Source organism: Enterovibrio makurazakiensis, from assembly GCF_050336585.1.
Lineage (GTDB): Bacteria > Pseudomonadota > Gammaproteobacteria > Enterobacterales > Vibrionaceae > Enterovibrio > Enterovibrio gelatinilyticus.
Genome location: NZ_JAKJSE010000016.1, coordinates 115,344 through 156,218, shown reverse-complemented (window position 1 = coordinate 156,218; position 40,875 = coordinate 115,344). Strand labels below are relative to the sequence as shown.

34 protein-coding genes and 1 pseudogene (1 of these 35 cut by a window edge) are annotated in these 40,875 nt (G+C 45.9%); 23 read left to right on the top strand and 12 right to left on the bottom strand.

From position 1 onward, the window contains the following. The first annotated feature begins 813 nt into the window (after positions 1-813). The 4 genes from L4D06_RS13470 (at position 814) to L4D06_RS13455 (ending at position 5,224) form a co-directional block, all read left to right on the top strand. Positions 814-2,217, top strand: coding sequence for a carbohydrate porin (locus L4D06_RS13470; RefSeq protein WP_274167055.1), 1,404 nt, complete (start codon positions 814-816; stop codon positions 2,215-2,217). 98 nt (positions 2,218-2,315) lie between these two features. Then, positions 2,316-3,881 (top strand): family 16 glycosylhydrolase, encoded by a 1,566-nt coding sequence (locus L4D06_RS13465; protein WP_429739927.1) that lies wholly within the window; start codon positions 2,316-2,318, stop codon positions 3,879-3,881. 191 nt (positions 3,882-4,072) lie between these two features. Then, positions 4,073-4,795, top strand: a complete 723-nt coding sequence (locus L4D06_RS13460; protein ID WP_274167053.1) for a YebC/PmpR family DNA-binding transcriptional regulator — start codon at positions 4,073-4,075, stop codon at positions 4,793-4,795. 78 nt (positions 4,796-4,873) lie between these two features. Continuing rightward, positions 4,874-5,224: a hypothetical protein gene (locus tag L4D06_RS13455; RefSeq protein ID WP_274167052.1), complete on the top strand. Its 351-nt coding sequence runs from the start codon at positions 4,874-4,876 to the stop codon at positions 5,222-5,224. 189 nt (positions 5,225-5,413) lie between these two features. Here the strand turns inward: L4D06_RS13455 and L4D06_RS13450 are convergent, their stop codons facing one another. Continuing rightward, positions 5,414-7,552: an EAL domain-containing protein gene (locus L4D06_RS13450; protein WP_429739926.1), complete on the bottom strand. Its 2,139-nt coding sequence runs from the start codon at positions 7,550-7,552 to the stop codon at positions 5,414-5,416. A 543-nt stretch (positions 7,553-8,095) separates the two neighbouring features. Here L4D06_RS13450 and L4D06_RS13445 point away from each other — a divergent pair. Both L4D06_RS13445 and L4D06_RS13440 read left to right on the top strand, forming a co-directional pair. Then, complete coding sequence (locus tag L4D06_RS13445; RefSeq protein ID WP_429739924.1) at positions 8,096-8,479, top strand: GFA family protein; 384 nt, start codon at positions 8,096-8,098, stop codon at positions 8,477-8,479. 93 nt (positions 8,480-8,572) lie between these two features. Continuing rightward, positions 8,573-9,316, top strand: coding sequence for a carbon-nitrogen hydrolase family protein (locus tag L4D06_RS13440; protein WP_429739923.1), 744 nt, complete (start codon positions 8,573-8,575; stop codon positions 9,314-9,316). 154 nt (positions 9,317-9,470) lie between these two features. Here L4D06_RS13440 and L4D06_RS13435 read toward each other — a convergent pair whose 3' ends face one another. The 3 genes and pseudogenes from L4D06_RS13435 to rbsK all read right to left on the bottom strand — a co-directional run bounded on the left by L4D06_RS13435 (position 9,471) and on the right by rbsK (position 12,318). Continuing rightward, the gene (locus L4D06_RS13435; RefSeq protein ID WP_429739921.1) at positions 9,471-10,376 is read right to left on the bottom strand and encodes a pyridoxal-phosphate dependent enzyme; all 906 of its coding nucleotides are present in this window, start codon (positions 10,374-10,376) and stop codon (positions 9,471-9,473) included. A 77-nt stretch (positions 10,377-10,453) separates the two neighbouring features. Next, a complete protein-coding gene (locus L4D06_RS13430; protein ID WP_429739919.1) occupies positions 10,454-11,356 on the bottom strand; it encodes a patatin-like phospholipase family protein in 903 nt (300 codons plus the stop codon). A gap of 16 nt (positions 11,357-11,372) precedes the next feature. After that, positions 11,373-12,318, bottom strand: a pseudogene (rbsK, locus tag L4D06_RS13425) (ribokinase). Positions 12,319-12,562: 244 nt separating this feature from the next. On the opposite strand from rbsK, the gene L4D06_RS13420 reads away from it, so the two are divergent. Continuing rightward, on the top strand, positions 12,563-13,063 hold the full coding sequence (locus tag L4D06_RS13420) for a hypothetical protein (RefSeq protein ID WP_429739918.1): 501 nt from the start codon (positions 12,563-12,565) through the stop codon (positions 13,061-13,063). Between the two features lie 534 nt (positions 13,064-13,597). Continuing rightward, on the top strand, positions 13,598-15,028 hold the full coding sequence (gene nhaC / locus L4D06_RS13415; RefSeq protein WP_429739916.1) for a Na+/H+ antiporter NhaC: 1,431 nt from the start codon (positions 13,598-13,600) through the stop codon (positions 15,026-15,028). Positions 15,029-15,193: 165 nt separating this feature from the next. Here nhaC and L4D06_RS13410 read toward each other — a convergent pair whose 3' ends face one another. Together L4D06_RS13410 and L4D06_RS13405 are read right to left on the bottom strand one after the other, a co-directional pair. Next, positions 15,194-17,713 (bottom strand): CoA transferase, encoded by a 2,520-nt coding sequence (locus L4D06_RS13410; protein ID WP_429739914.1) that lies wholly within the window; start codon positions 17,711-17,713, stop codon positions 15,194-15,196. Between the two features lie 157 nt (positions 17,714-17,870). Continuing rightward, entirely contained in the window at positions 17,871-18,797 is a 927-nt protein-coding gene (locus tag L4D06_RS13405) for a LysR substrate-binding domain-containing protein (RefSeq protein WP_429739912.1), read from the bottom strand. Between the two features lie 342 nt (positions 18,798-19,139). Between L4D06_RS13405 and L4D06_RS13400 the strand changes: the two genes are divergently transcribed. From L4D06_RS13400 to L4D06_RS13365, 8 genes are all read left to right on the top strand, one after another. Beyond that, positions 19,140-19,430 (top strand): BCCT family transporter, encoded by a 291-nt coding sequence (locus L4D06_RS13400; RefSeq protein WP_429739910.1) that lies wholly within the window; start codon positions 19,140-19,142, stop codon positions 19,428-19,430. After that, entirely contained in the window at positions 19,427-20,587 is a 1,161-nt protein-coding gene (locus tag L4D06_RS13395; protein WP_429739908.1) for an iron-containing alcohol dehydrogenase, read from the top strand. Before L4D06_RS13400 ends, L4D06_RS13395 begins: the two co-directional genes overlap by 4 nt. Before the next feature lie 16 nt (positions 20,588-20,603). After that, a complete protein-coding gene (locus tag L4D06_RS13390) occupies positions 20,604-22,097 on the top strand; it encodes a CoA-acylating methylmalonate-semialdehyde dehydrogenase (RefSeq protein WP_429739906.1) in 1,494 nt (497 codons plus the stop codon). Between the two features lie 441 nt (positions 22,098-22,538). Beyond that, entirely contained in the window at positions 22,539-23,555 is a 1,017-nt protein-coding gene (locus tag L4D06_RS13385) for a TRAP transporter substrate-binding protein (RefSeq protein WP_274164803.1), read from the top strand. Positions 23,556-23,632: 77 nt separating this feature from the next. Then, a complete protein-coding gene (locus tag L4D06_RS13380; RefSeq protein ID WP_429739904.1) occupies positions 23,633-24,190 on the top strand; it encodes a TRAP transporter small permease subunit in 558 nt (185 codons plus the stop codon). Continuing rightward, the gene (locus L4D06_RS13375) at positions 24,183-25,499 is read left to right on the top strand and encodes a TRAP transporter large permease (protein WP_429739902.1); all 1,317 of its coding nucleotides are present in this window, start codon (positions 24,183-24,185) and stop codon (positions 25,497-25,499) included. Before L4D06_RS13380 ends, L4D06_RS13375 begins: the two co-directional genes overlap by 8 nt. A 76-nt stretch (positions 25,500-25,575) precedes the next feature. Then, positions 25,576-26,082 carry a gluconokinase gene (locus L4D06_RS13370; RefSeq protein ID WP_274164806.1) on the top strand — a complete coding sequence of 169 codons (507 nt, stop codon included), beginning with the start codon at positions 25,576-25,578 and terminating at the stop codon, positions 26,080-26,082. A 311-nt stretch (positions 26,083-26,393) separates the two neighbouring features. Beyond that, positions 26,394-28,007 (top strand): AMP-binding protein, encoded by a 1,614-nt coding sequence (locus L4D06_RS13365; protein ID WP_429739900.1) that lies wholly within the window; start codon positions 26,394-26,396, stop codon positions 28,005-28,007. A gap of 118 nt (positions 28,008-28,125) precedes the next feature. On the opposite strand, the gene L4D06_RS13360 is transcribed toward L4D06_RS13365, so the two are convergent. Then, positions 28,126-28,413 (bottom strand): hypothetical protein, encoded by a 288-nt coding sequence (locus L4D06_RS13360; protein WP_274164808.1) that lies wholly within the window; start codon positions 28,411-28,413, stop codon positions 28,126-28,128. 116 nt (positions 28,414-28,529) lie between these two features. Between L4D06_RS13360 and gcvA the strand changes: the two genes are divergently transcribed. Then, on the top strand, positions 28,530-29,450 hold the full coding sequence (gene gcvA / locus L4D06_RS13355; protein WP_274164809.1) for a transcriptional regulator GcvA: 921 nt from the start codon (positions 28,530-28,532) through the stop codon (positions 29,448-29,450). Positions 29,451-29,646: 196 nt separating this feature from the next. Here the strand turns inward: gcvA and L4D06_RS13350 are convergent, their stop codons facing one another. Next, a complete protein-coding gene (locus L4D06_RS13350) occupies positions 29,647-30,024 on the bottom strand; it encodes a nuclear transport factor 2-like protein (RefSeq protein WP_429739897.1) in 378 nt (125 codons plus the stop codon). Between the two features lie 126 nt (positions 30,025-30,150). After that, a complete protein-coding gene (locus L4D06_RS13345) occupies positions 30,151-30,708 on the bottom strand; it encodes a dienelactone hydrolase family protein (RefSeq protein WP_429739895.1) in 558 nt (185 codons plus the stop codon). A 342-nt stretch (positions 30,709-31,050) separates the two neighbouring features. On the opposite strand from L4D06_RS13345, the gene L4D06_RS13340 reads away from it, so the two are divergent. Continuing rightward, the gene (locus tag L4D06_RS13340) at positions 31,051-32,106 is read left to right on the top strand and encodes an HlyD family secretion protein (protein WP_429739893.1); all 1,056 of its coding nucleotides are present in this window, start codon (positions 31,051-31,053) and stop codon (positions 32,104-32,106) included. Positions 32,107-32,149: 43 nt separating this feature from the next. Here the strand turns inward: L4D06_RS13340 and L4D06_RS13335 are convergent, their stop codons facing one another. Continuing rightward, positions 32,150-33,817, bottom strand: coding sequence for a sensor histidine kinase (locus tag L4D06_RS13335; RefSeq protein WP_429739892.1), 1,668 nt, complete (start codon positions 33,815-33,817; stop codon positions 32,150-32,152). A 93-nt stretch (positions 33,818-33,910) separates the two neighbouring features. After that, complete coding sequence (locus L4D06_RS13330) at positions 33,911-34,663, bottom strand: response regulator transcription factor (protein WP_274164814.1); 753 nt, start codon at positions 34,661-34,663, stop codon at positions 33,911-33,913. A 421-nt stretch (positions 34,664-35,084) separates the two neighbouring features. On the opposite strand from L4D06_RS13330, the gene L4D06_RS13325 reads away from it, so the two are divergent. From L4D06_RS13325 to L4D06_RS13305, 5 genes are all read left to right on the top strand, one after another. Beyond that, a complete protein-coding gene (locus L4D06_RS13325) occupies positions 35,085-36,077 on the top strand; it encodes an ABC transporter substrate-binding protein (RefSeq protein ID WP_274164815.1) in 993 nt (330 codons plus the stop codon). 183 nt (positions 36,078-36,260) lie between these two features. Continuing rightward, the gene (locus L4D06_RS13320) at positions 36,261-37,160 is read left to right on the top strand and encodes an ABC transporter permease (protein WP_274164816.1); all 900 of its coding nucleotides are present in this window, start codon (positions 36,261-36,263) and stop codon (positions 37,158-37,160) included. Beyond that, entirely contained in the window at positions 37,153-38,424 is a 1,272-nt protein-coding gene (locus tag L4D06_RS13315; RefSeq protein WP_429739889.1) for a quaternary amine ABC transporter ATP-binding protein, read from the top strand. Before L4D06_RS13320 ends, L4D06_RS13315 begins: the two co-directional genes overlap by 8 nt. A 133-nt stretch (positions 38,425-38,557) precedes the next feature. Then, a complete protein-coding gene (locus tag L4D06_RS13310; protein ID WP_274164818.1) occupies positions 38,558-39,616 on the top strand; it encodes an endonuclease/exonuclease/phosphatase family protein in 1,059 nt (352 codons plus the stop codon). A gap of 122 nt (positions 39,617-39,738) precedes the next feature. Beyond that, entirely contained in the window at positions 39,739-40,530 is a 792-nt protein-coding gene (locus L4D06_RS13305) for a substrate-binding periplasmic protein (protein ID WP_274164819.1), read from the top strand. 156 nt (positions 40,531-40,686) lie between these two features. Here the strand turns inward: L4D06_RS13305 and L4D06_RS13300 are convergent, their stop codons facing one another. Continuing rightward, positions 40,687-40,875 carry the 3' portion of a hypothetical protein gene (locus tag L4D06_RS13300; protein WP_429739886.1) on the bottom strand. 81 nt of this gene lie beyond the right edge of the window, so the window shows 189 of its 270 coding nt (coding positions 82-270); the start codon falls outside the window, past its right edge; its stop codon occupies positions 40,687-40,689.

Below are 40,875 nucleotides of genomic sequence, written 5' to 3'. Positions count from 1 at the left end.
GTAATAGATCGTTTTCGCGCCACTGTTCGGGCTCGCTTCATCGCCCGTGACTGATTGGCTTACGGGTGGCTCATCGCCCCCGCCACATCCAACCAGCGCCACGGAAGCAAGCAGCACCGTTTTAGCTAAAAAATTCTTCATCATGTCGTCCGTATTTTTGATTCTACATCTAAGCAGCGACGCGTCATTGCCAACCGCTGGTTTTAGAGCTCCCCTGCCGAACAGAGAAATCTTTTTGCAAAGTGGGTGTCATTGCCAAAAGAAAGCGCTTTCACTTTATTGTCAAAATAAAGCCGGTTACCCAGCTCTATTGCAGTCGAGATAGAGATCTCGCGCATAATGTAAATTTATTGTTAAGGGGCAGTACAACTCAACAACATTATGCAATCTATATCGAATTAGATGAGCAATACCATGTAAACAAATGCACAAAATGCAAGATTCTCAAAAGTGACTCACATCGCACAAATTGAAAACTCAAATGCAACAAAGACCATATAAAGAGACATAGTCACTAAAATATCGGGCTAAATGTAAATATTTTGTGAATTAGAGCGTGTTTTTAGGTTGTGACATTTGCACTGGACAACAAGCCTACTTAGTTTGTCTGATGACTAGCGGTTTCACAGTGTCACACTCACTTTTCATTTAAGATTTTTAGACACGAGAGCCGTTAAAACTAGTCAAACCCGCCACTTAACATGAAGAATACCCTTCGGGTGTCTGGTATTTTTCATTTTAATTTCGGGGTTAGTATTACAAAGATAAGAAAGCGCTTTCTTTTAGAGTGGCCAAATCTCTAACGGAGTGAGAATGAAAAAGTCCAGATTATCGATAGCGATATTAGGAGCAGCTGCAGCCCTCTCGGGTATGCCCGCCGCAAATGCCGCCATCATTGACGAAGTCGAATTCCACGGATATTTCCGTGCTGGTTTTTTTGCCAGTAAGGAGAATGACTTTAAGAAAGCTGATATCGGTGGCCAGAAAGAGCAACTTGGCCGTCTTGGTTTAGAGTCAGACAATGACGGTAACTTTGGTTTTACCACAATTACCAATATTAACGACGACCAACAACTTCGCATCCATATAGGTGTCGGTAATACCGAGTTTGATGACCTCATCGGTTTTATCGAAATGGATGGTCTGACACCCTCTGGGACACTTTGGGGTGGAAAAAGAAAAATTGGTGAAGAAAACTACATTTTCATGACCGACTTTTTCTACACCGACCTTGAAGGGATCGGTACTGGTATCCAAGATTATGAGCTCGGCGATGGTTTCATTGATATTGCTTACATCTCAAGCGAACGTAACATCAGTCTAAATGAAAGCTATGAAGACTTCGTTTCTAAAGCGTTTTCAAGTGGCACTGATGTCTATGCAGGTCTATTCAAGGACGGCTTCGCTGACCCGGACGCTCGTGCACTGATCGCGTCAAACCAAAACAACCCAATGCACACTTTTCACGCCTCTTATACACTGGGTGCGTTAACCGTTCAGGGTAACTACAAATACATGCCTGATAACTGGGACTTTACTGGCAAGCAGTGGGCAGACACGGGTTACGACGCAACAGCTATTTATCACATGCTCGATTTCTTTGGCCTTAAAGGCAATGCATTCTCTTACGCTATCGCGCAAGCAGGGCGCGGTCTGGGTTCTGGTAACTTATTGGGTGGCACAATCACCGATTACAGCTCCCTGCGCCCGGGTTCAGTGACTCAAGGCTATCATACCGGTGAATGGGGTGATTACTTTGGCGACCCATATTACCTTGTTACCCACCGTGAAGAAGACGCATTATCCGCACGTGTTTTGCTATGGGGTGGTTACACCAACAGTTCTGGTATTGGGTTCTTCCCTTCCATTCAAGCGCAGTATAACGACGAAGGCACAAACTCAGTGTCAGGCGCTGATGATGGCGGTTACAACTACTGGGTTTCTGTCATGATGCGTAACATCTTCCCTGTGCGTGATAACTTTATTGTTCAGACAGAAGCGGGTTTTTACGAGAACACCCAAAATGGCGGTACTTGGCATCAGTCGAAATTTACTGTAGCGCCAACGTTTGTTCTCTCCGATGGCCTCTCTACGGCAGAGATCCGTTTCACTGCGACTTACTTGCCACTATCTTGGACCACAGGCGATGAGACAGATCCAAAGGTAAAACTCAAAGATGATATCGTCTTCGGTATTCAAGCTGATGCCTACTGGTAAGCCGTTCACGTCATGTATGGCTACGCTAAATGTGTAGCCTTAAAGAATAAGAGATTTTTAGCAATTCTCATGAATTGCCGACGAGTAAGGAAACAATAATGAGTAATTTCCCTTATCGACGTGTACTGCTGGCCAGCGCAGTGTTAGGTGCCATGGTCGGGTGTGAGTCGAAAGTATACCAACCTGTTAGCACTGGCCCAGACACCAGTGTCGCAGAGGTACAACCAAACGACTCGTGGACACTAATTTGGAACGATGAGTTTAGTGGCAACACCATTGATAAGAATAAATGGAGCCACGAAGTTAACTGTTACGGTGGTGGTAATGCTGAGCGCCAGTGCTACACCAAGCGCCCTGTTAACTCTTTTGTTGAAGACGGAAAACTACACATCGTCGCACGTAACTACCAATTCACAGGTCCTTCCGACCCAGAAGGCAAGACTCGCCACAAAGCGACACTACCATACACTTCTGCTCGTTTGAGAACCATGAACAAAGGTGATTGGCAGTATGGGCGTTTTGACGTACGTGCTAAATTGCCATTTGGACAAGGCACATGGCCTGCCATTTGGATGCTTCCTACCGACTACGTTTACGGTGGTTGGGCAGCTTCTGGTGAGATTGATATCGTAGAAGCGGTTAACCTGCAAACACCAACCGATGAACTCGGTGCTGAAGCGGGCAAGAAAGAAGGCCGTATCCACGGTACGCTGCACTATGGCCGTGAATGGCCAGATAACGTGAGCACCGCAGCCGAATACGAGCTTCCTGATCACATCAACCCCGCGGATGGCTTCCACACATACTCAATCGAGTGGGAAAAAGACGAAATGCGTTGGTTCATTGATGGCAACCACTACGCAACCCAGCGTTCTGATGGCTGGTACAGCCAGTACAAAGAAGGCGGGAAATGGGTAACTGGCGAAAGCGATGCACCGTTTAACCAGCGTTTTCACATGATCCTGAACTTGGCATTGGGCGGTTCATGGGCATCTAACGCCAATGAAGGCGGTATTGATGATTCTATTTTCCCTCAAACCATGGAAGTTGATTTCGTTCGTGTTTACGAATGTTCGAAAGATCCTGTGACAGGCAAAGGCTGTGCGACCGTATCAGAAGATGCACAATTTGTTGCCGGTACTGCAGCACCAGAAATCATTATTCCAGGTCCTGATTACGCCAAAGGCCCATTGTTTACCTTGTATGACGACAAGCTAGACAAACACCTTCGTTCGAAAGAGTATGATCCGCAGTTTAAGATCTACACCGAAACGAAAGAAGTGGCTGGGCGCGGTAATGTTCTTGGCATCAAGAAAACCGGTGAAATTGGTAACTTCTACTTCGAATCACCAGAAGTTAACATGTCTGATTGGATGAACGGCGGAGAGATTGTCTTTGATATGATGATCGAAGAACAAGCGCCAGAAACCAAAATCATGGTTCGTGTTGACAGTGGCTGGCCAGCATCAAGTGATATTGATGTCGACTTACCACCTGTGGGTCAATGGAAAGAAGTGCGCATTAGCTTTGCTGAGCTAATTGAAAACGGAAACCGTTTTGCGCCAGGTGCGAAAGCAAACATTGGTGGTCTTAAAAACATCTTTGTTATCGAGCCAACCGGCCCGATGGTGCTGAACATCGACAACATCCGCTACGAGATGTAATTTCTCTAGCAAACCAAAAGTGGGCGGCGCAAGCCGCCTTTTTTGCGTCTATAAAACGTCCAAATACCATCAGATTTGATCCCACACAGCATTTCATGGCGCTGACATCACTTTAATGCTGGAAAAACCAAAGCAGTGATTGATAAAATCCACCTACTTCAACAAACGTAAATTATAGAGAGTAACTCCCCATGGGACGCAGTTTCGAAGTTCGCAAAAATGCAATGGCGAAAACTCAAGGCGCCAAAGTTAAGGTGTATTCAAAGTACGGTAAAGAAATCTACGTTATCGCGAAAAACGGTGGCGGCGATCCAGATACCAACCTTTCGCTAAAGCGCATGATCGAGAAAGCTAAGAAAGATCAGGTGCCAAGCCACGTTATCGAAAAAGCGATTGAAAAAGCGGCAGGCGGCGGCGGTGAAAACTATGAAGTTGCTCGCTACGAAGGTTTTGGCCCAGGTGGTTGCTCCGTTATCGTTGACTGTCTAACAGACAACAACAACCGTACTTACATGGAAGTTCGTCAGTGTTTCGTGAAAACCAATTCAAAAATTGGTGGCCCAGGCACTGTTGCTCACATGTTCGAGCACCAAGCAGTATTCCAATTCGCGGGTGAAGACGAAGAAGCCGTACTTGAAGCACTGATGATGGCAGATGCAGACGTGACTGACATTGAGTGTGAAGATGGCGTGATCACCGTATTCGCACCAACGACTGAGTTCTTCAAAGTGAAAAACGCACTGGCTGAATCAATGCCTGACGTAGTTCTAGATGTTGAAGAAATCACGTTCGTTCCACAAACCATGACGGAAGTGAAAGGCGACGATGTGGCTGCTTTCGACAAGTTTATGGACATGCTAGACGATTGCGACGACGTACAAAACGTATACCACAACGCAGAAGTTGCTGAGTAAACTCACCTCTGCGTCATGAAATGCCCGGTTCAGCCGGGCATTTTCCGTTTTATTTTTAGTAACAGATTGGATTCCTACATGGAACAACAAGATTTTGAAACGCTGGTAAAAGCCTTATGCGAAACAACCAGCCTACCTGATGCACTCAACCTGCTAAAGGCGAGTGACGATGAGAACATCGCTGAAGCAGCAACCGCTCTGACTGGTCAGTTTTCTCTCGCCGAAATGGAAGGTGAAAACCGCGTTTATCATGTATTTACTGACGTAAATGACAGTGGTGAAGAAGAAGAATTTGCCGACCACGTGATGAATGTAGGCGAAGATGTGATTGTATTTGTCGCTTGGTTCTTCTTTACACAGTTCGATATCAAAGACCGCGATACATATGCTGCAGCAGGCCGTATCTATAAACTGCCTAAACGTAAGTAAGCGTTACTAGCGACAACTGATGGCATAGATTAAAAGCCAAAAGAACAACGATTCTGCTGGCTTTTTCAAGTACCTCGTTCAACTCAACTCCTCCCCTTTTTTTATACATCGTCAGTGCCCGTTCATCACTTACCCACTTACTGACTTGCTACCTTGCTATCTTGCTATCTTGCTATCTTGCTACCAATCTTATGTGCCAACAGACACATTGATAGATTTAATGTGTTCATCCAATGGAAGTGGCATCGCCATGCCAAATCCCTGAGCATAATCAATCCCAATCTCTCGTAACAAATCAGCATGTGCTTCTGTTTCTACATACTCAGCAACGGTTACTAAGGACATGTTATTTGCCACAAGATGGATCGACTCAACAATCAACCTATCAGTCGGGTTGGTTGGCAGGTTACGAATGAACTCCCCATCAATCTTTAGCACCGTCACAGGAATACGTCGTAAATAGGCAAAACTCGCATAACCCGTTCCAAAATCATCCAGCGCAATCGTACAACCCGCCAATTTCAATTCCTCAACGGTCGCTATGGCTTGTGCTTCATTTTCTAATGCTGCAGATTCCGTAATTTCAAAGCAAATACGACCTAACGGTATGTCGTATTTTTCGGCGAGCCTAAGGACAAACGATGCCAATTCATCATCACCGAGGGATTTTGCTGTTAAGTTGATAGCACAGCGATTAATTGACTCCCATTGAAGAAGGTTTTCTGATAGCAGCTTAAACGTGTTTTCAATCACCCATTTATCCAACTGTTCTTCAACACCAAATTCATTAACCATTGGAAAAAACTCCGCAGGCTCCAATTGGCTGCCATCGGCTGGATGTAACCTAAGTAGCACTTCGAAGTGGCTTCCTGAATGCGAGTTATGGAGGTGTCTATATGGTTGACAGTAAAGCACAAACTCATTGTGCTTAATGGCATGTTGAACCTTGAGCAACCGAGACATCCTTGGCGTGCTTTGCTCGCTATCGTCAAACCACAAGATTTTCTGATGTGCATAATAAGGCTGGTCACAAAAGGTTGAAATTTTTGCATCCAAATCCTCGTCATTGGGCAGCGGAAAGCAATGTAAGGTATGCGACACCAAACTCATTGACGTGCCTTTCCAATAGAACTGAAACTCATCCAACATTGCACTAATAGACACAAGTTCTCTTTGAACGTTATCAGTCATGGGAAGAATAAATAGAACACCCGTGGTAAACGGCGGTCGATACGCGCGTTTAATGTCTGAACGGGTTGTGAACAAGCTTCGAGTAATTTGAAGCAGTAACTGAGTCTGACCGCTGTACCCTATTCCCGCTAACTTCGACAAGGTTGGCCACAAATCAAGAAACACCAAGATCGGTTTCTTGCAATTCGCGACGTCATCCTTAAGCTGTGCAAGATTGTAAAGCCCCGTATAAGGGTCTGTCCGTTCGTTATGGATTTTCTCTTGTGAAAGAATGAAGCTTCTTATCGTCGAACTTCCGTGGATGTAGGCCAGCACGACAAACGCTACCAACACCTCGATTAAGCCTACATATCTATCATCATATCCCCATGCATCATTCACTTTAGCTGTGGCGTTATACAGCATCACCCCCACCACCAGCAGCCCAAGCACCATAGGCCGAATAATCCCAAAGCGACCAATACCCACGAAGACAGTCACTAAGAAAAAGAACCATAACGAATAGAGCAACATTGACTCAGGCACAATCGCGATGCTTCCAAGCGTCACAAGTAATACCCCAGCCCATACACGATAGCTCCATACCGTGCTGTTCATCTCGAATATCTGCTCGTCCAATGCAATGTATTTACTTTTCCCTACCCCAAACAACACGCTCAACGCTAGAAATATAATCGGTGTGAGTATCATGTGCGTCAAAGCGACACTCGACGAAGAAAGCAGCATAAATTCAAGGCTTAGAGAAATCTTGGAAAGGTAGGACACAAACAGCAACAGCGATGTTTGCAGCATGGGTAACGCCAAACCAAACAGCAAAAAGTAGACGCTCGACATCAGTAAAACGCTGCTCTGCTGCTTCACATGCTTTATGACTTTTAGGTGTATCTGGCTGATCAGAATCGGTGGGATGGGGAGAACCAGCGAAAACAGAACCGCATACCCTATTGCCACATCGACAAACAACACATAGTGAACAATCAAGGCCAAAACGATCGCAGGTAGAGCACGAACCCCAATCAACAACATCCCCGCGGCGACAAACGCATTCACGAAAGAAAGAACGAAATAGTGCTTTGGTTGATACGTGAAAAACGAAGAAAGATAAAAACTGACAAGCGTGCCAAAAAATATGACCACGTGGACACACAGAGGGTGCTGCATTTGAGTGTGTAATCGAGCCGCGAAGGATTGCAAACGTGCTTCGATGGGAATCACCTAGTCCGATTTCATGTTCAGAGAAGCGTAGCAAGTTAAGGCTTAGTTGAAAGCAAAGATGTCTATGTTTTCACACAATGTGGCGTGTGTATTAGGAGTGACGATACAGGAGAAAGTCACGAAGCAAAGTTATTCATGGGGAGTCAAAGTTCAACTTGTCACTTTTCCAATCAGATTTGAGTCTATTCTGACTGCTTGGCTCGTTTTAGTTATGTCTCAACGTAACCTAGCTTTTCACGCATCTCTGCACATAAACCCGCCCCAAGGAACCCAATTTCCCTCATGCACAGTACCTGTCCAAAAGCCCAATTGAATACATACAGTTAAGCTCGTTGGTATCTATTTAGTGACGTCGAACTTTCCCATTTTGCTCGCAAACCACTAGGTTGATAGGCGGATTTTTCGGGCTATATGGTAAATTTGTTGAGATATAGGCAGACTAGTCGAACGGCATGGAATGATAATATGCACATAATGAAAGTACACAAAGCAAGTTGTCACTGTGGCGCCGTTGAGCTAGAACTGACAATGCCAAACGGACTGGAAGATCCCCGTCGTTGTACCTGTTCCATGTGTAGAAAGCGCGGCGCTATTGCCGCCTCCGTTTTGCTTGAAAACCTAAAAATAGTAAAAGGTGAAGACAACTTGACCCTTTATCAATTTAATACAATGACGGCGAAGCACTTCTTTTGTAAAACCTGCGGCATATACACCCATCATCAAAGACGCTCTAACCCGCACCAATATGCAATTAATGTTGCTTGCCTTGAAGGCGTTAATCCCTATGAGTTAGAGCCAGTAAAAATCTACGACGGCATACACCATCCAAAAGATACAACTGGTTTGTAAGTGTCAGATTTTCGGCGTGTTATAACAGTGTCTTCAAGCGGGGCCTAAACGGCCTGATAACACTGATGTATTTTCATTGTAGTGAGGTGTTCCTTGAAAGTAGGTATAGCTCAAATGCCCATGAGTTGGACGGTTGAAGAAAATACGAAAACGATTTGTAACACTATTGCCGAGAACCGTGATTTAGATATTCTAGTGTTTCCTGAGCTCACAATCACAGGTTTCCATCGAGATATTAAAAATCAAGCACAGCAGCATGTAATCGAAAATTCACTCAATGAAATATCAACTCAATGCCAACAATCAAACACGTTGATCTTTGTCGGTTATCCATTAATTGAAAATAGTAAAATTTATAATGCCTATGCGGCTATCAATAAACTTGGTTACTCAGAGATAGTTTGGCGCAAAGTAGGGCTAACTCCAAGTGAATCGACATTTTTTGAATCTGGTGATAAACGCGCTGTTTTTGAACATGAACTTGGTACGTTCAGCGCGTATTTATGTTGTGAAGCCAACGATATCAATTGGGTTATAGAACAATTATCATCTAAGTCACCATCTCATGTTTTATGGCCAAGCTACATTGGTCAGGCTGAGTCTTCAGTGAACGCCGAACATGCTAATTATGAAGCAGATTCCAAGAGGATAGCTCGCTCCCTCTCCGCCATGGTAATTCAGTGCAATTGGCCTCATTCACTAAATAACCCCAATAATAGTGGCTTGGGTGGCAGTATCATCATCTCCAGTAATGGTGATGTAATCGCGCAATTACCATTCGATGAAACTTGCGTTGGCGTATTTGATACAACGACTCAAAAGCTAATGATGAGATAAGTGATTGAATAGCCATCGACTCAGTAGACACATTTGAGCCTTTCTTTGCTCAAACCCAGCTTATCCAAAATTATCGGTTTAGAACGCTAGCTCTAAACCGTTTCTGTCCCAAAGCGATTGAGCTTAACAGGTGAATATGCGCATAACGTAAGAGCTATTGCACATCATCAAATTTTCGCTGATATCTCGGCAGCATGCTTTCATTGCCCAGCACACCACCTTGGTGAATGTACAACAATTGCTTATCGCTATTTTGAGGATACCATTCCAGTAAACAACGCCACATTAATGGGTCGTACAAAAGGTCAAACTCGATGTGGGTTTGGTCGAGTAAAGACTGCCAAACACGGTAATCCGCCTCATACAACTTACCGAAATGATGTTTCTGGCTGCGCGTTAACACAGTCGGATGGTTGGCTTCATTCAGTTCGTTGAATTGAGCGGTTAGATAGTCTTCACCGCCCACACACGGGCACGTGACCACGTCAATACCATGTTCACTAAGGTGTTTGTTTAGATAAAGCGCCGTAGTACCTGTTCCTGAGGGTAAGGCGACAACAATTGGCTTCTCTTGGTTGAATCGCGACCACTCTATAATTTCATCTGCGAGTGTTTTCACACCGGCTTCTGCAATTGGCGAGCGCCCCCCCTCCGGCACCAGCAGATGATGTTCATCCTGTCTGTGTTTTTTAATAAATACTTCGGGGTGTATCTGCTCTGCGCTAACGTCCGACATCTCGATCACTTTTGCGCCGAGATCGAGCGCACCGCGGTAATTACCAATAGGGCTTGATTTTAGCCAACTCGGAATTCGATCAACATAGAACTCAAGCTGCCAACCTTTGATGGCAGCGAGGGCTGCTAGAGAAAGCAGCGAATTCGCTTGGGGCGAACCATAACCGATCAGGTGAGTAATATTGGGGTCGTCATGTTGCAATAGCGACATCAATTTTCGCGCTTTGTTGCCGGAAAATTGGCTATGAAGCAGATCATCTCGTTTTAGAAAAAACGGAATATCTTCAAACATGTGCTGAGTGACTGGGCTATTGGCAAGTTTCATGAACAAATACTGGCGATTTAACGAGGCGGCATTATACCTGCCATTTCCTTGAACAATAACAAGGTAACAAGGTGCAATCAGCCTTTTGTTTGATCTTCGACAGACGATGGGCAACAAGCGAGCGATTTTTCCTGTGCTTGCTGCCAACGTTCAATCGCGCCTTGCCCTGACGCCACACCAATGTCATACGCAAGCTCGAGTGAAGCTGCATTTCGGCTCAAGCGTTTAAGGCTGAAATTCTCTGGCGGACAAATTTCAATGATGGTAACGCCGGGAGGCGGATTATTAATCAATGTCAACGCGGCGTTATAGCGAAGATGGCGGGTAAGCATGGGCTCAATGAGTTGGGGGTGATCGTTCAATAAACGTTTGGTTAATGCCGCGAACTTGGGTGCAGATTTACGATAGCTGTTTGGACGGCTTCGAAGCACCATGATAGACCTTGCTCCTCGACGAATCGCTTCGGCAACAGGAATGGCATCCGCCACGCCGCCATCAACATACCGTACACCGCCTAGATCAACCCCGTGTCGATACATTACGGGCAACGCACTACTGGCTTTCATGGTGTCGGCCAGTATGTCTACATGTGGCGTTAAGTATTCCGCTTCGCCTGTGTCTTGCCGTGTGACACCGAGAAAGAATGGTCTTGGATCTGCACGAAGAACGTCTTTATCTATCCCTAGCTCTTTGAGTGTGATCTCCCACATCCAATCGAGATCCATCAAATCACCGCCCAAGGCAAATTTCCCCGGTCTGATGAATTCTTTGCGCAGGCTATAATCGAGATAAATTTTGCGGTTACGACCGGGCATATTCGCAAGGTAAGCCGCAAGATTACTGGCACCGGCAGACACGCCCCAGAAGCTATCAAACGATGAAAATCCTTGAGCCATAAAATGGTCAAGCACACCGCAAGAGAAGATGCCTCGCATCGCACCACCTTCGACGATCAACGCCCTTTCACCGATAGTGTTCAAGCATACCTCCCTGTTTTCATACAATCATCCGATGTTGTTTCTGACTCGCCAAAAACACGTCCACTTCCTCTCGAGTCGGAATGGAGGTTTGCGCACCAAAACGCGTGACCGAAATTGCAGCGGCGGCATGAGCAAACCGAATGGCTGACGTTATAGACATTCGTTCCATCAAACCTGTCACAAATGCGCCGTTAAAAGTATCACCCGCAGCCGTTGTGTCTGTGGCCTTAACACGAAAACCTTCGATAATTCCACCAGACAGTTGAAGGCTTTCTTCATCTTGCTGACTCAGATACACACCCTTGGCCCCCAAAGTGATCATCACGGTATTGATCCCTTTTTGATGAAGGATCCCTGCCGCCTGTTGTGCGCTGCTCTCGCATTCCACTTTAATGCCCGTTAACACTTCTGCTTCGGTTTCATTAGGCGTGATGATATCAACAGACTGAAGCAGGCTATCAGGCAAATCGGCGGCTGGCGCAGGATTTAGGATCACCTGAGTACCATGCGCTTTCGCCACAATCGCTGCACGCTCAATGCCATCGAGCGGCGTTTCTAGTTGCATCAACAGATAATCTGCATTTTTGATGCGTTCTAACTCTGGCTCAATCACTGCAGAGGTGAGCTTCTGGTGAGAGGCAAATGCTATTTTCGCCACTGTCTGATACCTGAATCATCGCAATGCCCGTTGGACAATCCGATTGAATTTTCACCCCAGCGATATTGATACCATCGCTCTCAAAACGCTGGCGAATGTTCACACCAAACGCATCGTCACCCACACAGGCAATAAAGCCAATATCGGCATTTAGTCTTGCTGCAGCAACGGCTTGATTTGCTCCCTTTCCACCAGGGATAACTTGGTATTGACGACCAATAAGTGTTTCGCCAGGGCGAGGAAAAGAAGGGACTTGCAAAACGTGATCTGCATTTACGCTGCCCAATACCACTAGCTGGTTCATGACGATATCCTTGGCTTTTTGGGAAAGCCTTATAGTTGAATGACTCTGCACTGATAATGCGTGAGGAGCACAAGGTTGATAGTTCCAACCCATTTGAAAACGAATTGCTAAGGGCTTCAATCAATTTCGCTCCCGCTTTCTTCTTTTTGACTATTTTGTCATCAGAATTGACTCCTACACACCTTGAATACCAACAGTCATGGTGCACAAAATCATGGGATAACAAGACGCCAGCGTGTCTTAAATGGTAGGCTTCGCAATCTCTTACTTTGTTCCATATATTTACGCAGGCGTTCTCACTCACATGCACGATGATATTGAATATTCGACCGTTTCAGGAAACACCCCGCTCACTGATGAATGGACAGTCACTCTCCCATCAACATTTCAGAGCAAAATGGAAGATGAAGACTTAGTGATCTGGAAATCGGGCCTAACAATATGGTGCTCTGTGTGGGGCATTGAGCCTGAAGAGTCTCGCGAAGAAGCGCTGGAATGGGTTGCAGAAGAACAAGCGGAGAAAGCGTTCGATGTTCAGCAGACGGAAAGAGATGGGCTTATCTTTTATCGCTATCGCCTGTTTGAAGAAACCAACGATTACCGCGTCGCCTCCGTGTATTGCTTTGCCTTTTCACACACCAGTTATATTCAGCTTGGCATCTATGTCGACGACGAAGCGGACTATGCTCAAGCTATCAAAATCTGTGAAAGTCTTTCATTTATTAATCAAACTGTATTTCATTAATTTTGCCTTCCGTTTTGACGAAAACCTGCCCTTTCTTCCTCATCTCTGCCCGCGAGGCGCAAGCACAAAAAACAGTGCACATTCTTTGGCTTGAAGACAGCAATTTGGCGCTAACGCTCAATTTCAACAGTATTTGATATTTCTAAACAAGCAAAGGGTCATCAAACTGCGATAAAACAACGCTACGTCTCGTATCTACAACACCACATCCCTGTCCATGACGCATACGATGAAAGAAGCAAGAGATAAAACCTTGCTAAAAAGTACCTTGCGGGCATTTGCCCTCAACCAATAATAATAAGCATGTGCTGTGTTCTCCGATGAATTCTGTTCATTCTTCGGAGAGGGTTTCCTATGACGGATACGATCTCCCGCCAAAACGAGAAGAGTCATGTCAGGCCAATTGGGCCTTCGGCATTGCTTCCTAACACCTGTGCTTTATCAGAAACCGCTTCTTTTTCCGCTCGTAAAACACATGAACGTATATAAAGAACGCACATTTTCCGGTCAAAAATGTAAACAACTGGAGGTAACATGAAGACGGATATTCCTGAAGGTGCGAGAGCACCACTGCTATGGGAAGCCATTCTCTCGCTCTTATCACTTGTGCTTGGTATCAGTATATCAATCGTCATCTATGGGCTGGACCCCCAAATACCGATGCTGCTCGGCGTCATCGTCGCTTGTATTGTCGCGCTTCGTTGTGGGTTCCAATGGAAAGACATTCAAGCCGGGATGGTAAACGGCATATACAATGCCTTGCCCGCAATGATTATTCTCATGATTGTCGGCTCGCTCATTGRCGTTTGGATTCTTGCAGGCGTTGTGCCCACGCTAATCTATTATGGGCTGCAAGTGTTGGCACCAGAGATTTTCTTGCCCGCTTGCGTGATTATCTGTGCCGTCACCTCGCTGGCAACAGGCACAAGTTGGGGCACAACAGGGACGATTGGTGTCGCGCTGATGGGCGTTGGTGGTGGGCTCGGGTTTCCCTTGCCACTTGTTGCTGGAGCGGTTTTATCAGGCGCCTATTTTGGCGACAAAATGTCACCGCTTTCTGACACAACTAACCTCGCCCCCGCAATGGCGGGTACCGATCTGTTTACCCACATCAAGCACATGTCTTACACCACGGGCGTTTCGATAAGCATCACAATGATCATCGAAATCGTACTTGGCCTGCAATACAGTGCAAGTAACAGCAACATCGAACGCATCGATACGATTCTCACTACACTGGATAGCACTTTCTTCATCAACCCTGTTCTCTTCCTTCCCCTTTTGATAGTGCTTGGTGTGTCTTATAAGAAAATGCCTGCCATCCCTGGTATTGCATTGGGTGTTATTGCAGGTGCGATTTGTGCAGCCAGTCTGCAAGGCGCAGACTACAACGCCATAGCAAGTGTTGCGTTTGGTGGCTATACCTCTGAAACGGGTGTCTCCGATGTAGATTCCCTGCTTTCTCGCGGCGGTATGGACTCGATGATGTATACCATCAGCTTGATCATTGTTGCCATGATGTTTGGCGGCGTGATGGAGCGAACCAACCAGCTTCGCGTTATTGCGGACAAAATTCTTTCTGCCGCAAAATCTACCGGCTCCCTGGTCGTTTCGACTGTACTAACCGCTATTGGCGCAAACTTAATTTTGTGTGATCAATACATGGCGATTGTGATGACGGCTCGAAGCTACTCTGAAGCCTATCGAGAGCGCGGGCTTGCGCCCGAAAACCTCTCACGTGCGGTTGAAGATTCTGCCACGGTAACCGCGAACCTTGTTCCTTGGAACTCGGGCGGTGCCTATCAAGCAGCCACATTGGGTGTTGCGACACTCGCGTATCTACCCTTCAATTTCTTCTGCTGGATCTCTCCGATTGTGACCATAATATTTGGTGTAATGGGCTGGACTATCTGGAAGATTGACGATGAGGAACCGCGTGAATCGAGCGTAGAACGTGATTTATAAGAAAGGATTGAATAAGTAATAACATCAAAAATGGCGCTCATTGAGCGCCATTTTTTATAGTGAATATGTTAAAAACCTACCTTCTCAGAGTGACACCTAAGCCTTTCGCTAAAAGGCTTTGAGAAGACGAGCCTCGCTATTTACCCAACCACTTCGTTTAAAATATTAGTTCGGTATAAATGCATCAGACCAGCCTTCACTGACAACACCCGTATTGATTAGCGCTTGAATCGCATCATCGCTTAACGACAAACGAGAAAGAACCTCACGGCTCGAAGTGCCAAATCTCTCTGTCGGTTTGAGCGCAATGATCCCTGCATGGGAAGGCCGAATAGAATAATGATCGACGGTGGTAGTTTCTAAGCCACTTGGGTGGTCTTCATAAACAGAAAATGCATAGCTCCCTAGGTCACTCCCCACTTTTCCATCGCTTTTTCGGCTGTACTTATCGCGTAGCCATTCAATGCTTTTTATTTCCGCTGCACCTATGTCTAGCTCGCAAAATGTATTGATCCAGTAATCACAGGTCTGCTTCCGCAAGGCATTGGCGATAAGCGCTTTTCGCTCAGTTTCATTGCAAACAGAAACCCCTCGAAAGTGCTTGAGCAACTCAAACGTCACGAAATCCTTTTCAGACGCATCAAGATACAGCCAACCATCCGATGTCGGATAAATATGGGACAGACTATGGTAGCCCAAAGCCTCTCGGCCGGACGGCTCGTTAAACGGTCCGCGGCTAGCATATTCATGGCTATATTTTATCTGCGCTAGATTCGAGATTGACGACAGTGATGTTCTTGCACGGAGTGCTTGTCCCGTTCTTTCACGATGGTATAACGCCACTGCAATACTCAAACCACCAGCAAAACCGCAGTTCACATCCAAAGTGCCGATATGGGCATGTTCTTCTGGGGTTTGCGCCCCGCCAAAGCGACTCATGATCCCGCTATTGGCTTGAATAATATCGTCATAGCCAATGTAGTCGGTTTTTTCACCGCGCTTAGGACCACCAAAGCAATCTAAACGACAAAATATCACATTGGGATTGATGGCTTTCAACCGTGCATCGCTTAACCCTAACGCCTCAACTTGACGCTCTGGAGCGTTGATCACAACCACGTCACTTTCTTTAACCAATTCTTCAAAAATGGTTTTTCCTTGGTCAGTCAGCATATCCATCAATAGGCTTTCTTTTCCGCAGTTAGACAAAAAGCTAAACAAGACGCCAATGAGTGGATCGTAAAGGGATTTGGTAGGGTCCAGTTTCGTCACTTTGGCACCAAAGCGCGCCAAGAACCCTGTGGAATGGGGCCCAGCAATGACATTGGTAAGGTCGAGTACACGCACACCATCTAGCCAAAGTGGATTGTTGTCATCTTGTTGGCCTTGCTCCTGATCAAGAGATGCGATGTTCAACGTAGGTTCTGAACGGAAAGAAAAGAGATATTTGGCATCATTAAAATCACCATACTGACGAGGTGACACGTCGCACAGTTCCTCTCCCATGCCTTCAAACCAAACGAACGGTCCCGGCTGTTTCATTTCACCATAGTTTTCATCATTCACGGTGACAGTTAGGCCGCTTTCAACATTGTGAGGGTTGCCCATCCATTCTTGTGTAGAACGATGTGGCGCACCAGGAATGCCATGCTCCCCAAATATCTGGCCCCATTCTTCAGAGGTTTTAGCCACAAAAGCACGCTTCATTTTTTCAGCAATAATGTCCGCCCATTTTTTTGGCAATGGGTACACGCCAATAGAGGTCTCTCCGTCCCATTCTGCAATGGGCAGATACAAGTCCTCAACATCAGGAAGCCCCTCGTCAACGAGCTCATCATAGAGTCCCGCAACCTGCAGGCAGCGTTTCGCATGATTACGATGCGAAGGACAGACGACGTAAAAAAAACGCCCATCTTTGCATTCGTACGTGCGGAAAAATGGGTCAAGAAACTCCTGCAACTCCTCGTATGTCACATCCATTTCAAGCCCATGCTCACGACGACGAGCAATCTCATGCTCGCGCATGGTGGCGTAACGCTCAGGGAGACCTTCAATCACTATCGAGTTATAGGACAGCCCTTCCATCAAAGCTGATGCTATAGGGACTTCAATATGATCACCCCGACCACTCTTTTCACGTGCATATAAGGCGAGAGATACAGCACTGCTTGCCAACGTTGTCGCGTACGCTGACCCTAAAGCCAATGGAGAGAAACTTGGATTGCAGCCCATGAGTAATCGGTTGAAGCCCATGTCAGCATATACGCCGGAGGTGGCAGAGATAATCGCTTCCGTGGCTTTCCATTCCCTTCTGAGTGTGTCGTTAGAAGCAAAGCCGGGGACAGATAAGGTAATCAGCCTTGGATCGGCCTGACGAAGTGATTCAAAATCAATCCCTAGACCTTGAAGTTTACCGGGGCGGAAATTTTCGATAATGATGTCAGCAGTAGCGCAGAGACAAAGGGCTTTTTCGCGTCCCTCACTGGTTTTCAAGTCCAGTTCAATACACAATTTATTTCGATTTAACACCGCATTAGCAGGATCATCCCACATTGGGCCACATAGCGGATCGATATGTACAACGTTTGCACCTAAATCGGCAAGAATCATCGCAACAGCGGGACCCGCAATATATTGGCCAAAATCTACAACATTGATTCCTGCAAGCGGCAGTGTATTTCTCATTTATTTATGCTCCTACCATAGAGATGTTAACCTGAAATGAGAAACCTCCTTCACACGGAGAGGGAGTTTCATTACAGGCAATGATAGGTTGCAGTGAAATAAACAACTATTAATAAAATTTAGGTCTCGACGTATAAAAAATTAATACGACAGAAAATTAATTATATAAATCTCTATAGTCATTATTGGATGAATCCCTCTCCACTTCCAACAATATCCAATCAATAAACAACTGAGCGTGTGGATGTAAGGCCCTTGAATTAGACCTAACAAGATAAAATGCTTCACGTGTCGTTACGTCTGTCTCAAATAAGCGAACAAGCTTTCCCTCGCCAACATATCTTTTAACCAAACTGCTCCGACCAAGTGCTATACCGCCATGATTTATTGCTACTTCTAACGCATTGACTAATGTGTCATATTGGCTACCTTGTTGAAACTCGGCATAAGGTAACCCCATGCTAGCAAACCAATGACCCCAACCGTCTTCATAACCAATCACATGCAGCAATTTCTCTTTTAGTAGCGTCTCTGAACTGATGTCTGACGGCAGACGTTCTGCATACTGTTTGCTGCAAACGGGAGACAGGGTATCCCAGGTTAAACGATGGGCTGTTAGATGCGGCCATTGCCCATTTCCATAGGTGACTTCTATGTCACAATCATTCGAGCCATGGCGATTATTCACCCAGATATTACTGGTGACTTTTAGGTTAACTTCAGGATATTTCGCCATAAAGCTCTCCAATCTTGGCGCAAGCCAATGAATAAAAAAGACCAAATTAATCCTAATATTTAATAACTTAGTCCTATTCTGACCAAAGAGCTCCTCCGTCACTTCTGAAAGCTTCTCTATAGCATCATGCACAACAGGCATATAAGCCGCGCCGGCGTCAGTCAACTGAAGGCCTCGTGGAAGACGCACAAACAGTGCTGTGCCCAACTGACTCTCTAAGCCTTTTATCTGTTGGCTCATTGCTGCCTGCGTAATATGCAACTCTTGCGATGCGTGAGTAAAACTCAAATGCCGAGCCGCGGCTTCAAAAGAGCGTAGCCAGTTCAACGGGGGAAGCCTCTTCTTCATGTTTACGTCCTTGTTTACTCACGACTTCAAGATACTTGTTCAGCGAGAATGGGTTTGGATAAATACCCAAACCCATTCCCAGTGCTTTTTAATGTAACTCAATAAAACGTAATTTGCGCAATAAATTAATCATCTATTGGGATGTATAAATTTTCTTATGCCAATGGCTGTATTTTTTTTGATTGTCTAAATGAGCGTGAACGTAGATGTTTAGCTGGATCTAAATATAAACAATGAATAACCAGAAAGACCAATGAAGTTAAAGAAATAAATCAATAACAACACAAGGTGACAATCGTCACTAAAAAATCACAAGGACAGATTTCAATCAGGAGCATTGCAATGGGAAATGAGATAAGTAGGAATAATAAAAAAGGAATATTTGCAGGGGTAAACCCTATAATGGCCACTGGGTCTTCCTTTCTTATTATTTTGTTTGTTATCTACACCACGTTAGCGCCAGAACACGCCAGTGGCGTTTATTCTGCATCAAAGAATTATATCGCAACGAATTTGGCTTGGTACTACGTCGGATTGATGAGCATCTTCTTATTTATATCTATCTATCTCGTTTTCAGTCGCTATGGGAGCATCAAACTAGGAAAACCAGACGTAAAAGGAGCAACCAAATGAGCGCATCAGTCACCTTACCAAGAATGATGGAAATTGGCGGCGGAGCAATCGCTCGTACGCCTGATTTGGTAAAAAACTTAAATGCATCACGCGTGTTATTAATCACCGACAGAACCATGGTGCAGTTTGGTTATGCCGATAAGGTTCAACAATTGCTCACCCAAGCGGATATTGAATCTCGTGTCTATGCGGACACCATTCCTGAACCGACAGCGAGCTCGGTCGATGAAGCTGTACAAATCGCTAAAGACGGCGGGTTTGATTGCTTGATTGCGCTCGGCGGCGGCAGCGCCATCGACAGTGCTAAGGCCATTGCGATTCTTGCTCACTTCGGCGGAAAAATGCGTGACTACAAAGTCCCGCGTATTGTGAATGAGCAAGGCTTACCGATCATTGCCATTCCAACCACGGCCGGAACAGGCTCTGAAGTGACCAAGTTTACCGTGATCACTGATGACGCTACCGACGAGAAAATGCTGTGTGTTGGATTAGGTTTCTCCCCTACGGCAGCGATTGTGGATTATGAACTGACGATGTCATTGCCCGCACGCATCACCGCGGATACGGGTATCGATGCATTAACTCATGCTATTGAAGCCTACGTCAGCCGTAAAGCCAGTGCATTTAGCGACTTCAACGCGCTAGAAGCGATGCGATTAATTGCGCCTAACCTTCGCACGGTTTACCACAATGGCAGCGATACAAACGCTCGCGAAGCCATGATGCGAGGCGCAACAATAGCAGGGATTGCCTTTTCCAATGCCTCTGTTGCGCTAGTCCATGGAATGAGCCGCCCGATTGGGGCGTTTTTCCACGTTCCTCATGGCCTATCCAACGCCATGCTTTTACCAAGTATTACCGCTTTCTCTATTCAAGAAGCACCTGTGCGATACGCACAGTGTGCCGTTGCAATGGGGCTGGCCCGTGAAACAGATTCGATTGATGTTGCCAATGCACGTTTAGTGGAAGAACTCGCCGCGATCAATCAAGAGCTCAACGTCCCAACACTGGAAGAGTTTGGGGTGACACGCGACAACTTTGAATCTGTGGTCGATACCATGATAGAGCAAGCTCTCGCATCAGGATCGCCCGCCAACAACCCAAGAGTTCCCAACCCAGAAGAAATGAAATCATTGTATCGAGGCCTTTGGTCTTAAGAAAAGGAAGCCACCCATGGAAAATATTGGACACCTCATCAACGGCAAGTTGCGCGAAGACAATGCCGGCACGCAACCTGTTTATAACCCAGCTACTGGGGAAGCGATCCGTGAGTTAATGCTCGCACCAGACGATCTGGTTAACGAAGCGGTTGATATTGCCAACGCCGCGTTTCAATCATGGCGCGATCAACCTGCCATTAAACGTGCGCGCATCATGTTTAAATACAAGCAGTTGCTTGAAGAAAACAAAGATGAAATATGCCGTCTCATTGGCGAAGAACACGGAAAGATTGCACACGACGCAGCGGGCGAACTGCAACGCGGCATCGAAAACGTCGAATATGCCTGTGCAGCAGCAGAGTTGCTCAAAGGTGAATACAGCAAGAATGTCGGTCCTTCCATTGATTCATGGTCAGAGCATCAACCTCTGGGTGTCGTCGCGGGCATCACACCATTTAACTTCCCAGCGATGGTACCACTGTGGATGTTCCCAATGGCCTTGGTATGCGGTAACTGCTTTATCCTCAAGCCATCAGAAAAAGATCCAAGCACTTCTTTATTTATCGCGACGTTGCTCAAAGAAGCTGGCCTTCCTGACGGTGTAATGCAGGTTCTTCAAGGTGGTAAATCTGTGGTAGATGGTCTGCTAACGCACAAAGGCATTGAGGCGGTTAGTTTTGTTGGCAGTACACCGATTGCCAAATATATCTATGAGCAAGCCACGCAAAACGGCAAGCGCTGCCAGGCGTTGGGCGGAGCGAAAAACCACGCGATAGTCATGCCAGATTGCGATCTTGAAAATGCGGCGAATCAATTGGTTGGAGCCGCATATGGCTCTAGTGGCGAGCGTTGCATGGCGCTATCCGTCGCCGTTGTCGTAGGCCAAGAAACGGCAGATAGCTTGGCTGCGATCCTTAAACCAAAGCTTGACGAACTCCGCGTGGGCGCTTTTTATGATAACGACAATGACTTCGGTCCTGTTATCAGTCGCGAGCATAAAGAGAAAGTGAATGGCTATATTTCCTCTGCTGAAAGTGACGGTGCGATCCTTGTGGTTGATGGTAGAAACCCAGAAGTAGAAGGCTATGAAAGCGGGTACTTTGTTGGCCCGACGTTGATCGACAATGTGCTGCCGAACATGACGAGTTACCAAGAAGAAATCTTTGGTCCTGTCATGCAAATTGTTCGCGTCGATTCAATGCAAGAAGCCATGACGCTCATCGACAACCATGAGTACGGCAACGGCACTTGCATCTTCACCCGTGACGGGGAAGCGGCGAGATATTTCTCTGACAACATCAAGGTAGGCATGGTCGGGATCAATGTGCCACTACCTGTGCCAGTTGCTTACCACAGCTTTGGGGGTTGGAAGCAATCTCTGTTCGGTGATTTGCATGCCTATGGTCCAGATTCGGTGAAGTTCTACACACGCAGAAAAACCATCACTCAACGCTGGCCATCCGCGAATGTTCGCGAAGGTGCGGTATTCTCAATGCCTACACTCTAGCCACGCTTACTGTTTAATCCATATACAGAATTGAATAACGCCCAAACCGTATCATTGGTTTTGGGCGTTTGTTTTATTCATAGCATTGATATTGAGCCACAAATCGATAGATGGTGCTCTTTCATAACGTACGATGTTGCGTTCATTCTGCTTGTTATACATTTTCCTTATCCTACCTCGCTTTCACACTAGAAACAGTAAAGCCCTATTTTTCAATGTAATAACAATAAAATATCGACTGTTCTACCGCGTATCACGCCCAATCGTTATTAACAATAAATTAACCAAAGGCTGATTTTGAGATCTAGGTCTCGGAAGATAATTAAGTTACCGGTAACACTATTGCAACGTTACCGGTAACATTCGTAACAATCAGAACAAGAAACCTTCAGTGGAAACGCTGTTATTTTCCAACGTGGAACCCATAAGGATACCTCTGAAATGAACATGCTATCTAAAGCTTTGTTAGCTGCTACCGTCACTGGCCTCTTTTCTGCATCAACCTTAGCCGCTGATTTTAAATTAAAAATTCAGTCATCTGATCCATCAGGCGACCTTAACTTCAAAATCCAGCAAGATTGGGCAGAGCGTGTTGAACAAATGTCGAATGGCAGAATCGATATCGACTTACTGCCTGTTGGCTCTATTGTTAAGCATACTGAAACATTAGGCTCGATCAAATTGGGCATTATTGATGGCCATATCACGGCGACAGGTTACTTCTCAGGCAAAGACCCCGCATTTGGTTTGATTGGCAACATGGTTGGCGCATGGTCAGACACCACACAATTGCTGCAATACATGAACTACGGTGGCGGCAACGAATTAATGACCGAACTGTACGCGCCGTATGGTGTGAAGTTCATTGGCGCATCGACCACGGGTGTCGAGTCTTTCATTTCGAAAAAGCCATTAGATGGCGTTGATGATCTTAAAGGGTTGAAACTCAGAGCACCTGAAGGCTTGGTGCAGCAAGTATTTGCCGCCGCAGGCGCAACCCCTGTTAACCTGCCTGGTTCCGAAGTATTTACTGGCTTGAGCAAAGGCGTGATCGACGCGGCGGATTACACCGTGTTTTCAACCAACCAAAAAGCGGGCATGAACGACATTGCCACGCACCCTGTCCAGCCGGGCTTCCACTCTCTCCCACTCATCGATGTGTCAATTTCGCAAAAGAAATGGGACGCCATGCCAGCGGATCTTCAACAAATACTGCAAACCTCGGTGAGGGATTTCTCATACGACATCACCACCCAACTAAAAATTGCAGACCAAGCAGCACTCACAGAAGCACAGAACAACCCAAACATCACCATCCACAATTGGTCTGACGACGAACGTAAGAAATTCCGTGAAATCGCGAAGACCCAATGGAAGGTGTTTGCCGAACGTTCGCCAAATGCCCAAAAGGTCTATGACTCTGTCACCACGTTCCTGACCTCAAACGGTTTGTTGTAATCGTACGTTGTTTGCCCTAGTGAGGATGTTTGACCCGAGGAGGGCATTTGCCCTCTTCATATTTGGGATGAATTGTTATGGATAATAAACCGCCCGCGTCAGTTCAAGCGGATGAGAATACGCCGCGCAACCCGCTGGATCGGGCTATCGTTCGCATCGGCGACCTGCTTAGTCTTCTCTTTATTGTCACTGCATTGATTTCTTTCTATGAAGTCGTCATGCGTTATGCCTTCAATGCGCCAACAACTTGGGTACATGAGACCGCTTCCTTCATTGGTGGTGCACTTTTCATTTTTGGCGGCATCTATGCTTTTGCTACCAACAAGCATGTTCGCGTCGTGCTGATTTATGATGCAGTGTCTGCCAAAAAACGCCGCTACCTCAATATTTTCCATCATATTGTCGGTCTTGTGTTTGCTGGCATGCTGGCTTATTCCGCCTACTTCACCGCTGAAGAATCTTGGTTCGCACCTTGGGGCGATTTTCGCCTCGAAACGTCTGGCTCTGTACTTAATGCGCCATACCCCGCCTTGCTTAAAGGGCTACTGTTCGCCGTGTTATGCGTGTTGGTGATTCAATTTACGTTACACCTACTTCAAGAAATCAGCAGTATTAGGAAATCGAAAGATGTTTGAATTGTCTTCAATCGGCCTTGGTTGGGGCAGTATTCTCATGCTCGCAATGATGGTCGCGCTATTGCTCACAGGCATGCAACTGGCATTCGTAACTGGCTTCGTCGCACTATTTTTCACTTTGGGTTGGTTTGGACCGGATGCACTGCCTTTGATTGCCAGCCGTACCTACAGTTTTGTCTCCGGCTATGTGTTTCTTGCTGTTCCCATGTTCGTGCTCATGGCGTCCATCCTTGATCGTTCAGGGATTGCCAAAGATCTGTTTAATGCCATGCGAGTGGTAGGCCGCCGAGTACGTGGTGGTGTCGCCGTACAAACTCTGATGGTTGCCGTTATATTGGCGTCTATGAGCGGCGTGATTGGCGGTGAAACCGTGCTGCTCGGCATTCTCGCTTTGCCGCAAATGCTACGTTTAGGGTACAACCGGAAACTCGCGATCGGCACAACCTGTGCCGGTGGTGCATTAGGCACCATGCTACCCCCAAGTATCGTATTGATTATCTATGGCATGACCGCGAGTGTCTCCATTGGTGATTTATTCAAAGCTTCATTTGTGCCCGCCCTACTTTTAGCTAGCTTCTATGTCGCCTATGTGTTGATCCGCTGTTATCTAGACCCCTCTCTCGCACCTGACTCCGTTCCCTCTGATGCAGAAGAGGAGAAAGAGATCAGTTATATGAAGGCACTGTTTTTCCCGCTGCTTTCTGTCGCAGTGGTGCTCGGCAGTATCTATTCCGGCATTGCATCTGTCACCGAAGCCTCAGCGCTGGGTGTTATTGGCATCATGGCGAGTGCATGGATTCGTGGTGAATTGAATTTCAGAATGATGAAAGACAGCGCCATCGCTACCATGCGCACGTGCGGCATGATCATTTGGATTGGCATAGGGGCAAGCGCCTTAGTCGGCATCTACAACTTGATGGGCGGGATTGATTTTGTAGGCGACGTTATCTTCTCGCTCAGTGGCGGCGGGGCATTATCAACCTTGCTAATCATGATGCTTATATTGCTGGTGCTTGGTATGTTTCTCGATTGGGTCGGTGTCGCCTTGCTCACCATGCCTATTTTCGTTCCAATGATCACTGAGCTCGGTTACGACCCTATTTGGTTTGGCGTGGTGTTCTGCCTCAATATGCAAGTGTCTTTCTTGTCACCACCATTTGGCCCTGCGGCGTTTTACCTCAAATCCGTTGCACCCAAAGATATTAGTCTGGGTGAAATCTTCAGTTCTTTGTTGCCATTCATCGCGCTCCAAATCTGCGTGCTAAGCCTCACCATTGCCTTCCCTCAGCTCGCTATGTGGTGGAAGTAATGCAAGCGCATTCCAGTTATACATTCGCATCTTTACGCCGTATGGCATGGATGAAGGTAAGAGGACTATGATTCCCATGAAACCGAAAAAGATACTATTGATGGGCGTATCAGGCTCTGGAAAGAGTCTGATTGGTAGCCTCGTTGCCCAAAGGCTCGATATCCCCTTTTATGACGGTGATGATTATCACCCTGAAGAGAATGTGAAGAAAATGCGTCAAGGAATCCCTTTGAGCGATACTGATCGTCAAGGCTGGCTTCGCACGCTTAACACCTTGTTTATCAAAAACGATGAACTGGTGGTCGCTTGTTCTGCATTGAAAAAAGAATACCGAGATACGTTACGCCAGAACAACGAAGGCATGACCATTGTTTTTCTACGTGGTGATTTCGACACCATTTGGTCACGCCATCAAAAACGCACCGATCACTATTTTAAGGGGCAAGACATGCTGAAAAGCCAATTCGAAACCCTCGTAGAACCTACACAAGATGAAGCCGTTTTCATCGATATTACCCATGATGCTGACGAAGTCGTTAATGCAGTGATGCATGCTATCGGGAAATCGCAAAACTCAAAATAGCCGCTTTATCTTCATTGCAGTCCATTCAAGCACACCAATTAGTGACGCTGTCACTTATTGATGTGCTTAACGACCACTAAAATTGACGCCATTCATAAGAAGAACCCTCAGCGTTTTCTTCCTCGATGCGTTGATACTCTCTCTAAAACGATACGAGTTATATATTATTTTCAATATTAATCAGTGAATTATCTTTTAATAGGAGATTGCGAAACCTCTGTGATAATTTTGTGAGATTTGTCAGTTAGATTCTCTGTATCTCTTCATATTGCTCCCAGCAATTTGAAGAGAGCAATGTAAAGGAGAATTCAATGACTGCGACACTTAACTCGATGGCATTTCCACCAACGCCCCCCTCTCTACTCTCAGACGATGATACCGTCTTTCACATTTCCCCGTTGGAAAGTCTCAACGCGGGCGATGTCCGAAAATTTATCGAATTCGGTCGTGGTTCCAATGAAAAGCCAGCGTTTAACACCCTGAACAGTGCATTCGAACATCATGCTGCCAATACGCCCTACGCCATTGCTGCGATTCACGGTAATCGTTCTATCTCCTACCAAGAACTTGATAATAATGCTGAAAAACTGGCCACACTACTTCATAAAAAAGGCGTCAAACGCGGTGATTCAGTTGGCTTATTTCTCACGCGATCATTGCCAATGCTCGTGGGCATGCTCGCGTGTTTAAAATTAGGGGCAAACTACGTCCCTCAGCATGCAGGGATAACACCGAATTCACAGTTACAACACATTGCCAATGTTGCCCGTATCAAAATAGTGTTGACCCTCAGTCGCCATGAAAAGTACTTACCCGACTTCGGGAACAGCAAAATTATCGCCCTTGATAGCTTAATGAAAACCCGCGCGTTTAATGAACTCAATGTCACTAAAAAGCGGGCGTCTAAACCCAACGATAACTGCTTTATTCTCTTTACGTCGGGAACAACCGGAAAACCCAATGGTGTTCAGGTCACGCACCAAAACGTCTGCAATGTTGTGATGACTTCTCCAGGGAACCTCGGTGTAAAGCCAGGTACGCGCGTCTCACAATTAATGAATATTGCGTTTGATATGTCGGCTTGGGAAATCTATGTCACACTTTGCCATGGTGCCACATTACTGATCCGCGATAGTGTCATCGAAAATACCGCATCAAACGTCGATGTTATTATCGCAACACCTTCCATCCTTGGTCAGATCGCCCCTATCAAATGTCAGGATGTCGCCGTCGTTGCGGTTGCCGGCGAGCCCTGCCCAGAGCCACTTGCTGAAACATGGGGCGAGTTCTGTGATTTCTATAACTGCAGTGGCCCAACAGAAACCACCATCATCAACACGGCTAAATTATATCGCCCTGGAGACACACTCTCCATTGGCAAGCCTACCCCAAACAACACTGTATATATTCTAAATGATGAACTTCTACCCTGTCCCATTGGCGACGTCGGTGAAATGTGGGCAGGTGGCGTCTGTGTCACAAAAGGCTATTTAGCTAACGCCGAACTCAGCCAGTCTCGCTATCGCCCCGATCCCTTCTTGGGCGATGGCCATGTGATGTTTAGAACCCGTGACCTTGCACGTTGGAATGATGACGGAGAGCTTGAACACCATGGACGCACTGATGATCAAGTTAAAGTTAAGGGGTTTCACGTTGAGCTAAACTCTATCTCTTCCGTATTGGAATCAGTGCCCGGTTGTCAATCAGCCGTAACCTTGAAACTGGACAACGACCACCTTGTCGCCTTTGTTACCCCTTCAACCATTGAACAAAAAATGGCCACTGAACATGTCGCGACTTACCTGCCTTACTATTGCGTGCCTGTAGGTGTCATCGCACTTGATCAATTACCACTGACCCCAAGAGGAAAGGTAGATAAATGCTCACTATTAGAAATGTATCAGCAATCTTTCATTCCAAGGTAAGTAACAAATACTAGGTATAACGCTTGGTGCAGCGACCTACATAGCGCTATGAGACTCTAATGAAATGCACACTACGTAGGGCGCCAGCGTTCACTATTTTGCAATACTGACGGCCTTCCTATCTTCTGCCTGACTCACGTATTCTCATTGTGTTCAAATCCTTGTTTCTATCAGCAATGGCTTCAATATCCTCTTGCTGCATACCAATGTCCTCCAAAAGGTATGCCGGATAGTCAGCCACTTCACGGTAGATGTTTTCTTTTACTTTCTTAAGTTGATATGCCCGGATTTTTCCTTCAACAGCATTGAACACGTTGAGCAATAAACGGCTAATCAAAGAGGACGTTTGCGCACTTTGATTAAACGGCATGACCAGCAATGTGTGTTTTGCATTCAGTGGTTTCATGTTTCAACCCTCCAGCGTGGATTGCGTTAGATTTTCTTATCCGTTGGTTGATGATGAGATAACCTGCTATGTTCTACAAACGAGCATTCCTTATGTGGAGTTAGAAAATCTAAATCATGGAAATTCACTTACCCCCACTAAACGCATTACGGGCTTTCGAAAGTGTTGCCCGATTACTCAGTATCAAAGCGGCGGCTGAAGAGCTGCATGTCACACCTGCTGCGGTAAGCCAGCAGATAAAGTCATTAGAGAACTACTTAGACGTGCAATTGCTTGAGCGAAAGGTGAGATCGATTGAACTCACTGAAGCGGGAGAGCAACTGTTTCCGTTTATGGAAGAAGGCTTTTCCAAGCTTGAGGAAGGCGTCAGGCAATTACGACGCAGACAGCAAAGTAACGAATTGGTGGTAAGCGCATCTCCCACATTCGCGGCAAAATGGCTTTTGCCAAGGCTAGGTAGTTTCTACAAAGCCTATCCGAAGTATCGACTGCGCGTTGACGCTTGTGAGAGCCTGGTCAATTTTCGCTCCGATGGTGTAGATGTGGCGTTAAGATATGGCGGCGGAGGGTATCCCAATCTCTTCTGTCAGACCTTGATACCCGAAGAAGTGATACCAGTGTGCAGCCCAGCTCTGCTAAACAGCGCTAAACCCTTGCAGAAACCCGATGATCTGAGACATCACATGCTGCTCCGTTCGGCGTGGCAAACCGGTCAACAGAGCGCACCTTGCTGGGGAATGTGGTTAAGGGCGGCAGGTCTCACAGATATCGACCCTGATGCAGGGCACCATTTCTCGTCGGAATTTTTAACTCTGCAAGCCGCCATTGAAGGGCAAGGTGTTGCGCTCACCGCCAAGGCGTTAGTCACGCAGGACATCAACGCAGGAAAATTAGTCTATCCCTTTGGTGAGGACTTCAATCAACTCGTCGCATTCAGCTATTTCTTCGTTTGCCCAGAATCGCACTTACGCTTAAAGAAAGTACAAGCATTCAAGCAGTGGATAGAGAAAGAGATCCAAGACCAATTTAAACTCTAAGCGGGCATCGATACTGATATCAGATAAGGGCAAACAACGTCCTTTCACTATGAACTCTAGATTGTTGCCTAGGTATAAAACATCGCTTTAAGGGTTAAAAATACATTCACGTGAAAACTCACTTAACTGCCAAAATTTAGGAAAAACCAAAAATGGGTCCTGCATTTTTAGTCCCCTAGCCATTGTTATATATAAGTTAATACACCTTACTAAGTTGTTTGCGCCACTCAGGTTGTTTGTCTTGAAAAGCCCAATATGTATCCATGTTAGTGATAATCCCGCTCTCCAAGCTCAGGATGCTGGTTGCGTAGAAACTATCATCACAATGTGGGCTGGATACGTATATCACACTTATGACTTTATTTGTGGTTGTTTCTTCAAGGCTTAACACTTCAAATTTCCAATCAGCACCAAACACTTCATTTACCGCTATATATTCGTCACGTGTCTCGTAATATTCGCGACTTGTAGGCCACACAACTCGTAAATTCTCATGCAATAACGCCTTTGCCTGAACGTATTCGCCACGGCTAAATTTCGCCCAAAGTTCCCTTACTACATCAATGTTACTCATCGAAAATCCTTGGATATTGCAAATTAGAAGTAGTGCCCCCCATAGACGGCATGTGTTTTTTGCGAGTCCAACCCGTAAAGGGGAACATGTTTAATGCGTATATTGTATGCGAGTCCATCCTACACATTAGGATGTGATGTGTACTTCGATTAGCTTTAAACCATATGCTTCTCCGGCTAAGTCGTATGCCGCAGAGCACTTATTCATAAAGCCATGCTGGAAAGAGGTGATTTCAGTATTCACAAGCTCATAAGTTGAAATGTGTTTACTAACATTTTCCACATTAAATGCTCTTTCTGTACAAGGAAAAACGACCTTTGTTGGTATCTGGGGCTTAATATCAAGATGATTTCTTATTTGCGTCGGATAAAAACAAATCGCCTGACGGCAATCTCCACTATCCAAACTAGAAACTCGCCACACCGCACTTGCGCCTGCACTGAAACCTATAATCAGTTCCGGTTTCACTGTTGAGATAGATTCTGATACTAAAGATAAGTATTTGTCATGTCCGCACTGTTTAACGAACGCATCATAGGCATCTTGCTCATTTATGAAGCTATGACGCATCCCCTCATAGGGGTCAATAACCTCTAGATCAACGTCAAGATGGGTTAGATGATTACTTAAGCAATCAATTGATTCGCATAGCCCAAAGATATCTGTGACCAATACAACCTTCATTTACATCCTATCCTTTTGACAGTGGGTCAATCGCACATAACGTTTTGTTTTAAAGAGCGTATCACTAAAGGCAGTTGATCTACGAATGGGAAAGCAAGACAGAGCGGTGTATTTCTACATACTTCACGGATTCCTTTGGATTGAATCCGAGGGTCTCCCCTATCCACCTTCTGTTTTCTCGTTTGTCACTCTCCGGCTGTTAGCATTGCACAACATAGTTTGCAGAAAAGTTTCTTAACTTAGACAACTTCTTCTGTCTTCCCTTAATAGACTTACAATCCTTGAGTTTCCCCTCTCCCACATTGCCCTTTCGTTAAGGGTTTCGCGATAAGGATTTAAGCGTTGAATAAGGCTCGCCGTTTTACTTGTTTTTTGCTCGTATTCGCTCTAGTGACATGGATTTATGTACAGTGGGCAGAACGCTTCACGCCCATGACTCAACACGGCAGAATCAACGGACAGCTTATTCGCATTAGCCCGCAGGTATCAGGACCAATATCCAGCATTTCTGTCGTCAACAATGCCGAAGTTCGGCGAGGGCAAGCACTACTGAGTATTGAGAGGCGATCGTTTGAGTTAGCCGCGGAATCTGCTCGATTATCGCTAGCAAAAGTGGTGAAGGCGTTCAAAGTAAATTCAGAAGCTATTAGCACGGCGAAAACCAATGAAGTGGCCGCTCGCGTCAGATTGGCCAAGGCAAAACAACACACTGAACGAAATACCTTACTCGCTCGCCGAGGTGTTATCGACCAATCCCCCCTTAATCGCAGTCAATTGGCATTGAATGCTGCCCAAAATGCGCTGTCCGAATCCACTGCTTCACTAATGAAAGCGTATGAAGCACTTGGTCAGAAAGCGGTCAATAGTCTCGCCGTAAAAAGCGCACTCAATGAACTCGACAAAGCGCTGCTCAATCTGTCTTATACCGATATTAAGGCGCCCGCTTCAGGCGCAGTGACAAATATCCGTGTGGCAGCGGGAGACTACGCGACCACGGGTCATCCTCTGTTGACTTACCTAAACACTGACCATTTGTGGCTGACTGCGATGGTAAAAGAAAGCTCTCTTGGCTATGTCGACAAGGGCACGCTGGTCAAAATAGTATTCGAGGCGTATCCCGGCCAGATATACCACGGAGAAGTCACCTCTATTGGTTGGGGAAGCAGTGGAAATGGTAGCCTGAAAATAGACAGCATCAATGGCTTATTTGAATCGCCAGCAGATATCCAATACCCTCAACGTTTCCCAGTCAATGTGCGATTTTTTGACTTACCTGAGGACGTTACGCTCAGGTATGGCGGGCTGGCAACAGTAAGTTTCTACCCGAGACAGTCTGAATTTGGTGAGGCGTTATTGGATTTTTGGACATGGGTATGGAGCTATCTTAGCTATGTTTGACGGCATGTTCATTTACATATCGAACAATGCCAGTAATCAGCCATTATTTTTCCTTGAATTGGCTGTCTTCTCCCTGACCTCCTGACACTGTATTGCTTTCGTCGGCATGGTTCGCTGATGCAGCAAAGGATGGCAAAGGCGTATTCATATCGACGTCCTCCTTAGCAACCATAGCTGGGGAAGAAACGTGATCTTCTTGTTCGTTTTCGATGTTTGATACCTCGACAGAGGGCAATGATGAGTTGAGTTTGGGTTCATCGTCTTCATCCAGCGCAGAGACCACTGAATCGGGAACCGCGCGCACCTCACGTGAGGATGAGCTTGTGATAGAAGACAACTCAAAATAAACGCAAAAACCATGTTCCCCCTTTTTTCCCTCTTCCACATCAAGATGTTCAAGTTGGCTTTGATGAAGGCTCAATATAGCTTCGACAATTTTTGTTCCCATGCCAAGCGAACCGAGCACTGCATTTTCATCGACCGCATTTGAAACGCGAAAACCCACACGACGTGCCGCAATGAATACTGTCTCCAACACTATCGTCGAATGCTTTGGGCTATGGCGCGCTGCGTTTTCAAGCAAGTTGTCGAAGACTCGATTAATCAGCTGTTCATCAGCAAGAATGGAGCAAGGCGTACTCACGTTAACCGAAATCTGGATGTCTTTTTGTTGCGCCGACAAGGCAAAGCGCTCTTTGATTTCTTGAAGTAAGGTGTCAACATCGATCTCTTGGTAAGACAAAACAACTTTTGCTGTAGGCGATCGCGCAGCTTCCAACTGATCCTTTAAATGACGCTGAAGTCGTTGAGCATTGTGATACGCCGTATCAATCATACTTCGACCTTCTTTGTGCTGAATACGCCATGTCTCCAAATAACCAAGTACATTTGCCAACGGCGTTTTTAAATCATGGCTGAGTTGTATCAAATGCTCTCGTCGTTGAGCTTCTTGAATCCGAAGTTGAATAAACTGCTGTTGAATAACCGCCATCATACGCCGATATTGGATAGCCATGTCTTGGAGTTCAGCAGCAGAAAATTGAAGAGGTGGCGTAACGCGAAATTCGGAGGTGGCGGCTTGTTCCATCTGATTCACCATCAGCCTGCCAGGCGTAATAATATGTCGAATGACCATGCGATAGACACCAAATGCAAACAACAATATCGCCACCAGCGCCGCGATAACGACAGGGATATACAGCACCAAGGTGTCTGGATCTAATGGAAGGCTGCGTTGGGAGCTGCCTATCAACACATACAGGTAGCCCGCCACGCTGCCATTTGCATCAATCTGCGCTGCGGAAAACACCTTCTTCCCGTATTGAGATAAAGGGTCATCACCTAAAATCGGAAATGGTTGGTCGTTTAAAAATTGTTGGATCGGTGTAATGTCAATTTGTCTACGCAATACCTGATCAACAGGTGGCCCTGACGTCGTGATATTACCTTTAGGGTCGAGAAAATAGATTTCAAAATCTGGACCAAGCAGCATGAGAGTGTGGAATATGGAAGAGAGAGCTTCCGTGCTGTAGTCATCCCCTACCATCAGGGGGTTGTCATCTCGCATATGCAACGCGAGATCTCTATGAAGTTCTTGTTGTGACCTCAGTTCATTACCCTGCCACAAAGTCACACTCACAAACGTCAGTATCGTCGCACTGATAAAAAACCACACCAAAGTGAATAGCATTAATCGGTGTTTAAACGTCAATATCTCACTCCAAAATCCACCTAAACATCAATCCAACTGCTCTGTCCTACACTCGCGGCTTGTTCACTAAACAATAGCGCTAAAACGTCATCGTTAAAGTCGTTGTAATGCGTTTGCCTCTCTAAACTTATAGCCTACCCCCCACACAGTATGAATGTACTTCGGCATATCAGGATCACTTTCAAGTTTGCTTCTGAGACGGTTAATCGCGCAGCAAACGGTGTGTCGATAGCCGTCATAATCTGTATTCCACACACGGCTCAATAGCTCATCTTTACTGAATACACGTTCTGGCCTTTTCGCCAAGCAACACAATAGAGAGAATTCTGTGGGCGTTAAATTGATGGTCTTACCGCCCAAGGTGACACTGTGAGTCTCGGTTGAAATTTCCAAGTGATCAAACATCAAGGAGGCTTCATTCTCATCCTCACTTGAGGGCTCTATGACTGCTTCCGAACTGTTTTGCCAGTGATTATGTACCGCGGCGCGTCTCATCAAAGCGCGAACTCTCGCTTGGAACTCAACCACACTGAATGGCTTAGCCAAGTAATCATCCGCGCCAGATTCAAACCCTTCTACCATGTCAGATTCAGAATCCAGTGCAGTCAACATCAAAACAGGGATGCCATTTTGCTTTTGGCGCAGATACTCACAGAAGGTTTTACCATCACCATCGTCCAACCCACGATCTAAAACAACGGCAACAATATTGTTTTCTACCAGCGCTTGATACCCTGCTACCAATGATGTGCCTCTAGTCACTTCAAAGCCCATCACCTTAAGATGCAAAGCAATCAAACCCGAAATATCTGCGTCATCTTCTAAAACTAAAACAGACTGTTGCATAGAAAGCTCCCATTCATCTGCAAATATCCCTACCAAAGAACTGCAGAAGAGCCCTTATATTTCACAAAAACAGATATTTTTGACAAATTCCAGCACGAATCTTTGTTCTGATTACACTATCTTACATTTCATACATTCAGCATCGAGCATCTGACAGTTTCGCTTTTCAAATCATTAAGTTATTGAAATCACATCTCTAGCCCTCTCCAGCAAAATTGATTAGCACGCGAAGCAATTGCGGCTTATTAAGTAACTACACTAAAGAAATTTTGCTGCAAACTTGTTATGATTAACGTCATTGCGCGCATATTTTTCAGTTATTTAAACTGCAAATGGATTGATTACAAAGTGCAATATTCGCGAGATAAATGCTTAGAGCTATACATATTTATCGTGATTATTTAAATGAGAGGGAACTTCCATGAAAAAACTTCTAACCACTTCATGTCTGCTGCTTTCGGCATTGCCAATGACAAGCATTGCAGCAGAGTGCGGCAAAGTGACTATCGCAGACATGAACTGGAACTCCGCAACCCTCATCGCAAATATTGACCGCTTCATTCTCGCAGAAGGCTACGACTGCGACGCTGAGCTTGTTCCTGGCGACACTATGCCAACCGGAACGTCAATGATTGAGAAAGGTGAACCGGATATCGCCCCTGAATTCTGGAGTAACTCCCTGAAAGCCGCGCTAGATCGTGGTGTTGAGGAAGGTCGACTTCGCTTTGCAGGAGCAGTACTTTCAGACGGCGGTGAAGAAGGTTTTTGGGTACCAAAATTTTTGGTCGACAAGAACCCTAGCCTAGCGACGATTGACGGCGTTATCGCAAATCGCGAGCTATTCGAGCACCCAGAAGACCCAACAAAATCTGCATTTTACGGCTGCCCTGCTGGCTGGAACTGTCAAATTTCTTCTGGCAACCTGTTCACTGCAATGGGTCTAGAAGACAAAGGTTTTGAACTGATTGATCCAGGTTCAGGCGCTGGTCTTTCAGGCTCTATCGCTAAAGCTTACGAGCGCGGTGAAGGCTGGTTCGGTTACTACTGGGCACCAACAGCGGTACTGGGTAAGTACGAAATGGTAAAAGTGGACTTCGGCTCTGGCATTGATGAAGAACACTTCAAAACCTGTACCACTGATGCTGACTGTTTAGATCCTAAAGTCACCATGTACCCACCGTCAGCGGTTGACACTGTTATCACCGAGAGCTTTGCTCAAAATTCTCCTCAAGCAGTGAGCTACTTATCTAATCGTTCATTCAAAAATGCTGAGCTGAACACACTGCTAGCGTGGATGGAAGAGAACCAAGCCGATGGCGAAATTGCAGCACAACACTTCCTCGAGAACCACGAAGATATCTGGGGTTCTTGGGTTAGCGCTGACGTTGCTAAGAAAGTGAAAGCAGCACTTTAATCTCATAGCAACAAGGGCGGACTGGTTTTCCAGTCCGCCATTTTTCGCGACATATTAAGCAACATTTTTTAAGCAAGACTTTGCGACCAATCTTTCTTAATCTCAAAGAAAGTCGCCACATACCTTTCATTGAAGGGTATAAAGTTTCTCATTATTCTAAAACGCAGAGGACGCTGTACTGTTATGGCAGACAATTCTTGGCTGACCGAATTTCCGGAGATGTCACGCTCCGACCTTCTGGCAATTCGTAAAACACTCGATGGCGCTTACCGCGAATTTTCGCGAAGCTATGGCGAAACTATCGAATCTTTTTTCGACCCACTTCTCCAATTTCTTATCTGGTTTGAAAAACTTCTTCTTGGCACCCCTTGGTGGTTAATGATCGCTGTTCTCGCAGGGGTATCTTACGTTGCCAGCCGTTCATGGAAGCTTTCCGTCGCGGTCATATTCTCATTCCTAGCCATTGGCTATTTCGGTATGTGGGAGGACACTATGCGCACCATGAGCATCATATTGGTGTGTACCATGGTGGCTATCTGCCTCGGCATACCCATCGGCATCGCGATGGCGCGCTCGAACCGCGTTCAATCTGCCGTGACGCCCCTATTGGACGTCATGCAAACCATGCCCGCATTCGTCTACCTTATTCCGGTCGTCATGCTTTTGGGCATTGGTAAAATCCCTGGCGTTATTGCGGTCGTTATTTACGCTATCCCGCCCGTCATTCGCTTAACCAACCTAGGTATTCGTCTCGTCGACAAAGAAGTACTTGAGGCAGCAACGGCTTATGGTGCGAGCCCAACACAACGTTTGTTTGGTGTTCAGCTACCGCTAGCAATGCCCACAATCATGGCGGGTATTAACCAGACAATTATGATGGCACTAGCCATGGTAGTTATCGCTTCAATGATCGGTGTGAAAGGGTTGGGGCAACCTGTCCTTAAATCCATCACAAACCAATATTTTACCCTTGGCTTGATCAACGGCCTTGCTATCGTTGCCCTTGCTATCATTTTTGATAGGGTTTCTCAGAGCTATGCAAAACGCACTCAGCAGCATTTGAGTGGAGGTCACCATGAATAAGCCCAACAAAACACCACTGATTCAGATTAAAGGTCTGTACAAAATCTTTGGTAAAACACCAGAGAAAGTCCTCCCTGATGTGAAAGCAGGAAAATCGAAAGACGATATTCTTGCTGCTACTGGACACACCGTTGGTCTTCAACAAATTGACCTTGATATTGAGCGTGGCGAAATCTTCGTGATCATGGGTCTCTCAGGTTCAGGTAAGTCGACGCTGATTCGTCACTTCAACCGCCTCATTGATCCCACTGAAGGACAAATCATTGTTGAAGGTGAAGACGTCATGAAGCTGGATGACAAAGGTCTTCAGCATTTTCGTCGTCACAAAATGTCTATGGTTTTCCAACGCTTTGGTCTCATGCCGCATCGCACCGTTTTGCAAAACGTTGCTTATGGCTTACAGGTTCAAGGTATCAGCAAAGAAGATCGCGACAAAAAAGCCACTGAGTGGTTAGAGACGGTTGGACTTGCGGGTTACGAGCAACAATACCCTTCCCAGTTATCGGGTGGTCAGCAGCAACGTGTTGGTCTTGCTCGCGCCTTGTGTACGGACGCTGAAATCCTTCTTATGGATGAAGCGTTTTCGGCGCTCGACCCACTGATCCGAAGCGAGATGCAAGATCAGCTGATTGAACTTCAAGAAAAGCTTCAAAAGACGATCATCTTCATTACGCATGATCTCGATGAAGCCCTTCGCCTCGGCGATCGAATCGCGATTCTGCGAGACGGCAAGCTTGTCCAACAAGGCCGTCCGGTGGATATCCTACTCGACCCTGCTGATGACTATGTCGAAGCATTCGTTAAAGATGTCAACCGCGCGCGCGCGCTGACTGTTGATACCGTTATGCAACCCCAAAGCCTTCGCATTAGTGCCGACACCATTGGTGAAGCTCTCGCTCAAATGCGCAGTGCCAAGGTAGAGCACGGCTACTATGTCAACGACGATGGTTATCAAGGGGCATTGTGCATCGACAAGCTAGAATCTGTCGATACATCTCGTCATGACGACGCCATTGATGACAAAGTCTTAGAGGATTTGCCAGGCATTCAATCCGACGCACTCATTGAGCACGTAATCCCTGACACCATTGAGCATGAATTACCGCTTCCTGTGCTGGATCAAGACGGTGAACTTCAAGGCCAGCTTTCTCGTGAAAGTGTTGTAGAAGTATTGAGTGAGCAACCAGCAGCTAACGGTGCTGAAGCTGAAAAATTCAGCAAACCTACCAATACAGACACTGACCAAACCAAGGCATCAGCTTAGTAAAAGCCGAGTAACTTGTTTAATGATTTAATGCGCTTCCTCCCGAAGCGCATTTTTATCCTACCTACCTCACCGATCAGCTTCAAAGTCTTCGCTATACTAAATACATATTTTTCAATATTGAGACGAGATTGTGTTCGCTACCAATAGCAAAAGCTCTTACGCTCATAGTGCCTTTGGCCTCAAGCTCGCAACCATTAACTTGTTTAATTTTATCGAGCCACCTGGCGCATTTTATGAGTTCAGTAACATTTACAGCGAAGACCAATGGCGACAAAAAAAGATGTGGCTCAATCGCTACATCGGCAGTTATCAGCCTGACATTATTGCGTTTCAAGAAGTCTTCAGTGCCTCGGCATTAAAGGCGTTACTTGAACCTTTAGGGTATCGCTTTTTTTCAGTGGTTGATGAGCCAGAACCCATCAACTCAGTCAATGATTACGTCTACAAAAGCCCTGTTGTCTGCCTCGCATCTCGCTACCCCATTTTAAGCGCATTGCCATTGCGTGCCGATCCGGTTTTATCTGAACAAATCGGGATGACTGAAGATTTTGAATACAGCCGCCTGCCCCTTTGCGCAACACTCGAGTTGCCTTCATTGGGACAGACCGATGTCTATGTGGTGCACTTGAAATCCAAACGCCCAATTTTGGATGAAAGTGAGCAAACCGCAGAACACAAAAAAACGCTGCACGAATCCATGCGCGCTGAAATAGCAGGCTCATGGGCGTCATCCATTCAACGCGGCTCCGAAGTGTGTCAACTCATGGCCGCCATCATTCAGCGTCGATTTGAAACTAACAATCCAGCCATTGTTATGGGTGATTTTAACGATGATATGAACTCAGACGTTTTGGGGGCTTTTCACGTTTCAGGCTTACGCTCAATCACTGAAGATATGGCTGACATGCCGCTGTCTCACTATCAACTCCATGATAGTTGGGATTTATTCGTTAAGAACACGGGAGAAACAGGTCTAGAACGCCCGAGTACACATTACTTCCATGCCAAAGGTTCTGTGTTGGATTATATTTTACTCTCGAACGAATTTAACAGCAGCGATCCCGCCAGCCTCGCGGAGGTCGGTGATTTTCATTGCGAAGATAGCCACCTGATTAACCCAAAGTTTGATCAAGATGCTTACAGCAGTGACCATGCTATTGTCAGTGTCACTATAGGATTACGTCGATAAGTCTCTGCACTTCACAAAAACAACTCCAATTTCCTCGCGGTGTTCTCCAAATTGGCATAGCTTTAAAGTGTCCATCTCATTTGTAAGACGTGATGGTCACTTTTTTGCATTGGAGAACGATAATGATTGGCTTCACATGGACACCTTTTTTAAATACGCAATCAATCAAACTGCCTATCCTCTTCAGTTTGCTCCTCACGAGCTTTTTTGCTCCGCTACCGGCTTATGCGGCAGCCGAAAACCAAAACCAAAACCAAGAAATTACCATCGTCAGCGAAGCATGGACGGACGCTACCCATAAAGACGGTTCAGGGCTGTATTTCGACATCATGCGCGAAGTGTTCGAACCCTTAGGCTACAAGCTAAATTTCCTCACAACGACCTATTCACGAAGTGTTTACTTGGTTCAATCCAAGAAAATGCATGCGTTTCTCGGCTCATACATCGATGAGCAAGAAAATGTCCTCTATCCCTACTGGCATTTTGACGCAGAACAAGTGGCGGCGGTATACAAATATACAGTGATACCAGAGTGGCAAGGTGAACAATCGTTGCACGGGAAAACGGTCGCATGGGTAAAAGGTTACGACTACAACGAGTACATGGGAACCACTGTAAACATACGAGAAGTTAAGTCTCGCAGACAAGGGCTGACCATGCTGTACTCTGACAGACTCGATGCTTTGATCGATGCTCGAAGCGAAATCGAAGAAGAATTCGAAAAAGGCAACATAGACAGAAACGCCTTTATTATTTCAAATTTCATAGATTTAAAACTCTACCCTGCATTCACAAACACACCTCAAGGTGAAGAGCTGCGTCGACTCTATGACGAAGGTTTTGAAGAGTTATTACATTCCGGCAAGCTAAAAACGATGTTCGAAGACTACGAGTGGGACTATTTTCCTTTTTGACATAGAACCATGTAACCAGTTTGAACAGAGGGCATATGGTTTAAATGCCTATTGCCCTATTGCTGATCAAACGTGAACTATCAGTATGTTCAGATACAAAAAAAGACGCCGATTCACATCGGCGTCTTTTTGTATTCTTTGTGTCAACCCTAGCCATTAGCGGTTATCAGTGACGTCCTGATAATCCCCATCAATAGTTTTCCCTTGATGACGTTGCTTAGGGCCAAAAGGCGTTTGTTCGGTCTGTTGCTCATATTGCGCTTGGTAAAGATTTGCTTGCTCTTCTTGCGCTTTGCGTAGCTTCCTTACAATGAATGGCTTCGCAATCAGTGCACTCACTGACAC

Coding starts and splice junctions, on each gene's coding strand:
- L4D06_RS13465 (WP_429739927.1), top strand. CDS start 2,316: ATGAGTAATTTCCCTTATCGACGTGTACTGCTGGCCAGCGCAGTGTTA.
- L4D06_RS13365 (WP_429739900.1), top strand. CDS start 26,394: ATGACTGCGACACTTAACTCGATGGCATTTCCACCAACGCCCCCCTCT.
- L4D06_RS13460 (WP_274167053.1), top strand. CDS start 4,073: ATGGGACGCAGTTTCGAAGTTCGCAAAAATGCAATGGCGAAAACTCAA.
- L4D06_RS13345 (WP_429739895.1), bottom strand. CDS start 30,708: ATGAAGGTTGTATTGGTCACAGATATCTTTGGGCTATGCGAATCAATT.
- L4D06_RS13315 (WP_429739889.1), top strand. CDS start 37,153: ATGAATAAGCCCAACAAAACACCACTGATTCAGATTAAAGGTCTGTAC.
- L4D06_RS13455 (WP_274167052.1), top strand. CDS start 4,874: ATGGAACAACAAGATTTTGAAACGCTGGTAAAAGCCTTATGCGAAACA.
- L4D06_RS13370 (WP_274164806.1), top strand. CDS start 25,576: ATGAAACCGAAAAAGATACTATTGATGGGCGTATCAGGCTCTGGAAAG.
- L4D06_RS13400 (WP_429739910.1), top strand. CDS start 19,140: ATGGGAAATGAGATAAGTAGGAATAATAAAAAAGGAATATTTGCAGGG.
- L4D06_RS13350 (WP_429739897.1), bottom strand. CDS start 30,024: ATGAGTAACATTGATGTAGTAAGGGAACTTTGGGCGAAATTTAGCCGT.
- L4D06_RS13420 (WP_429739918.1), top strand. CDS start 12,563: ATGGTAGGCTTCGCAATCTCTTACTTTGTTCCATATATTTACGCAGGC.
- L4D06_RS13435 (WP_429739921.1), bottom strand. CDS start 10,376: ATGAAACTTGCCAATAGCCCAGTCACTCAGCACATGTTTGAAGATATT.
- L4D06_RS13390 (WP_429739906.1), top strand. CDS start 20,604: ATGGAAAATATTGGACACCTCATCAACGGCAAGTTGCGCGAAGACAAT.
- gcvA (WP_274164809.1), top strand. CDS start 28,530: ATGGAAATTCACTTACCCCCACTAAACGCATTACGGGCTTTCGAAAGT.
- L4D06_RS13395 (WP_429739908.1), top strand. CDS start 19,427: ATGAGCGCATCAGTCACCTTACCAAGAATGATGGAAATTGGCGGCGGA.
- L4D06_RS13380 (WP_429739904.1), top strand. CDS start 23,633: ATGGATAATAAACCGCCCGCGTCAGTTCAAGCGGATGAGAATACGCCG.
- L4D06_RS13410 (WP_429739914.1), bottom strand. CDS start 17,713: ATGAGAAATACACTGCCGCTTGCAGGAATCAATGTTGTAGATTTTGGC.
- L4D06_RS13305 (WP_274164819.1), top strand. CDS start 39,739: ATGATTGGCTTCACATGGACACCTTTTTTAAATACGCAATCAATCAAA.
- L4D06_RS13375 (WP_429739902.1), top strand. CDS start 24,183: ATGTTTGAATTGTCTTCAATCGGCCTTGGTTGGGGCAGTATTCTCATG.
- L4D06_RS13470 (WP_274167055.1), top strand. CDS start 814: ATGAAAAAGTCCAGATTATCGATAGCGATATTAGGAGCAGCTGCAGCC.
- L4D06_RS13320 (WP_274164816.1), top strand. CDS start 36,261: ATGGCAGACAATTCTTGGCTGACCGAATTTCCGGAGATGTCACGCTCC.
- L4D06_RS13325 (WP_274164815.1), top strand. CDS start 35,085: ATGAAAAAACTTCTAACCACTTCATGTCTGCTGCTTTCGGCATTGCCA.
- L4D06_RS13330 (WP_274164814.1), bottom strand. CDS start 34,663: ATGCAACAGTCTGTTTTAGTTTTAGAAGATGACGCAGATATTTCGGGT.
- L4D06_RS13445 (WP_429739924.1), top strand. CDS start 8,096: ATGCACATAATGAAAGTACACAAAGCAAGTTGTCACTGTGGCGCCGTT.
- L4D06_RS13360 (WP_274164808.1), bottom strand. CDS start 28,413: ATGAAACCACTGAATGCAAAACACACATTGCTGGTCATGCCGTTTAAT.
- L4D06_RS13385 (WP_274164803.1), top strand. CDS start 22,539: ATGAACATGCTATCTAAAGCTTTGTTAGCTGCTACCGTCACTGGCCTC.
- L4D06_RS13405 (WP_429739912.1), bottom strand. CDS start 18,797: ATGAAGAAGAGGCTTCCCCCGTTGAACTGGCTACGCTCTTTTGAAGCC.